At 38.9% G+C, this 51,099-nt stretch carries 44 protein-coding genes and 2 pseudogenes; 16 read left to right on the top strand and 30 right to left on the bottom strand.

The window, feature by feature from the left end; genetic code table 11:
- Nucleotides 1-449: 449 nt before the first annotated feature.
- The 7 genes from pabB to SB775_RS21235 form a co-directional block, all read right to left on the bottom strand.
- Entirely contained in the window at nucleotides 450-2,195 is a 1,746-nt protein-coding gene (gene pabB, locus SB775_RS21265) for an aminodeoxychorismate synthase component I (protein WP_410863175.1), read from the bottom strand.
- Between the two features lie 92 nt (nucleotides 2,196-2,287).
- A complete protein-coding gene (locus tag SB775_RS21260) occupies nucleotides 2,288-3,310 on the bottom strand; it encodes an LLM class flavin-dependent oxidoreductase (RefSeq protein ID WP_289321214.1) in 1,023 nt (340 codons plus the stop codon).
- A 92-nt stretch (nucleotides 3,311-3,402) separates the two neighbouring features.
- Complete coding sequence (locus SB775_RS21255) at nucleotides 3,403-4,401, bottom strand: LLM class flavin-dependent oxidoreductase (RefSeq protein WP_410863173.1); 999 nt, start codon at nucleotides 4,399-4,401, stop codon at nucleotides 3,403-3,405.
- Between the two features lie 288 nt (nucleotides 4,402-4,689).
- Complete coding sequence (locus SB775_RS21250; RefSeq protein ID WP_410863172.1) at nucleotides 4,690-6,936, bottom strand: AAA domain-containing protein; 2,247 nt, start codon at nucleotides 6,934-6,936, stop codon at nucleotides 4,690-4,692.
- 234 nt (nucleotides 6,937-7,170) lie between these two features.
- The gene (pepF, locus tag SB775_RS21245) at nucleotides 7,171-8,967 is read right to left on the bottom strand and encodes an oligoendopeptidase F (protein WP_410863171.1); all 1,797 of its coding nucleotides are present in this window, start codon (nucleotides 8,965-8,967) and stop codon (nucleotides 7,171-7,173) included.
- 114 nt (nucleotides 8,968-9,081) lie between these two features.
- The gene (locus SB775_RS21240; RefSeq protein ID WP_061463396.1) at nucleotides 9,082-9,723 is read right to left on the bottom strand and encodes an FMN-dependent NADH-azoreductase; all 642 of its coding nucleotides are present in this window, start codon (nucleotides 9,721-9,723) and stop codon (nucleotides 9,082-9,084) included.
- A gap of 225 nt (nucleotides 9,724-9,948) precedes the next feature.
- Nucleotides 9,949-10,683 (bottom strand): YqcI/YcgG family protein, encoded by a 735-nt coding sequence (locus SB775_RS21235; protein WP_061463397.1) that lies wholly within the window; start codon nucleotides 10,681-10,683, stop codon nucleotides 9,949-9,951.
- A gap of 265 nt (nucleotides 10,684-10,948) precedes the next feature.
- Here SB775_RS21235 and SB775_RS21230 point away from each other — a divergent pair, with 265 nt between their 5' ends.
- Entirely contained in the window at nucleotides 10,949-11,203 is a 255-nt protein-coding gene (locus tag SB775_RS21230; protein WP_061463398.1) for an alpha/beta-type small acid-soluble spore protein, read from the top strand.
- 827 nt (nucleotides 11,204-12,030) lie between these two features.
- Here SB775_RS21230 and SB775_RS21225 read toward each other — a convergent pair.
- A complete protein-coding gene (locus tag SB775_RS21225) occupies nucleotides 12,031-12,918 on the bottom strand; it encodes a R2-like ligand-binding oxidase (protein ID WP_410863170.1) in 888 nt (295 codons plus the stop codon).
- Nucleotides 12,919-13,056: 138 nt separating this feature from the next.
- Between SB775_RS21225 and SB775_RS21220 the strand changes: the two genes are divergently transcribed.
- The gene (locus tag SB775_RS21220) at nucleotides 13,057-13,743 is read left to right on the top strand and encodes a response regulator transcription factor (protein WP_061463402.1); all 687 of its coding nucleotides are present in this window, start codon (nucleotides 13,057-13,059) and stop codon (nucleotides 13,741-13,743) included.
- A gap of 40 nt (nucleotides 13,744-13,783) precedes the next feature.
- Here the strand turns inward: SB775_RS21220 and SB775_RS21215 are convergent, their stop codons facing one another.
- Nucleotides 13,784-14,872 (bottom strand): branched-chain amino acid aminotransferase, encoded by a 1,089-nt coding sequence (locus SB775_RS21215; protein WP_410863168.1) that lies wholly within the window; start codon nucleotides 14,870-14,872, stop codon nucleotides 13,784-13,786.
- A 667-nt stretch (nucleotides 14,873-15,539) separates the two neighbouring features.
- Here SB775_RS21215 and SB775_RS21210 point away from each other — a divergent pair.
- From SB775_RS21210 to SB775_RS21200, 3 genes and pseudogenes are all read left to right on the top strand, one after another.
- Nucleotides 15,540-16,808 carry an L-lactate MFS transporter gene (locus SB775_RS21210; protein WP_410863166.1) on the top strand — a complete coding sequence of 423 codons (1,269 nt, stop codon included), beginning with the start codon at nucleotides 15,540-15,542 and terminating at the stop codon, nucleotides 16,806-16,808.
- A gap of 308 nt (nucleotides 16,809-17,116) precedes the next feature.
- Nucleotides 17,117-18,184, top strand: a complete 1,068-nt coding sequence (locus tag SB775_RS21205; RefSeq protein ID WP_410863164.1) for an AI-2E family transporter — start codon at nucleotides 17,117-17,119, stop codon at nucleotides 18,182-18,184.
- A gap of 774 nt (nucleotides 18,185-18,958) precedes the next feature.
- Nucleotides 18,959-19,100, top strand: a pseudogene (locus tag SB775_RS21200) (IS5/IS1182 family transposase); the annotation flags it as partial.
- A 438-nt stretch (nucleotides 19,101-19,538) separates the two neighbouring features.
- Here the strand turns inward: SB775_RS21200 and SB775_RS21195 are convergent.
- Nucleotides 19,539-19,991, bottom strand: a complete 453-nt coding sequence (locus SB775_RS21195) for a YueI family protein (RefSeq protein WP_410863162.1) — start codon at nucleotides 19,989-19,991, stop codon at nucleotides 19,539-19,541.
- Nucleotides 19,992-20,208: 217 nt separating this feature from the next.
- Here SB775_RS21195 and SB775_RS21190 point away from each other — a divergent pair, with 217 nt between their 5' ends.
- Nucleotides 20,209-20,955: a L,D-transpeptidase family protein gene (locus tag SB775_RS21190; RefSeq protein WP_061463407.1), complete on the top strand. Its 747-nt coding sequence runs from the start codon at nucleotides 20,209-20,211 to the stop codon at nucleotides 20,953-20,955.
- Between the two features lie 398 nt (nucleotides 20,956-21,353).
- On the opposite strand, the gene SB775_RS21185 is transcribed toward SB775_RS21190, so the two are convergent.
- The 6 genes from SB775_RS21185 to SB775_RS21160 form a co-directional block, all read right to left on the bottom strand.
- Complete coding sequence (locus SB775_RS21185) at nucleotides 21,354-21,482, bottom strand: hypothetical protein (protein WP_284149524.1); 129 nt, start codon at nucleotides 21,480-21,482, stop codon at nucleotides 21,354-21,356.
- 110 nt (nucleotides 21,483-21,592) lie between these two features.
- Nucleotides 21,593-22,018, bottom strand: a complete 426-nt coding sequence (locus tag SB775_RS21180; protein WP_089364246.1) for a nucleoside 2-deoxyribosyltransferase — start codon at nucleotides 22,016-22,018, stop codon at nucleotides 21,593-21,595.
- 391 nt (nucleotides 22,019-22,409) lie between these two features.
- A complete protein-coding gene (locus SB775_RS21175) occupies nucleotides 22,410-22,730 on the bottom strand; it encodes a type II toxin-antitoxin system HicB family antitoxin (RefSeq protein ID WP_061463409.1) in 321 nt (106 codons plus the stop codon).
- A gap of 109 nt (nucleotides 22,731-22,839) precedes the next feature.
- Nucleotides 22,840-23,121, bottom strand: a complete 282-nt coding sequence (locus SB775_RS21170) for a DUF4190 domain-containing protein (protein WP_061466093.1) — start codon at nucleotides 23,119-23,121, stop codon at nucleotides 22,840-22,842.
- A 502-nt stretch (nucleotides 23,122-23,623) separates the two neighbouring features.
- On the bottom strand, nucleotides 23,624-24,034 hold the full coding sequence (locus SB775_RS21165) for a hypothetical protein (RefSeq protein ID WP_410863160.1): 411 nt from the start codon (nucleotides 24,032-24,034) through the stop codon (nucleotides 23,624-23,626).
- Between the two features lie 254 nt (nucleotides 24,035-24,288).
- Nucleotides 24,289-25,191, bottom strand: coding sequence for an AEC family transporter (locus SB775_RS21160; RefSeq protein ID WP_410863158.1), 903 nt, complete (start codon nucleotides 25,189-25,191; stop codon nucleotides 24,289-24,291).
- Between the two features lie 226 nt (nucleotides 25,192-25,417).
- Here SB775_RS21160 and SB775_RS21155 point away from each other — a divergent pair, with 226 nt between their 5' ends.
- The 6 genes and pseudogenes from SB775_RS21155 (at nucleotide 25,418) to SB775_RS21130 (ending at nucleotide 28,770) form a co-directional block, all read left to right on the top strand.
- A complete protein-coding gene (locus SB775_RS21155) occupies nucleotides 25,418-25,885 on the top strand; it encodes a nucleoside deaminase (RefSeq protein ID WP_289320283.1) in 468 nt (155 codons plus the stop codon).
- 104 nt (nucleotides 25,886-25,989) lie between these two features.
- The gene (locus SB775_RS21150) at nucleotides 25,990-26,253 is read left to right on the top strand and encodes a hypothetical protein (protein ID WP_410863156.1); all 264 of its coding nucleotides are present in this window, start codon (nucleotides 25,990-25,992) and stop codon (nucleotides 26,251-26,253) included.
- Complete coding sequence (locus SB775_RS21145) at nucleotides 26,250-26,453, top strand: hypothetical protein (RefSeq protein WP_410863155.1); 204 nt, start codon at nucleotides 26,250-26,252, stop codon at nucleotides 26,451-26,453. The genes SB775_RS21150 and SB775_RS21145 overlap by 4 nt, the downstream gene beginning before the upstream one ends.
- A gap of 78 nt (nucleotides 26,454-26,531) precedes the next feature.
- Nucleotides 26,532-26,924, top strand: coding sequence for an amidohydrolase family protein (locus tag SB775_RS21140; protein WP_410863154.1), 393 nt, complete (start codon nucleotides 26,532-26,534; stop codon nucleotides 26,922-26,924).
- Between the two features lie 97 nt (nucleotides 26,925-27,021).
- Nucleotides 27,022-27,609, top strand: a pseudogene (locus SB775_RS21135) (adenine deaminase C-terminal domain-containing protein).
- Between the two features lie 102 nt (nucleotides 27,610-27,711).
- On the top strand, nucleotides 27,712-28,770 hold the full coding sequence (locus tag SB775_RS21130) for a lactonase family protein (RefSeq protein ID WP_410863153.1): 1,059 nt from the start codon (nucleotides 27,712-27,714) through the stop codon (nucleotides 28,768-28,770).
- A gap of 59 nt (nucleotides 28,771-28,829) precedes the next feature.
- Here the strand turns inward: SB775_RS21130 and SB775_RS21125 are convergent, their stop codons facing one another.
- The 5 genes from SB775_RS21125 to SB775_RS21105 all read right to left on the bottom strand — a co-directional run bounded on the left by SB775_RS21125 (nucleotide 28,830) and on the right by SB775_RS21105 (nucleotide 34,555).
- Entirely contained in the window at nucleotides 28,830-29,627 is a 798-nt protein-coding gene (locus tag SB775_RS21125) for an endonuclease I family protein (protein WP_061463414.1), read from the bottom strand.
- A gap of 93 nt (nucleotides 29,628-29,720) precedes the next feature.
- Nucleotides 29,721-30,335, bottom strand: coding sequence for an NUDIX hydrolase (locus SB775_RS21120; protein WP_089364254.1), 615 nt, complete (start codon nucleotides 30,333-30,335; stop codon nucleotides 29,721-29,723).
- Between the two features lie 556 nt (nucleotides 30,336-30,891).
- Nucleotides 30,892-32,232 carry an aspartate aminotransferase family protein gene (locus tag SB775_RS21115; RefSeq protein WP_289320276.1) on the bottom strand — a complete coding sequence of 447 codons (1,341 nt, stop codon included), beginning with the start codon at nucleotides 32,230-32,232 and terminating at the stop codon, nucleotides 30,892-30,894.
- 78 nt (nucleotides 32,233-32,310) lie between these two features.
- Nucleotides 32,311-33,768, bottom strand: coding sequence for a CoA-acylating methylmalonate-semialdehyde dehydrogenase (locus SB775_RS21110; RefSeq protein WP_410863151.1), 1,458 nt, complete (start codon nucleotides 33,766-33,768; stop codon nucleotides 32,311-32,313).
- A gap of 235 nt (nucleotides 33,769-34,003) precedes the next feature.
- Nucleotides 34,004-34,555 carry a GNAT family N-acetyltransferase gene (locus SB775_RS21105; protein ID WP_089364256.1) on the bottom strand — a complete coding sequence of 184 codons (552 nt, stop codon included), beginning with the start codon at nucleotides 34,553-34,555 and terminating at the stop codon, nucleotides 34,004-34,006.
- Between the two features lie 698 nt (nucleotides 34,556-35,253).
- Here SB775_RS21105 and SB775_RS21100 point away from each other — a divergent pair.
- A complete protein-coding gene (locus SB775_RS21100) occupies nucleotides 35,254-35,454 on the top strand; it encodes a cold-shock protein (protein WP_029714163.1) in 201 nt (66 codons plus the stop codon).
- A 211-nt stretch (nucleotides 35,455-35,665) separates the two neighbouring features.
- On the opposite strand, the gene SB775_RS21095 is transcribed toward SB775_RS21100, so the two are convergent.
- From SB775_RS21095 to SB775_RS21060, 8 genes are all read right to left on the bottom strand, one after another.
- Nucleotides 35,666-36,520: a crotonase/enoyl-CoA hydratase family protein gene (locus SB775_RS21095; RefSeq protein WP_217899819.1), complete on the bottom strand. Its 855-nt coding sequence runs from the start codon at nucleotides 36,518-36,520 to the stop codon at nucleotides 35,666-35,668.
- 213 nt (nucleotides 36,521-36,733) lie between these two features.
- Nucleotides 36,734-37,726, bottom strand: coding sequence for an ABC transporter ATP-binding protein (locus SB775_RS21090; protein ID WP_061463421.1), 993 nt, complete (start codon nucleotides 37,724-37,726; stop codon nucleotides 36,734-36,736).
- A 13-nt stretch (nucleotides 37,727-37,739) separates the two neighbouring features.
- A complete protein-coding gene (locus SB775_RS21085; RefSeq protein ID WP_410863148.1) occupies nucleotides 37,740-38,753 on the bottom strand; it encodes an ABC transporter ATP-binding protein in 1,014 nt (337 codons plus the stop codon).
- 49 nt (nucleotides 38,754-38,802) lie between these two features.
- Nucleotides 38,803-39,732 (bottom strand): ABC transporter permease, encoded by a 930-nt coding sequence (locus SB775_RS21080; protein WP_061463423.1) that lies wholly within the window; start codon nucleotides 39,730-39,732, stop codon nucleotides 38,803-38,805.
- Nucleotides 39,732-40,661 carry an ABC transporter permease gene (locus SB775_RS21075; protein WP_053346403.1) on the bottom strand — a complete coding sequence of 310 codons (930 nt, stop codon included), beginning with the start codon at nucleotides 40,659-40,661 and terminating at the stop codon, nucleotides 39,732-39,734. Before SB775_RS21075 ends, SB775_RS21080 begins: the two co-directional genes overlap by 1 nt.
- 133 nt (nucleotides 40,662-40,794) lie before the next feature.
- Nucleotides 40,795-42,429, bottom strand: coding sequence for a peptide ABC transporter substrate-binding protein (locus SB775_RS21070; RefSeq protein ID WP_318683782.1), 1,635 nt, complete (start codon nucleotides 42,427-42,429; stop codon nucleotides 40,795-40,797).
- Nucleotides 42,430-43,130: 701 nt separating this feature from the next.
- Nucleotides 43,131-43,565, bottom strand: coding sequence for a DMT family transporter (locus tag SB775_RS21065; RefSeq protein ID WP_061463424.1), 435 nt, complete (start codon nucleotides 43,563-43,565; stop codon nucleotides 43,131-43,133).
- Nucleotides 43,566-43,736: 171 nt separating this feature from the next.
- Complete coding sequence (locus SB775_RS21060; RefSeq protein WP_089364258.1) at nucleotides 43,737-44,297, bottom strand: GNAT family N-acetyltransferase; 561 nt, start codon at nucleotides 44,295-44,297, stop codon at nucleotides 43,737-43,739.
- A 1,081-nt stretch (nucleotides 44,298-45,378) separates the two neighbouring features.
- Between SB775_RS21060 and SB775_RS21055 the strand changes: the two genes are divergently transcribed.
- From SB775_RS21055 to SB775_RS21045, 3 genes are all read left to right on the top strand, one after another.
- A complete protein-coding gene (locus SB775_RS21055; protein ID WP_061463426.1) occupies nucleotides 45,379-46,005 on the top strand; it encodes a CAP domain-containing protein in 627 nt (208 codons plus the stop codon).
- A gap of 323 nt (nucleotides 46,006-46,328) precedes the next feature.
- Nucleotides 46,329-47,210, top strand: a complete 882-nt coding sequence (locus tag SB775_RS21050) for a tetratricopeptide repeat protein (protein ID WP_410863147.1) — start codon at nucleotides 46,329-46,331, stop codon at nucleotides 47,208-47,210.
- Nucleotides 47,211-47,540: 330 nt separating this feature from the next.
- Nucleotides 47,541-48,140, top strand: a complete 600-nt coding sequence (locus SB775_RS21045) for an exonuclease domain-containing protein (RefSeq protein WP_284470595.1) — start codon at nucleotides 47,541-47,543, stop codon at nucleotides 48,138-48,140.
- Nucleotides 48,141-48,266: 126 nt separating this feature from the next.
- On the opposite strand, the gene SB775_RS21040 is transcribed toward SB775_RS21045, so the two are convergent.
- Nucleotides 48,267-50,660 (bottom strand): YhgE/Pip family protein, encoded by a 2,394-nt coding sequence (locus SB775_RS21040; RefSeq protein WP_410863145.1) that lies wholly within the window; start codon nucleotides 50,658-50,660, stop codon nucleotides 48,267-48,269.
- Nucleotides 50,661-51,099: the final 439 nt, after the last annotated feature.

Below are 51,099 nucleotides of genomic sequence, written 5' to 3'. Positions count from 1 at the left end.
CCAATCAACGGCCAAATTGTACAACTCATAAAAAATAGACAAACTCGATTTTCCTCGAGTTTGTCTACAGTCTGAGAAGTTCACTGTCGTGAACTTCTTTTTTTAACTATTAGATAAATATTGTTCCAACATATCCTTTGGTACCATGCTACCACCTGTCGCCCAGATGATATGTGTATCCAATCTGTCCTCTGCCGACTTAACCCTGTTCCGCTTGGACGATTGGATCTTCTTGAACGGCTCCGTAATCTGGATTCAGCAAGAAGACTTCCATCCATCTTTATAAGATTTTAAAGTAATGGATCTTTCTCCTTCCACTCCGTCATCGATAAAACCTGCGATTTTTGCTTCTCCATAGCAGTCCCTCTTAGAATATGTATAAAAACAGTATTCATCATCTGCTCAACAAACTGCCATGGAGATTAATCATTTTTTTAGGGAAAATCAGCTTAGAATGTCAAATTCACTTTTAATTTCCCTCGCACACTATTAATAAACCAAATTTCCTCAGCGCTATTAAGGTCAGCTTTTAGAATGGGCTTTTCCTTGATTTCCTTCTTCCTTATTAATTCTTGACGAAAAGTTCCAGCGAGCAGACCTGATTCCACAGGAGGGGTATAGTAATCACCATTTATCTTCACCACTACATTCCCGTTCGTGAATTCCGTGATGAATCCTTCTTCATTCCAAAGTAGAACGTCATCGAAGTCAGGATTATTCTTTTGAAAGCCTTCATATACATCACGATTAGTCGTCTTATGACTAAGAAAGGGATTTCCACTTGATATTGGAGTTTCAGCCAAGATAGCCGTTAATTCTGAATCAAGGGGCTTAATTGCTTGTCCGGAAACTTCCATTTCACCATTTTCTTTAAGCAGTACCCTTACCTTTTGCAATTTGCCTTGGTTTAAATCCGCATACTTTTGGAGTTCATCTCTAAGTTTCAATTCAAAGAACTGATAATTGAAGTAATCAGCAGATTGTTTCATTCGATCGATATGATCATTCAACAAATAATATTCGCCATCGCTTAGCTTCATCGATTCCAATAATTCGTAAGCAGGCCTTTCCACCGTCAATAATTTGGCCTTTAAAAAGGCTTCGTCATATTCTTCGGTTAACTCGGAATCCCAAGTGATTCCCCCGCCTACCCCATACTCGGCATTACCTGTTTCCTTTTCGATCACGACCGTACGAATCGGCACATTAAAAACGGCTTGGGATTCAGGGGTGATAAACCCGATTGCACCGCAATAAACTTCACGTGGTGAATTCTCGATATCAGTGATGATTTCCATTGTTTTTATTTTAGGTGCACCCGTTATCGAACCACATGGAAAAAGGGCCTTGAATATATCAATGATTGTTGTTCCGGGTTTCGTATCAGCTGTTATTGTGGAGGTCATTTGCCAAACGGTCGGATATTTTTCAATTTCCTTAAGTTGTGGAACCTTGACGCTTCCTGGTTCTGCAATCATTCCCAAATCATTTCTGAGCAGGTCCACAATCATGTAGTTTTCAGCTTGATTCTTTTCCGAGGCTGCTAACCAGTCTGCATTGTATTGATCCATTTTCAGTGTCGTTCCCCGCTTTACCGTTCCTTTCATAGGCCTTGTAATTAGCTGATCATCTTCCCAGCGGAAAAATAACTCGGGTGATGCCGAGAGGATACGATGTGTCCCAACGTTCAAATATGCACTATAATTCGATCGTTGAGCTCTCTTCAAGCGATCAAAGAAAGCAAAGTCGTCCCCTTCGAACTTGGATTGCAAACGCATCGTATAATTCACTTGATACGTATTGCCTTTCTCAATTTCGGATTTTATTTTTTGAAAGCCCGTATGATAGGTTGTTGAATCCATTTCTGATTGCCATTCAGCTAACTTAAAAGCCCCTGGCATTTTTCCAGGTAATTCTTCCGGTTTATCAAAAATACCGAACCATAATAATGGCATTTTGGCTCCATCTTTTACTTTAAAAGATTTTTCAAAAGCAGGTGCCGCTTCATAGGATACATATCCCGCTGCATAATGCCCCTGGTCGATCGCTTCCTGGACTTTTTGAAATTGAGGAAGGACATCCCCAATGGAATGGGCAGTGAACACTTTTTTCGGCTTCGTAAAATAGAGTGGCCTGCTCTCACCTTGTTTATCTGTGAAGTGAAATATTAAGGATATAGGGTCTTCTCGTTTCATTCTTCTCTCCTATCTTTGTTTAAAGAGTCAATCGGTATGTATTTTATAAAAAAGCTTGCAGACAAGTGATCTGCAAGCTCATTCATTGACACTTATTTCATTCCAGTAACTTCTGCAATGATTTCATAAGAACGAAGGCGTGCATTCTGATCATAAATGGCAGAGTTTATAATCATTTCATCCGCCTGTGTTTCATCTAAAAAGGTCTGTAACTGCTCTTTTACCTCTTCCGGATTTCCGATAATGGAGGCATTCAATTGTTTCATGACAATGGCCTTTTCATATTCTGTCCAGATGCCTTCCATCGTATCAACTGGAGGAGCAAGTTGTCCAGGTGTGTTCCTTATCAAATTCAAAAACTGCTGTTGATAAGATGTGGCAATCCTTTGTGCCTCATCAGTTGTATCAGCTGCAAATACATTGACACCAACCATCACATAAGGTTTATCGAGAACGTCGGATGGTTGGAAATTATTGCGGTAACGAGCTAAAGCCGGTTGAGTATTTTCAGGGGAAAAATGGCTTGCAAATGAAAATGGCAATCCAAGCTGTGCTGATAATGCTGCACTGAAGCCGCTTGAACCAAGAAGCCAAATCGGGATGTCCTGTCCTTCGCCAGGGATGGCCCGAACACGATTATGTTTAGAATCCGCATCTAAATAACTGCGGAGCTGCGCCAATTGTTCAGGAAAATCCTGTCCATTATTACGCACATCACCCCGGAGCGCCATGGCAGTATATTGGTCGCTTCCCGGAGCGCGCCCTAGTCCTAAATCTATTCTACCAGGATACATTGCTTCCAATGTTCCAAATTGTTCTGCGATAACCAGTGGTGCATGATTTGGTAGCATTATGCCTCCAGAACCCACACGAATTCTTTCTGTCTTCCCTGCAACATATCCTATCAGCACGGATGTTGCAGAGCTTGCGATCCCAGGCATGCTATGGTGTTCTGCAACCCAGAAACGGTTGTAGTTCCATTGTTCCGCATGTTTTGCTAAATCTATAGTATTTTTAAAAGCTCCCGAAACTGTACCACCTTCAACAATTGAAGCTAGGTCCAGTACGGAAAAAGAAATGTCACTAAGTTTTTTTCCATGTTGATCAGCATTCATATCTTCAACTTCTTTCAATTATGATATTAAATGGACGCAAAGTCATCATATAGAAAATGCACACAAAATGCACATAAAATGCTCGAATGGGATTAATTGTTAAGGAGTTCCTTAGCAATCAAGCGATAAGAATTCAGCCTGTCCTCCAATTTATGAGTGATGGTTATCAGCATTATTTCATCTGCTTGATATTTTTCCTCAATTTCCAAAAGGCGATACTTCACTTGAGAAGGTGTACCAAAAATCAGTTTTTCATGCATGGTTTCCATCAGTACTTTTTCTTTTTCAGTCCAATCATGATTCCTTACCTCTTCTATACTTGGAACCTGTTTTCTTTCCCTTTGTTCACTTTGTATTTTCCATAGGGTGTTGCTAAGAGCGATTTCTTTCGCAAGTTCCTCGGTTTCTGCACATATGGCCGCAACCGAAACGATCGTTTTTGGCTCTTCAAGAAAACCTTTTGTTTGGAAGTTTTCACGGTACTGTTGAAGACTCTTCAATCCATCATTTTCACTCATAAATTCACCAAATGCGTATGCAGTACCATTTTCAGCAGCAAGTTTTGCACTTTTCCCGCTTGTTCCCAATATCCACGGTTCAGGCGGTACCTTTGGGATAGGAGCAGCAGAGGTATTTGAAAACAAATGTTCTTTCGGAAATTCATCTCTAAGAAAATTCAACAGTTCCTGAACAAGTTCAGGCATTTTGTAAACATTCTGCAAAAAATTATCGGATAATGCCATCGTAGCTTCGGCAGATCCCCCAGGAGCACGTCCTATGCCCATATCGACCCTGCCTGGAAATAGGGTGGCAAGCATATTATAAATCTCTGCTATCCGATATGGCTTATAATGCGGAAGCAGAACTGCCCCAGATCCAATTCGGATATTTTTTGTTTGCGCACCAATATAGCTTATCAATACCTCTGGAACGGAACATGCCAATCCCGGCAGATCATGATGTTCAGTTAACCAGATCCTGCTATAACCGAGTCTATCTCCTTCTTGTGCAAGTTGCAGTGAAGCCTGCAATGCCTCTTGTGCTGATTGTCCGGTTGCAATTGGTGATTGATCTAAAATGCCCAGTTTCATTTTGTTACCTCCTTTCTTCTCTTTCGTAACGTAATGGTAAATCATAATTAGCCGAAAGTCGCCTGAAAAGCTTGGTTTGTTATTTTAGTTTGCAACCTTTAGCGGAAATTATATGGAGTTGAATCCAGACTGGAGTTTGTGAGTGGAATATATATTCTGACGAGGTCTTTGGTTTAATATATTATTATTTTAGAAGGTGTTCCTATTAATATTTATTCTATCGAGGTCACTTAGGGAATATACACTTTGAAAAATGAAGAAAAGCCCTAATATAGGGCCTTTCCAGAGCTATTCACTTTTTATGAACTGAGAGAGTAATTCATCAGCCATTATTTGCGAATCCAAACGAGCCGCTATAAATGGGGGCTGGATCCGATTATTGGACTCTACGGGCAAACCTAACCAGATTACTCGTTTATCAAAGATGATAAAGGAAAAGGAAACTGGTGAACAAATAAAATGATCAGAGATGATATCAGGGTTCCTTTTTGCTGATATGATCGTCAATTTCACTGCAGGGTTTCGTTTCATTAAAAACTCTTGCCATTCTTCCGACAAACTGTTCAAATCCGGCACTGCCATTACCAACTCTTGTTTTGTTGATTCAATATCTTCCAGAAAATCGCCTAACTTACGGGCATGCATCCATTTTAATTGCGGGTGCTGGTGTATAATCCATTTTCCAATGTCTTTCTTTGACACGATTTGATCATTTTGAATTTGATGATCGACAAGTTGACGAAGTGTTTTGCTGCGATAAACATGTTTGTTAACAAATGAAGTGTCACTTACATGTACGAACTTACCCTTAGTCCTTGTTATTGCAACGTTAATGAGCCTTTCACTTTCTCTTCCGGTCAATAACATTCCTGCCCTGTTTTGCGGATAACTATCAACTGTGTCAAAAATCATCATCTCCCGTTCGCTTCCCTGGAAACGATGTACAGTTGCAGCGATGATATCGGCCGTTTGCCGTTCTTTGGCATATAAATCATCCAATAGTTTTTCCATCAAGTCTGCCTGAGCACGATACGGAGCGACATAACCAATTGATCTTGTCCCTCCCACATAAGCTTCATGAATCAGTTGAAAAGATAAAAGTAATTGCCATATATTCATTCGCGAGTGGGAAGTGCGTTCCGTGATGCAATATTCCCCTGATAAGCTAGTATCTACAAGTGCCGCCGCCTTATTGGCAAATGGTTCCGCCAGCATTATGCTCTCCCTGCTTGTGGCAACACTTTCATGATCACCTACAAAATTGTTATAGACGACACGATTAGTGAATGCTGAAATATCCGGATGCATGCGGCGCTGTTCTTTTAGTAGGAATAAATGAGGATGAAGTTCCCCTTCCTCCACAGACTGAGCAACACCCGCCCGATGAAAGATGTCTTCCTTCAGCCAAAGTTTCACAAGGGAATCACGAGCGGAAGCAATGGGCGGCAATTGTTTGAAATCACCACAAACGATAATATGTTTGGATAACGCTGCAGCGAAAGCCACCTGTGGTACGTAAGCCATGCTCGCTTCGTCCAAAATTACTAGATCATACTCCTTTTGATAAACCGTTTCATCATTTGCGGCCTTTGCCAAGGTCGTTCCGATGATTTTTGCTTCTTTTACGAATTGCATCTCTTTATGGCGTATTTTCTCCAAAACTTTTGCCAGTTTTTTCTCTATCTCGATTAATTGATCCGTATCCCTTTTGCTGAAGGAGCCAGCCAAGTCATGTTTTAATAAACGTTTCTCTTCAGCTAGCTGTTCTTTTTCGTTAATTAATGCCGGTTCATGTTTACCTAATAGTTGCCCCGTAACAATATCATCATGGATGGCAAGGGATTCACCGATTTGAGACCCATAGCGAAGCACATCGCCTTCTTTGAAAAGATCTTTCTTTTTAATGAATGAAGAAATTTCAGCCATCAAAACATCGACAGCCTGGTTGCTATGGGACAAGACCAGCACTTTTTTATCTTGTAAATAATGATTGGCCACCGTACGTGCCAATGTATAGGTTTTTCCTGTTCCAGGTGGACCCCAGACAAATGTGACAGGATTGAACTTCGACCGGGCATATAATTCTTTCACACTGCTTAGTTTTTCATTTACAGGATGTTTTTGCGGCATGGACGGATCCATCAGGCGTTTGATCCGAAGCCTTTTCTTTTTGCTTCTCTTGATTTCGTCCAAGCGGATAATCAATTGTTCAAGCAATTCCCATGGATCATGGTATAAAAAGGCTTCGCCGATCATATCGCCTAACGAGCGATCAAAAACAATGATTATACTTTTCCCTTCCGATGAGAGAATCCTGCCATCCTGTTTAATTCCTCCCCATTCAAGCCGAACGACGGAACCGACAGGAACTTTTATCGATGAACCTGTTTCAAAATAATAGCTGAATGAACCGTCACTTGTAAGCAGATGACCGTTCGAAACCAGGTATTTTGTGCTGCCATATTTTTTTAAATGCAGGATTTCAAGCTGAAGTGCCTGCTGCCATTCTTTTATAAAATTAACTGTTGAATTCATTTTTTCACTTTCCTCACAAAATATGCCATTGAAGTATTAAGAAGCTGGCCCAGTGGCTAGGCTCTGATGTAAAATAATTTACTGTCCATATGGAATTGTTTACAATGGCACCTGTTTTTTTACCATATAAAAGAAGGCCCAATCAAAAGATTGGGCCTCTCATACGCCAATAGTGTAACTATAACATTTTTATAACAGACACACCATGGGCTCTTTTGGAAGAAATGGTTTAGATTAGCCCTCTGACAACTCTGTGAATTCGTCGACAAGATCACTGAAAATCCTCATTGCGTTTTCGATTGGATCAGGTTTAGTCAAATCTACGCCTGTTTTCTTAAGCAGCTCCAATGGGAAATCGGAACTCCCGCTTTTCAAGAAGGTCAAATAACTTTCAAGAGTTTTTTGGTCCCCAGAAAGGATCTTATCTGCGATTGTAATGGCTGAAACGTAACCAGTGGCATATTTGTAGACGTAAAACGGACGATAAAAGTGTGGGATGCGTGACCAGCCAAACTTCACTTCTTCATCAAAAATTATCTCATCTCCATTATAAGCACGGAATATCGATTCATAAGCTGTGTTAAAAACCTCGGCATTTAGAGGCTCATCATTTTCAGCTTTTTCATGTACGATCTTTTCAAATTCCGCAAACATCACCTGTGTGAAGAATGTTCCTTTAAAACTATCTATGAAATGGTTGAGTAAGTGTTTTTTCTTTTTCACGTCTTTTGTTGTTTTAATTAAATGGCGAATCAGCAGGATTTCATTCACTGTGGACGCAACTTCAGCAACAAAAATGGAATACCCTGCACTTATTTGCGGCTGGTACTTTGAGCTATAGTATGAATGCATGCCATGTCCGGATTCATGTGCAAGTGTAAATACACTGTCTAAATCATCACGGTGATTTAATAAGATGAAAGGATGAACACCATAAAGTCCTAAATTATAAGCGCCTGAACGTTTTCCAGGTGTTTCCCTGACGTCGATGTATCTTTTTTCCTTAAAGGTTTTCAGAATTGTGATATATTCTTCGCCAAGAGGTTTCAATGCTTCCATCATCAAAGCAAATCCATCATCGTAAGAAATCTCCTCTTTAGCACCTTCGACCAATGGTATACTTAAATCATATGCACGCAGTTCTTCTACCCCGAGCAATTTTTTTCTTAAATTGATGTATTTATGCATGGGTCCAATATTTTGTTTAGTAGACATAATCAAATTATCATATACTTCTTTTGGAACCTTATCTCCGAATAAGGATTTTTCCAAGGCAGATGGATAATTTCTTAGTTTTGAAAGATTCACATTATTCTTGATTGCCGTAGAAAGTGTGGAAGCGATGGTATTTTTCAACTGTACATATGGCTGATAATATGCGATATACGCCTCTTTTCTCTTATCACGATCATCGTGTTCAATCAACTTGGAATACATTCCTCGTGTAAGCTCAACCCTTTCGCCGTCTTCATTCGTGACTTCCCCAAATTTAATATCGGCATTGTTGATCATCCCGAACGTTTTTTGTGGTGCTGAAAAGGCTTCGCCTACTTGAGAAAGGACCTCTTCTTGTTCTTTCGTTAACACATGGGATTTATAGCGATAGGAATCCAGTAGATCTTCTTCAAAATATTTTAAGCCCTCGATTTCTTTTATGTACCCTTTTAATGTTTGTTCTTCAAGACTCAAAAGAAATGGCATGAAAAAGGCAGATGCATTACTAATTTTTTGCCCTAACTGACCTGCTCTATCTTGTAATGCCTGCGATGAGGTAACCCGTGTATCCAAATCTGTTTGCAGCATGGCATATACATATAGCTTGTTATAAATGTAGCCGAGTTCCTCACTTAATCGTAAATACTCGAACAAATCTTTAGCAGACTGAATATGCCCATCATGAGTTTTTAATTTTTCTGTCATCCTAAGGACTTCTTGATAATCTTTTTCCCAATTGTCCTGATCATCGTAAATATCCTTTAAGTTCCATGTTTCTTCTTCTTTGATTTCATCACGTGATTTATACGTTTGCATATGACACTTCCTTTCAGACTTATAGGCTTACCCTTTATTATAATCGACTTTCAGAAAAATCTGCATAGAAAAACCAGTATGCTAAAAATACATACTGGTTTTCCTTTTTATCAATTAGAATTTTGCTGCAGTTTCAGCAACCTTTGCCAATCCTTCTGCAACGATATCCTGTGTACGGTCTGGATATTGATTATGTCCCTCGATAACAACTGTTTCCGGGTTCGTAATGCCCCATAATTTTAAATTCATCGTTACGTATTTCACTGCCATTTCAGCAGCTTCCATTCCAGGTAAAGCATAATCCGATCCGCGAGCATTAAGTACAGCCACTTTTTTCTCAGGAATAAGACCAACTGGGCCTTCAGCAGTGTATTTAAAAGTTGTACCCGCTTGGGCAAGATAAGAAATATATGTTACAAGTGGGGCTGGTACAGTTGCGTTCCATAGTGGGAAGGCAAATACCACTTTGTCGGCAGCAAGGAATTGATTCAAGTATTGTTGCACGATATCAGCAATCTCCACTTCTTCCTCAGTCAATTCCATACCTTGGCTGCGTTTATAAAGGGCAGTAATTGCTGTATTTCCATAGTATGGTAAGTTCAGTTTAAATAAGTCCAATTCAGTTACTTCATCGTTACTATTCGCTTCCTTGTATGTGTTTAAAAAAGCTTCATACATTTTCACGCTAATGGCTTGATCCGCTGGACGGTCATTTGATTTTACAAATAATACTTTAGACATTGTCAGTTCCCCCAATAGTTAATTTTTATATTTTTGCCAGGAAAAAATAGTGCAGTTTCAAAATAAACATTCAATCCATATATCTCGAATTAACTGCAATTACTACATTCACATTATAAGACTGATAATCCAAGAAGGCAAGAAATATGTTTTTTATATTGAAATGGGCATTTCAGGAATTTTCTCTTGGTTTTTTTACAACCCTAAAGTCATAATAAACCGAGAGCAATTTGCCCTCGGTTAAGTTAACTCTTTATGATGGAAGGGACATTTCCCTTTTATCGGCTCTATATCATCCCCGATGAAAAATTGTTTCCATTCATTATGATCTACATCACCAAAATGACTGATATCAGGATGTTTAGGCAGGTTATCCCATTCCTCTACTCGTTCACGAACTTTTTCACGTGACATAATCCCGCCTTTTTCCGTTCCTTCTAATCCTTCAAAAATCATCCGGGGTTGAAATCCAAGAACAAGGCTATTTCCTAAATCACGGGTTTTTCGCTGTTTATAAGCAGGTGCATTGCCAAAGACGAAGATTGGTTCACCTGCAAAATGATAGTCCCATAAATAATGCTCGGGATCTTTCGGCTTTTTAATTGGCCAAGGTTTTTTATCCTCTTTATGTAGGTATTGCAGGATATCCCAAAACTTTTTTCGGTACAGTCCTATATCTCCCTCTATTTGTTCAGGCTCCATAAAGACAAACAGGCCATGCCTGATGTATGGTGGTTCTTGAAATAAATCTAGAAAGCTTTCCACTGCTTTTGGAAGATTGGACCAATCTTCCTGTGTGATATAAGCATAACGAAGTTCCCCTTTATTTTCAGCTTTCATACCAAAATAACAAGGAAACGTTTTATCCGTCACTGTATTATGGAAAGTTTGATATTCTTTAATTAGCCATTGGGGCACTCGATCGGGATTTGTCATATCTTCTTTCGTTAACAAATTTGAATTAACAGTCAGCATCATTGGTCTCCTTAAATCGTTTTACTAAATGATACCCGCTATAAATAAACTAAAACATCTCTCGAACTGCCAATCACCACAATCAGGTACACCTCATGTAAATTCTTCTTTATTTAAGATTTGATAAGTGCCTCCCCGTTCCATTATGATTCCAATTCCCACTCAAGAAATGTAATACCGGTTCAGCAAAAAAACATTTGACTCCGCATGATAATCATTTTCTTTCCTTTAGGTTAACCTAACAAAAAACAAGGAGTGATGCTTGATGGCAAGGAGAAAAAAAATTCTGGTAGCTGAAGCGCGAAAAGGACTCGATGATTTAAAAGCCAAAGTTGCTGGTACAAAGAATCCTGAAGAGGCCAAGTTTGAAGTAGCAAAAGATATTGGCGTACCGCTGAAAAAAGACTATAACGGTGAGCTGACATCCAAGCAGAATGGAAAAATAGGCGGAAAGTTAGGAGGCGGCATGGTCAAGGAACTTATAAAGATGGCACAGGAAAACTTAGGAAAAAAACATTAACCTTTCAATCCAAAATGTTACGCTCGCTTCAGTAGGCATATCATCGAAAACTGACAAAACGAATATTTTGGGACTTATCATGATGGAGGGCAGTTATTGCACTTGCAAAAAAGCTACCCTTCTTGGGTGGCTTTTTTTAAAAAGTAATGATGGTTACGGGTAAAACTCTTGAAATTTCTGAGCTTATTAATTCCGACGACTTCGGATAGTTAGTGGCAGCTGTATCCCTCAATATTGCAGTCAGCATTCTCTCCATATGTGTCTTGCTAATTCCATATCACTGAAGTCAGAGGATGCCCAAGATCAAATAGGAAACCCGGAGCTTCTCTACCACTTTCGCTAAGATCCCTTTTGAATCTTCATCATGTATTTTCACTTTAAAGGCTTTGGCTCTCAATGGGTCTATGGCAGGGTATTACTTCGGGAATTTACTCCATGACAACCGGTTATAACAACATTCACTTGCTGCATCTTGTGTAACATCGAGAAACTGCCCAACTATTTAAGCTTTGGTGCCTAAAGTCTGCTCAAAAATTTCGGAACTTTTTAACGACACCTGCATTTTCCAAACCTACATCACTCACGAGAATAATCCTATGGGCCTCATGACCATTGACTAGGTCCGGAATGATTGAACGAGTATTGGGACCACTGTAAATCTAAGGCATTAACCCGAAACTAGGATTTCCATTCACCTAAGATAAATTTGTCTTTATTTACGATTAAGATTTTTCAATTCGAGCTTCCATGTTCCTGGTGTCCATTCATTGTGGAATCCTTCTTTTGCATCCAAAATCAGAAATGCAGCATAGTAACCTGTATCGGCTTCACAAAACTCCATATTCCTTTACGTTACTTTGATAGATTTCTTCAATTCCCTTTCCTTTTGCCCTTGCCAAGATCTCCATCCGTATTGATAATTGTTTCATGGTAAAATCGAAAACAGCTTGTTTGTCATTACCAAATGGATTGCCTAACCGATCATATCCCTCTGTATTTAGCGCGATGGCCAATGGTGAAAGTTCCTCCATCCTCTTTTCAACTTGTTTAAAGATATGTGGATGTTCACTGATGATTCTCTGCAGCAGGAAAGTCCCATAAGCAATATGGCGTGATTCATCTTTTTTCAAAAGACCCACGCCCTTTAATAAACCAGGCATCATTTTACTAGCTTCGAGAGTCTGATAGAACCCGAAATATCCAGTTTCTGCAAGAACGCCCTCTGTAAACATATTATAAACAGTGGCCGCTTCTGCCAATGCTTCAGGGGATTGGTCTGATAAAAGTTTCCCCATCGCTTCCGGCAATATTTCATAAAAAATGGATTTATAAATGTCTGAGTGATAAACCGACAAATCACCCTTTTCACCAACTTGATCTAATGTATGTCGAAAGAACTCCATATGCTTCGCTTCCTCGAATAAAAATGTCGTTAAGTACATTTCTTCCTCGATTCTACCTTCTTTGGCTATCGTCATAATGAGGGGGAGCAAATCCAAAGTCACGGCTTCTTCTCCGCCCTGAAAAAGAGAGATGATCCGTAATAATACTTCCCTTTCATTATCAGTAAATGACTTCCAATCTTCTTTATCTTGGCTGAAATCAATGTCACGGGGATTCCATATACCGAATTTCTTTGCCTTTTGATAAAGTTTAAATGGTAGGGTATTTTCTCTAAAACTCCGGCTGGTGGTCGTTAAATTCTTTCTTTTCATGTAAATGCCTCCTTGAAATATGATCTGAAAACTTCTGAATCCATAAGGGATTATTTAATTTGTAAGAGTTTTCATTATATTGTAAGATATTACTAGCATTTATCCTAGCACTGAAAATGTAGGGAGGAATAAAGTCGAATGCTTGAGGAAACCCTGATGAATCATGTAAAAAAGATTTCCCAACAAAAGGATATGGCAAATAAATCACAAATGATTGTAAAGGGCTGTGTGAATTTTTTTTCTTTTCAACGTGCATCTTTATTCAGTTACTCATGTTTAACAGGAGTGGGTGAAGGAATATGCGCATGTACTGGTGAAGATACTTTTTCATTACATAATATTAAAGAAAACATTCATGATATATACCCTATCCACCAAGCTGTCATCCATAACAAACCCATATACTTAACCATTCAACATGCGCAATCCTCCATTCCTGCAAAATACGTTAAAAAATTTTCCATCTCATCATTGGCAATCATACCGATAATTGTAAATGACATGGTCATCGGTTTTGTTTTGGTTGACCCCATTCAGGCAAACGAGCCAGTTACAAAGAATGATTTAATGAAGCTGTCCCATTATTTGAAACTGGCTGTCAGTTCAACATTGGATTCGGCTCCTCCCACTTACCTTCTAAGTAAACGTGAAACGGAGGTCCTTCAATATTTAGCCAATGGTTTAGGATTAAAGCAAATGGCATCAAAAATGAGCGTTAGTGAATTTACTGTCAGAGATCATATTTCTTCTGCAATCAGGAAATTAGGAGTGAATCACCGAACTGAGGCGGTGGCTGTTGCAATAAGGCACAAAATGATTATGTAAAAACAAAAAAACCTTCAAAGAAGGTTTTTTTGTTTAAGTATCATTGAGTCACTTTTTCTTCAACTTTCGCAGTCCAATTTAACTCGTCTGAAATTTTACCTGTTTGGACACCTGTCAGTGTATCATAAAGCTTTTTAGATAGTTCCCCAGTTTCCCCGCTTTGAACGATCATTTCTTCACCATTCCATAAAAATTCACCAATTGGCGATATAACCGCGGCTGTACCCGTTCCGAAGGCCTCTTCCAGATGACCTGATTTATATGCTTCTTTGACTTCCTCCATGGAAATACGTCTTTCCGTCACGGGAAGATTCCAATGTTTAAGCAATTCTATAATGGAATCACGGGTAATACCTGGAAGGATACTTCCATTTAAAGCAGGAGTGATGATTTCACCATTAATTTTGAAGAAAACATTCATGCTTCCAACTTCTTCAATATATTTTTTCTCTACCCCGTCTAACCAAAGAACTTGGGCATAACCCATCTTTTCGGATACTTCCTGGGCTTTAAGGCTCGATGCATAATTCCCGCCCGTTTTAGCTTCTCCTGTACCACCATTAACTGCACGTGTGAAAGCTGACTCCACGGCTATTTTCACTGGATGAATGCCTTCTTTATAATAAGAACCTACAGGTGACATGATGATGATGAACTGATATTTTTCTGATGGAGAAACTCCAAGGTAAGGCTCAGTAGCAATTATGAATGGCCTGATATATAAGGATGTACCTTCTGCCTGAGGAACCCACTCCTTATCAACGCTAATTAAAGTTTTTAAGGCCTTCAATGCAAAATCAACGTCGATATCCGGTATGCACAATCGGCTATTTGAACTATTTAAGCGTTGGAAATTCTTTTCCGGACGGAATAAGATTATTTCATCTTCTGGTGTTGCATATGCTTTTAATCCTTCAAAAACAGATTGACCATAGTGGAAAATCATAGCTGACGGCTCTAGTGCGAGCGGTTGATAAGGAACAATTCTTGGATCATGCCACCCTTGCCCTTGTGTGTAATCCATAATAAACATATGATCGGTAAACTGCTTACCGAACTCAAGCTGGTCCGCCTGTGGTTTTTCTTTCTTTGTTGTACTAAGCGTGATTTGCATGTCATGTTCCTTCATTACCAAAACCCCTTGTTGAATAAATTTACAAGATTTCACTTCCATAAAATCTATCTTTAATTAGTTTACTCCTATCAGGAATCATAGTTCAAGCCTTTTGACCAAATTTTCGGAATTTTTTAAAATAAACGAGTTAGACTTCCTACTATGATTCCTGAAAAAAGAACCGATTATTCCTAAAACTTCTCAATAAATATCAAAACCGGTTGTTCGTTCAGGTTTCTTGAATTCCTGAATATTAGGGTTAATTTTAACAAATTATCAACAATAATGCCAATGTGAAATTTCTTTCAACATGGAACAGGCAGTAATCCGCTTGTCGTTTCCACTCCTTTAAAAAGAAGTGTAGCGGATTCCTTTGAGCTACAGCATCCGAACCGATACTCAACTTAATACTTATATGTATATTAACAAGGAACATATAAGGAATGAAACACTTTTTATACCATTTCATAAAGTGGGGTCATGAATGGGTTTTTAGATATATTCCAATTTCAATCCATTATGGTACATAGATACAAATTTGTTGTTAAATTCAATTTAGTAGTTTACTACTAAAAAATAATCTTATATACTTATCCCCAAGATAGCTAAAACGCATGCAAATCAAAATATTATAGATAAAACGCATGGTACTTTATTATTTTTGACGAGAAGGGGTAACAACATGACAAAAAACAGGTGGTTAATCGCTTTATCCGCTATCGCTATTCACCTTTCCATTGGTGGTGCATACGCATATAGCGTATACAAAAAACCTTTGGTTGAGACTATGGGGTGGTCAGAAACTGAAGTCACGTTAGCATTCACAATAATGATGGCGCTTGCAGGAACTTCTGCAGCCTTCTTTGGGAAATTTGTAGAAAAAAATGGTCCAAGAAAATCAGCTTTGGTTGCTGCTTTATTATTCGGTTTAGGACAAGCTGGTTCCGGGTTGGCTGTAATGGTCGATTCACTACCACTTTACCTATTGACATATGGGGTTTTAAGTGGTCTTGGTATGGGGATCGGGTACATTTCACCAGTATCCACTTTAGTTAAATGGTTCCCTGATCGCAGGGGATTGGCGACAGGGATGGCAGTATTAGGTTTCGGTGCCGGAGCCCTCATAACAGCCCCAGTAGCTGCAAGCCTAATGGAATCCCTTGGCATTTATACAACTTATTATATTTTAGGCGCAGGCTATTTCATCCTAATGTTCTTAGGTGCAACCTATATTGCACCTCCAAAGGCTAACTGGCTACCTGAAGGAATGATGAGAGATATTGAGTCCGGTAAAAAAGAATTGAAGAAAGACCTAAGGCAATTAACTGCAAAAGAAGCGGTTAAAACTAAACACTTCTGGATGTTATGGTCAATGAAATTAATTAATACAAGTGCGGGTATCATGATGATTTCGGTAGCTTCACCTATGGCTCAAGACGTTGTTGGGCTTTCTGTGGCAGGTGCTGCAACATTAGTCGGTATTATGGGAATCTTTAATGGCGGAGGTAGACTTGGCTGGGCAGCGGCCTCTGATTATATAGGCCGTCCAAATGTCTTCGTCATTTTCTTCATCATACAAATTGGAGCGTTCCTTTTACTTCCAACTACTACAAATACACTATTGTTCCAAGGACTCATCCTGTTAGTCGTTAGTTGTTATGGGGGAGGATTTTCAAATCTACCTGCATTTGCCGGGGATTTATTTGGAACCAAGGAAATTGGGGCCATTCACGGGTATCTTTTAACTACATGGTCTCTAGGCGGAGTTTGCGGACCAATGTTGGTTACTGCGATTAGGGAAAGTACGAACAGTTATATCCCGGTATTCTACGTTTTCGCCGTATTAATTACGATAGCATTCGCCATCTCTATCTGGTTGCGTTTGGACATTAAAAAAATGCAAAGAAGACAGAAACAAGGATTAACGAATACATTAAGTAAAATATCCTAATTTATAACAAGTATCTTATGACCTGGCAAAAAGGCATTTCTCAAGTAAACTTCCAAAAACGGTGGTTAACTTGATGATGCCTTTTTTTAGTTTTTTGAACATTATCCAATAAATATAAATCTTCACAAGCATCTGGATAGACTCCCCTTTCCTACCTTGGCGCCCGTCAAAAATATGGGAACTTCAAAAGTAAAAGAAATTCGAATTCCAGCCCTGTTACTGGTCATAGGAAACTGAACAAGTTATATAGTTTAACATGAAGCCAAATAAGGGAATCAAGTAAGAGATGGAATTAGGGGGGGATTGTTTTGTGGATCAATAAACCGTTTTTTAAATATGCAAGTGGAATAATTTTGATCATTTTAATTATATTTTTACTAGGTAAGATTGATTATGTTTTGCTCCCGCTACAAAAAACCATTGCAGCTATATTCTTCCCTATTATAGTGGCTGGGCTTTTATACTACATATTACGGCCAGTCGTTAACTTTTTAACTGAATATATCCCTAGGACTTTTAGCATTTTCATCGTCTTTTTGATTATATTCAGCATGATTGGGATGGTAAGTTACTTTGGAAGTCCTGTAATTGTGGACCAATCTCAAAAATTATCTGAAAGCCTCCCAAGCAAAGTCAAGGAATTCTCTAAAGAATCCGAAGATATAATTGAAAAAAATGACTTTGGCATGGTTAATATGGAAGATCTGAAAGAAAAAGCGGTCACACATTTAAAAGATTACTCGGAAAAACTCTTAGGGAATGTCCATACTATTTTCTCCACGATCACTAGTGTATTGACCGTTTTGGTCATTACACCATTCATTTTGTTTTATTTCTTGAAAGATGGAGATAAACTAAGACCATTTCTATTAAAATTTATTCCGAACGACGTAGAATCAGAGGGGAACACGATTTTAAAAGACGTTGATAGAGCTCTATCAATTTATATTATCGGACAATTCATCGTATCAATCGTCATTGGGACTTTGATGTATATTGGCTACCTTATTATCGGTCTCGATTATGCACTCGTATTAGCCCTATTCGCCATGATTTTTACTGTTGTACCATTCCTTGGTCCATTTATAAGCATCATCCCTGCCCTTTTCATCGCCTTACAGCAAGACATTGGATTGGCAGTGAAAGTGCTCATTGTACTTACAGTCGTTCAACAGGTCGAAGGGCACTTGGTTACACCGAATATTATGGGAAAACGGCTCAACATTCACCCACTGACGATTATTTTATTGCTGCTTGCTGCAGGATCAATATATGGTTTCATTGGCATTTTAATAGCTATCCCCACTTATTCCGTAGTAAAAACGATTATAGGAAACTTCAGGAAGTTTTATAGGTTACGAAAAAGGATCACATAATCAGGAATGGTTGTCTCCCGTTATATCCACCAATTTAAGGGGACCTATCCTAGAACTGCACCCCAATTGTTGATCACCATCTAACAATTGGAGGTTTTTTTATGACCAATTCTTCATTAAGATAAATGTAATAGCTGTTTTTCCATAAAAGGAAAGGATTCTTTTTCAACGGTTGCCACTGAAATATATTGTTAATCTAATACTTAATAAAGAATTGGGAGGCTCAATTTAAAGAACATGGCAATGTTAGTTTGGTGTCTAACATTTACGGGGCAGTTCACTTTTGCCTGCGGTCTTTTTTGTTTTAGGCTCTTTTCGTAAAGATTGTTGTTTATAAAACGAAACTATTTAAGGTTGATTGGAGCGGAGGTGCGAGACTCCTGCGGGAGCAGGGGACAGGTGAGACCCCACAGGCGTTTACGCCGAGGAGGCTCACCGCCCGCACCAAGGAAAGCGAGCATCTGGAGGGGAAATCAACCACAACTCACTACCTGGTAAATAGCAACAAAGTATGTGAAAACAACCATGTTTTAAAATAGAAGGATTAAAACTTGAGGTGATAAGGATGCTTTCTAAACATGATTCTATTCAGCGAGATCAACTTGAAAAGATTACTTTAGATCAACTGATCCAGCGAACCATTTGGCTCGTAAAATGGAGGCCGCCATTGTTTTGGGGACAATTGTACACCTGGAAATACGCATGATAGTCACATCTTAGAGCCACTTGTTGGACAAGTAATTGAAAAAGTTGGGAAACCAGAAGCTGTTGCAAGCAGATGCAAAAGAAAAGCATGGTATGCGTTGGACTCCTTTAAGGGGACTTAAAAATTGTCGATCAGGCGATGCTCACTTTCCCTGCAATGAAAGTAAAGAAGATGGCCAATTGGTCCTGGCAAGGTCTAAAAATGGCCTAACAGCTCGTAGAGACCCAATTCCATAAAAATTGAGAAAAATTCAAAGGGAATTTCAAAAGGGGTTCGGAATGTTTTAATTCCGAACCCCTTTTGTCTACAAACTGCCTTATCCGATTTTTTTTGTTTTCAATAGGTGTAATAAGTATGGATCGAGATTGCCAATTTTAAAAATTAAGTGCCTGATTTCAGAAAAGAATAATGTCCGGCCGCAAGATAAAGCAAAGGTAGTTTACGGGCTAAGCGAAGATATTTAGTTAGGCAGCATGAACCCGATAATCTCGGGCCCATGCCTTAAAATTTCAGCTTGATTCGTTGATGATTGCAGGAATGTATATAATCTTCTAGCTCTTGTCTAAAAAATGCACGATGCTCTCGAATTCCTGTAAATAAAGTAATTCAGATATTAAACATCTTTGACTCATTTTTAGGCTTTGTTCTTCAGTGTTTGTTAAATATTTTTTTAATCCACCGTTTGAAAAACGCTTTGACGCTTTTCTTTTTTATTACTTGAATGGCTTGATTTTTCTTCTCAATATAAATTACTTCATTGTTTATGGCATTATTTTCTGCTAGTACTAGACCCAAATCGGAGTTATGGTCTTTGTTGAGAACAATTTTGTAAGGAATATTATGACTTATTGCCAATTTAATATATTTCCCTAGATATTGATAGTCCATCTGACCATTTAAAAACAAATTTGAACGGGGATGCCGCTTCATCATTTGCTCAATCTCCGGATATACATTCATTTCAAAGACTTGACTTTTTTTTAGGACGATGACGACTCGCTCCCGTAATGTACCCAGGAATTCCCTTCGTTCTTCAGGCTTGATTTCTTTTGGACCGTAGATTCCTTGCTCTAGATAGTCCTCCACTTTTAGGCGTGACAATTCTTTCCCACCTCCGGTTTCACTTCAATAATGTATGAAAAATGGCCAAAAATAGTGCCCATCTCCTTTGGAATGCTAAATGTAAAAAGTGGTTGGGGTTAACTTTCCCCTTTTGTAGTCTACCCTTCCTAAAAAAAATTGTCACCATAGCTTCGCTTCATGCATAGGATAGTATATGTGTGAATGTAGGTTGCATAAAAGAGGGACGGGGAAAAACATGAAAAAGTTAATTGTATTTGTATTGATATTCGCTTTTAGTTTTGTTGCGTTCAGCAATACTTCAGGTGCAGCGGCAAGACAACTGATCATCATCAATAAAGCCAATAACCAGCTAGCCTATTATGAAAATGATAAATTGGTGAAGGTGTTCATCGTGGCGACAGGAAAAAAAGCCTCCTATACTCCTGAAGGAAAGTTCAAGGTCGTGACAAAGATTGTGAATCGTCCCTATTATAAAGGCAACATAAAAGGAGGAGATCCAAAAAACCCTCTGGGGAAACGATGGCTGGGGATAAATGCACGGAATACACCAGGTAATACTTACGCAATACACGGCAATAATGATTCTAAAAGCATTGGCAAATATATAAGTGCCGGTTGTATTCGCATGTATAACGATGATGTTCAATGGCTGTACGATAAAGTGGGAATGAACACTGTTGTCTTAATTGCCAGTTCGAATAAATCATTTGCTTCCATAGCTGCTACGAATGGATATAAGGTGAGCGGATCTAAAAGCCTACCTGTACAGAATACCTACATTTTCCTGAAGAAAGGAAGTAGTGGCCCCCAAGTAATTGAGCTACAAAAAAGATTAACGAAACTTGGATACAGCACTAAAGGAATTGATGGGGGATTTGGAAAAAATACCGAAATGGCTGTAAAGAAATTTCAAAAGGCTAAAAATCTTACATCTGATGGGGTCGTCGGACCACAAACAAAAAAAGCACTTGGACTTAAATAATTACTACTACTGATATCCCCTGATTAGAGGATATTTTTTTTTGTCTAAACTGTAACAAACCATACATTATTACCCATATTGTCTGTAATTTCCCACCACCACTTATTGGCTTTATGTTATAATTTTTACATAAACAGCTAATTATAATTGCACTGCATTACATATAAGGAGGTAATACAAATGTACGATGAACTTCTCATATTATCCATTAAGTCAATTTTTGTTATCGGCACCATCGCAATGTTTGTGATTTTAGGATTCGTAAAAGGACGCAAGTTTTAAATTACCCAATTCTTTATAATATCCTTATTGCCTGATTACTTGTATTATGTTCATACTGGTAATCAGGTTAATTTCACTCAGAAAAAAAAGCATATCCTCACTGGGCATGCTTTGCTTTACCAATTCCAGTAATCCGTTTTATCTAAAAGTTGATCAATGTCAAATGTATCAATAAGGATTGGAACTGATTCTTCTGCAATCTCTTCAGTCGCTAGCAATAATTGGTCGATATCAATAATGGCCAAAATAGTCCTCTCCCTTTTTTAATGGTCTTTACCCTCATTTTTAATACATTAAACAGTTCGTTCAAAAGATATTTTATTAGAGGGTAGCCCTTTAATTTTACATTTGACAATTATTTAAGGTGCAGTGAACCATTTTTTTCAGATCCTTCCGGAGAAAGCGTATGTATCAATTTAACCAGTTTATAAAATGTCCCACTGCAGATGGTTACCTCGGGCAGATTATGAAAAATTGATTTTTTATTAATATGATAATTGTCTTTCTCAGGTGAATACAAAATAATTTTCTTATTTAATGATAAAGCATATCCAAGCTCATAAAGATTGCCTTTGCCTGCAGTTAGGAAGATCAGCATGAAATCAGCTTCCTCAATCCCCCTTTTTTCATATTCTCCAATACCTTCAGCAATTGGGTTATTCTCATCATCCTCAATTAAATTCCAGGCATTCACACATGTAAATCCTTTTGAAGTCAATTTCTTGATCAATGACCTTACTTGCTTCAAATTTTTTTCGTCTGATGCTATATAATATTTCACTCATACACCTCCAAAATATTTAACTATTGATACTTTTTACCTATATTAACTATACTATACATATTCGTTATAAAGAACGCAATATCCTTTCCCTAAAAATTAAAAATAATTAATGACACCGTTTCAATCAAAGAAATTTGAAGCGAAAAAAACCATCATTCCTTTACAGATAATGATGGTTTTTCGTAAAAAAAATTAAATGCCGGAGCTAACCTTACAAAAAGGATCATGTACTTATGTAAAAAAATTGATGATTTAGGGCTATTAGAACCACCGATCCATTTTTGTATAGATTTTCATTCTTATAACCTGACATTCCGGGTGATAAAGTATGATTAACCCTTCAAGAAATGCAAAATAAAAACCTTGTCCTCTACCCGGCAAGGTTTTTTTATTTTTCATATGTGATATTTTCTATTTCAATCCTGAAAGGTGCAGCCTCACATATATTAATTCCCCTATCTAGATTTACCTTTTCCAAATCACTTGCATCCGGTATTGTTTTTTTATCATGAATAAAATGTTCGACCATGGATTCCAATAATTCTTGAGCACAAGCTAAGGCATCTACCCGATTCCTACCGCTAACGGTAGAAATAATTCCTTCTCGCCTAAAATCCGGGAAACAAACTTGAACGGAAAAAGAGTCGATAATCAATGGGTGTTTTTCATAATAGAATACGGCTGGATACTCAAATATTTGAATGGTCAAAATATCATCCCTTCATACAATATATAGCATTTTAGTTAATTATAACATGAAATTCTATTAAAAATAGATTTACTTACTTTTTCTTTGTTTGTCAAGATTATTTTTACATTCAATAGGTTGTTATGTCCGTATCTACTACGAAACAAAAAAACACCAGAAAAATCAAAATCACGATAACATTAAGGATTATTCCAATAATGCTGCACACTTTACCAGCTGTCACTAAACCATTTCCTGATTCACCAGTAAGATTAATTTCTTGTTTACTCTTCGATGCAAATATTAAACCTAGAATACCCAATATGATGCCGATGAATGGAATAAGCAGGGACAACACCCCCATGATTAATGATACAATCGCTTTGCTGTTGGTTGGTTTAATTTCCGACATAAATACCACCTTCTTTCTTCCTCTTATATATACGGTTATTAAAAGCAAAAGATTCATATTTTTGTATTCACCATCTCTAAGATTCCTTGCTACCCTCCCGGTAAATGCCATACCCTTGGTCGGATCCTTACATAACATACCAGTTGATTTCAGAAATCCGTCCCCTTTTCGCCAACTGTCTGACAAGGCACCTCGCCGATAGCGTCTGTGAGGCCTCCGCCAGCCAGTTATTAGGCAGGAGTTTCGCGAATTTCGTCAATTTAATGAGTGTTTCATAAAACAGGGAAAAACCATAAAGTATAAACTAGTCTTAATTAAGGGTTCGGGATCAGACCTAGCCTACAGTTTTTTCTTAAAACGTTCCAGTTGATTGGAACGGAAGGTAGAAGTCTCCCCTGCAGAAAAGCGTGTCCAAGGGTGACCCACAGGCGCAAAGAACGCCTAGGGCCGTAAGCATATCGAGCTTCAAATGAAAAAAAGACAGCAATCGCTGTCTTTTCCGTCAATCCATTATCGCATCTTCAAATGGCGCTGAAAATAAACCACTTGGCGCCAACATATCCGTATCCGATTCACGGCTTTCCCCAACTACAATATATGAACCAGCTGGAAAAAAATCAAACATATCACTTTCCTTATGTATGATCAAGAAATATTCATATAAATCATCCATAAGTTCCTGATGTTCGTCTAATTTCATGATTTCTCCACATTCATCGATTTCAAAGTTTTCATTAATTGCATCTTGGAGTTCTTCATTATTTGAATACGCGATATAAAAATCCACATCTCCACACTCCATGCATAGCAGGAGTTTTTCTTCTAGTGCTTCTTCATAGGATTTCTGAACGACCGCTTTTAAAATGGCATCAATCCTTTCAGGATTAGTTAGTTTAATTTTAGTCTTGAACACAAAATCCCTCCCCAATTAAATACAAAGGCATTGAAAATTATATGACAGTTGAATGAAAAATAAAAAAAGTAAGCTCATACTTAGAGTACATAATCGAAAATCGGTAACTGTCCGTTTCCCATTAAATCCAAATACCATAGTTCGTTCCTTTTCCAGGGCGCCGGATCCCTTTGTAGTTTCCTCCCTTATTATAACTTGATAGGAATCCTCCGTGCATATATTAATTTTGCCCGTATATTTAGAATGATAATCTTCTATAATACAAAGAAAAAGATGATCGGAAGCGTAATCAAGCTTAATGAAGTACTAATGAACGTAGCACTTGATACGAATTCAGGCTCTGTATTGAATTGGAGTGCATACATCGTAGTGTTGGCCGCCGTTGGCATGGCAGCTACGATGATCATGATATGCCTGACCATATCATCCACTGGTAAGGCAAGTGATAACAGGAAAGCAATGGCTGGGGAAACAGCAAGTTTAAGAAGCAATGAAACTGATAGTTTTCGGTAGGCAATATTTTTCAGTGAAACGTTGGCAAGCTGCATCCCGAGTGTAATCATGATTGTCGGAATCGCTGCATTTGCAACAAGGTGAATAGCTTCCAAAACCGAATTGCTTAATGGAATGTTCACTAACTGAAAAACCGCACCTGCAATAGCCCCATACACAATAGGCATCCTACATACTGCTTTAAGAGCTGTTTGAACCCCGTTTCCTTCCGGACTGCCCTTCGCTGCGAAATAAATGCCGATAGTGCACATCACTAACTGTTGACCCACCATCAGGATAATTGCATAATCAAGGCCTGCCGCACCGAATAGCAGGAAAATGACAGGTGTTCCATAATTCCCGTTATTCATGAATGCGGACGCCAAAATCATTCCGCTTGTTTCAGTGACTGTATAATTACGGAAGAACGATATAATATAGACTACCAAGACGAGAGAAAGGCAGAGTACTATCGTGAATAAGAACAGGTAAAAATAATTAATCGAAAATTCTGCTGAATAAAAGGTTCGAAACACAAGAAAAGGTGACATTAAATATAATGCCATCGTGGAAATGGATTTTGTATCAAGTTTAAACTTTTTCTGACCGACGAACCCTAAAACAAAAATACCGAATATCGGTAAAAGAACACCCAAAAACCCCATAATATCACCTTCATAATCCTAATGATTTTATTCTAACAATATCAGTTTTATAATTTTTTGTAAAAAATTCTTTCATACCGCTCCTGATTATTCTCGTTAAGTAATTAATTTCCTTTTTTGGAAAATTCCCTTCAGTTTTCGTCTTCAAATGGTATATTTTTATAGTATTCACGTTAAAAAGTAACAGTAAGCTTTTGGCTTATTAAATATGAAGGGGTGTTTTTTAATGGATGTAAAATTCATGGAGATGGCTGTTCGACTTGCATATGAAAATGTATTGGCAAAGAACGGAGGACCTTTTGGTGCAATAATTGTAAAAGATGGCACAGTTGTAGGAAGAGGATGTAATAATGTCACAACAGCCAACGATCCAACAGCTCACGCCGAAGTACAGGCGATTCGTGATGCATGCAGGCACCTCAACAGCTTTCAGCTTACAGATTGTGAAATATACACTAGCTGTGAACCTTGCCCAATGTGCATTGGTGCCATTTATTGGGCACGTCCAAAAGCCATTTATTACGCATGTACGAAGGAAGACGCTGCACACATCGGCTTTGATGATCACTTTATCTATCAGGAACTTGGCCTGCCAATGGAAAAGCGCATAATTAAAATGGAACAAATGTCTTTTAATAACCACGATTTACCATTCCGAACATGGGAGACCTATATTGAAAAAGTGAAATATTAATCGGTTATATTTTTGCCAAAGGGGTTACAGAATAGATGTCGCCGCAGGGAAAACGCCTGCAGATTGCGTCATTAAAAACGGTCAGATAATAGTTGTATTAAATGGTGATGCCCTATACAGGCGACATAGCTATCGTCGATGGTTTTTTCGCCTGTATAGGGAGTTATGAGCGTCTTTCAGAAATTGATGCTGCCGGAAGATTCGTCTCCCCTACATTCATTGATGGCCATGGCCATGTCCATATTGAATTTCCGATGGTCAGGCATTCTGAACTCTCAAACATTCTCCTTTTTCGTGGTGTTACCTGCATCGTTACAGAACCCCTTGAAATAGCCAATGTTTCTGGTAAAAAGGCATTCAATTTATGATTGAACAATCCGACCATCTTCCTTTTGACTTCTACTTCATGATGCCATATTGTGTACCTACGACGGCGTTTGAACATTTTCGTGCTGCCTTAAGAAGTGAAGATTTAATTTCATTTTACCAAAACAAAAAAGTGATTGGTTTAGCCGAAGTGATGGCCACGCAGCTGGATTATCCGAACAACAGCTCGATGTTTATATGAGTGCCGGCATTAAAACGGATCATGAATGCACTGCATCGGAGGAGGCAAAAGAATGACTGCGAAAGGGAATGTATCTTTATGATCAGGGAAGGCACCGTTGCCAAAGACTTAATAAACCTGGTTCCAGCTATTAATGAGAAGAAATCCCGCCGTTGTTTATTCGTCACCGATGATCGGCACCTGGATGATATTCTATCTGAGGGGAGTATCGATCACAATGTTCGACTATCCTTAGAAACAGGTGTCCAGCCTATTACCGCCATTCAAATGGCGACCATAAATGCAGCAGAATGCTTTGGTTTAACGGAATATGGTGTCATAGCGCCTGGATTCAAGGCAGACTTCCTTCTATTAGATGATCTTGATTCAGTCATCATCCACTCGGTCTTTAAAGAGGGAGGCTTATGGTGCAAACTAATCGTTTACTTAACTTTCCAGCTGAAAAGGAACAGGCTATTGACGACGAGTTGAAGCACTCCGTTCAATTTCATGAAATAACGGAAGATGATTTGACGATACCTTTTAAAAATAAGCTTCCTTCTATTAATATTGAATAACTACAAACAGTTTGATTACAAAGCATTCGATTGAACCGGTTAGGGTTAATCATGGTCTATTCCAGTTCCCTGAACAAGTTGATCATATAAAACTGGCTGTAATTGAACGGCATCATTTGACCAACCAATTAGGTCTTGGGATCATAAAAGGGCTCGGATTGAAATCAGGCGCAATTGCCATGACAGTAGCCCATAATTCACATAATTTAATCATTGCCGGCACGAATGACCAAGATATGCTAATGGCCGCATAGGAAATCAAAAAGACCCAGGGTGGATTGGCGGTAATTCATAAAGAGAAAATACTAGCCTCCCTCCCACCCCCAATTTCTGGATTGTGAGTAAATGAACTTATATGATGTCGTTCATTCATTGAACGAATCGATGGTGCCCCATTGAAACTCGGTGCAAACAGGCATTTCAACCCTTTCCTTACACTTGCGTTCTTGGCGTTACCTGTCATCCCGGAAATTAAACTGACTGATCAGGGCTTATTTTCCGTTTCTGCGTTTAGGCATATTCCTATCGAAGTCTCAAAGCCAGTCGATAAAATTTTACCCCCTTGTCGTTTCTTTTCTTCTCGCCCCAGTAATTTCTAAATGAATCAGGTTCCAACTCGACTTAAACCGGGAAAAGGATATAATGCGTATCATCTATGTTAAAATAAAAATAAACACAAATCTTTCTTGGAGGAGATAAATATGGCAAAACATGATCAACAAACCATAATTGGATACATTGGCACTTACACAAAAGGAAACAGCAAAGGCATTTACCGCTTTACTTTAGATACAGCAGAAGGAAAACTCAGTACACCGGTTCTTGCAGCAGAATTAACCGATCCGACTTATCTCGCCATAAGCCAGGACAAGAAGAATCTCTACGCCATTTTAAAAGAAGCGGGCAGTGGTGGAGTTTCAGCCTATTCGATAAGTGAAGAATCTGGTGAGCTTACCTACTTGGGCAAACAACTGACACCAAATGGTTCTTCCTGCCATATAAGTGTCGACAGCAAGAAACAGGTTTTGGTCACTTCCAGTTATGGAGAAGGCGTGATTGAATCATATCCGCTTCAGAACGACGCGGTCCCTTTACCTTTATCATCCACTGTTCGACATGAGGGTCACGGACCTAATGAAGAACGTCAGGAAAAAGCACACACTCACTTCGCTGGTTTCACACCGGACGAAAGATTCATTGCTGTAGTCGATCTAGGAATAGATAAAGTGATAACTTATAAAATACATAATGGGATTATGGAAGAAGTAAACAGTTTATCCGTTGCACCAGGCAGCGGACCACGGCATTTGACCTTCCACCCAAACGGAAAATTTGCGTATGTCATGTCTGAGCTTGTACCAGAAGTCATTGTTTTAAGTTTCGACAGTCTAACCGGGAGTTTTTCTGAATTACAAACGGTCCGGACCATTCCCGAAGATTTCAAGGAAAACAGCCAGGGCAGCGCCATTCATATTTCTGATGACGGTAAATTCGTATATGCCGCAAACCGCGGACATGATAGTATAGCCGTTTACCAAATCAATCAAGAAACAGGCAAATTGGCATTCGTGGAACTGGTCAATTCCGAAGGGCATTGGCCACGAGATTTTTCATTGGACCCTAGCGGAAAATTCCTGATCGCTTCTAATGAACAATCAGGAAACCTGACACTATATGCACGGAATGAACAGGACGGAAAATTAACATTATTGCAAAAAGATGTTCAAGTTCCCTTTCCCGTTTGTGTGAAATTCCTTTAAAATCTCTCATTAAAAAAGGATTGAAGCTTTTACCACAGCTTCAATCCTTTTTTTATAATTTAATTCCATTTCTCCGCCATTTCGGGGAAATCTATAAATGGGTTTCGATTACCCTGAATCTCATGTATAGCCTGGTTTCTATGTTTTTCATAAGTGCTGACTGGAAAGAGCCGGTGCCATTCCATAAGCAGTGCCAGGTCAATATTGCCGTTATCGATGATACCCTCATACCTGAGTAAAAAATACATGGTAGCCCTCGCTACAATGCCTTTGCCGTATTCAGGTTCGAATTTACCTTCGTCCGATTTCCCGCAACCCGCTTTTATTCCGGCAGCCGATGCTTCTGGGATATAATCCTCAAAATCATGGTATGGATAGTTACCCCGGCTACTGTTACAAGTTGGTTCGCAGGCGAACAGATGGTGCAAATCCCCCCTCATCGGTTCTTTTTTATTGAACCATGATTGAGGTACGACATGTTCACAATTAACGAGCATGTTCTCCATCTTCGTTGATTCAATCCCTTTTGACAACTCTTCTAGTATACGGATATCTTCCTCAATGACTTCTATAGGATCCATTCCTTTACCGGAATACAGGCTTTTCAGCTTGCCATTTTCCTGTAAGTCAACCCAAGGGTAAACATGACGATGTGGTGAGTAGTTCAGCTGGTTTTTATGGGTTGCTACTAGTAGTTTCTTCAATCCTTCTCGGTCCAAGGAACCATCTTGATAGTATTCTCGCTTAAGTTCCTGATCTTTCGTTTCATCGTAGTATTCGCGGTTTTCATTGAAGTTCACATGCGCAGCCATTGCCATTTCCCGTTCTTTTTCAAGTATTTCAAAACTATTCTTCATCCACTCATCCCCCCGATTCTATTAAAACCTAACTTTTACCATAATTTAAGTTTAATAGAAATCCTTTGAGAAAAAAAGGTGCTTTAGAAGTGTCTAACGAAGAATTTCTATAAAATGGGTAAGGATTTTCGCTGTCATTCCCCAGATTACTCGATCGTTATATAAGTAAAAATATTCTTCCATTTGTTTTGGCTGCCATTTATAATTCTCCCCGCCAACAATTAAATCTTGGGGGAAGTTTTCATGTGGTTCTATTTTATATTTCACATGATATATCTCTGGCGGTTTTTCCATGAAAAAGGAAAGCGGTACACTAAAAATGGTTTCTACCTCAGCTGGATTAGGGATTATCCGTTGATGGTTACGAACAAATCCTGCATAAGGATATACAATCATCCCAAAAGGGGATACCAAATAATCAATTGGAAAGACATTATAAATATCTTCTTTTTTCAAACCAAGTTCCTCATATGTTTCCCTAAGGGCAGCCGATTGTTCATCATGGTCCGACTTGTCTATTTTCCCGCCTGGAAAACAGATATCCCCTGGCTGCCTCCTAAGTGTGTGTGAACGCTCTTCAAAAAGAACATGGATTCCATCTTCTTTTTCTATAAGCGGAACCAATACAGCATACTTTGAAAAATTCTCACTACCTAAAATTTCAGGGGTATGTAATGTGAGTTTTTTTGTTATATCTTCATTCTTCATGTACCACACCTCTTCTGAAGTTAATATTGACAATATGAAATCGGTATTTTTCAACCAATCATTATCATTCCATTTTCAAACATCCGCTATAACTAAGCAAGGAAAACGATTCCAGAAATTCCCCCTTTAATTCGTCATAGATCTCTTATTCTTTCTATCCTTGTATTTTAAATAAATATCGGCCTTTTAAAAATCTAAGTGATAGAGGAATTAAATCTTATCCATTACTCCAAATCTAACTTTTAGACACGAAAGGGAAATTTATTTTCTATTTAACCTATGGGATAAGCTAATTTATGTATGGACAAACCACAGACTTTTAGAGTTTTTTTACGCGTTATACCCGGTCCTTTGACCATATATAAAAGCACCGTTCAAAGGTTCTGAACGGTGCTAAAACTAAACGCAGCTTCCTCAATTAAAAGGAAATATTTCCGAAAAAAACCGAATGTTAAAATAGGGAAAATCAACAAGTACATATTGAACTCTATTTATATACCGAATTTTCAGGAAACGTATTTCAAGGCTACCTATTCTATTTCTGAAGTTTTTTTATTTATAGTTCTGTTAGTGTTCGCTTTACAGTCATTACGATGAATAAGAAATCCTCTTCAGTGATACTTAGTGGAGGAGCGAGAGTCAGGACATTATTGAAGCCTGCAACTGTATCACCATTTTTACCTATAATCAGCCCCTTTTCTTTGCATGACGCAATCACTTTATTGATTTTGGAAAGATCGATCGGTCGTTTTGTCTGTTTATCTTCCACTAGTTCAATCCCTACCAACAAACCTTTCCCGCGTACATCCCCAACATTAGGATGAGATTTGATTTCTTCAAACTCTTGCAGAAAGCGAAGCCCTAACTCTTCAGACCGTTCTATTAGTTTTTCATTTTCATATATTTCAATATTTTTTAAAGCAAGGGCACAGGAAGCTGGATTGCCACCAAATGTATTTACATGTCGAAAGCGGTCATATTCATCTGAACCAATGTACGCTTCATAAATTTCACGTTTGACGGCTGTAGCGGATAATGGCAGGTAAGCGCTTGTGATTCCTTTAGCCATTGTTACGATGTCCGGTTTTACATCATAATTCATAAATCCGAATTTCTTTCCAGTACGGCCAAACCCGCAAATGACCTCATCCGAAATGAGCAGGACACCATTTTTCTCACAAATTTCTTTTACCCGCTTCATATATCCATCAGGTGGCATCAGGATTCCGCCTCCGGTGATGATTGGTTCCATGATTACCGCGGCCACCGTTTCGCCCAATTCCCATGTAATGGTACGGTCAATTTCAGCCGCACTTTTTTCACCGCTTTCATCCTCTGGGTTTCGGTATGAATCCGGCGGTGATACATGAAGAAAACCTGGGGCGAGTGGTTCATATTTAAACTTTCGTTGTGCTTGCCCGGTAGCTGCCAGTGCCCCCATTGAATTGCCATGATAACCTCGATAACGGGAAATGAATTTATAACGTCCATGTTCACCTTTTTGCTGATGATACTGTCGAGCAATTTTAAAAGCTGTCTCATTTGCTTCTGAACCGCTGTTAGAGAAGAAAATCACATAATCCCCACCCAGCCATTCATTTAACTTCTCTGCTAGCTTAATAGCCGGGATGTGGCTGTTCGTTAAAGGGGCATAAGGAAGCTCTTTCAACTGCTCGTAAGCTGCCTCGGCCAGCTCCGTACGACCATATCCTACGTTGACACACCATAAGCCTGACATCCCATCCAGGAAACGATTCCCATCAACATCCGTAATCCATGCTCCTTGCCCTTTTTGGACTACCATTGTCCCAGGGTTGGGTTCAGCCCCTTTCATATGATGCCAGACATATTTGCCATCCATCGTTTTAAGATCATGACCCTGTTTTTTAACCGGCATATGCCACACTCCTCCTATAATAATGTATAAAGCTATAAAGGAAGGTCGACCACAAATAGCGTCGACCCCTTTTTCCTATCAATATCTTGCCGTTAACATTTTCTTTCTAGTGTAAAATTCCACGCCGTCCTTTCCATTGGCATGAAGGTCTCCATAAAATGAACTTTTATAGCCGGAAAAAGGAAAGAATGCCATAGGCGCGGGTACACCAAGGTTAATACCAAGCATCCCTGCATCAATTTCTTCACGAAATTCCCGGATGGCTTTTGCACTATCCGTATAGAGGCAGGCACCATTGGCAAATTCGGATTTATTGGTCAAATCGATTGCTTCTTCAAGCGTATTAACCCTTACTATGGATAAAACAGGGGCAAAAATTTCATCCTTCCATATTTTCATGTTTGTTTTTACATGGTCAAATAATGTCGGCCCAACATAATAGCCATTTTCCTGATCGCCTTCTTTTCTGCCATCACGAAGGAGAACCGCTCCTTCTTTTTCCCCGATATCAATATATTGTTCTGTTCTCTTTTTATGAGTATCACGGATCACAGGGCCCAAGAAAACGTCCTTATCCATTCCATTGCCAATCTTGATGTCATCCGCTGCAGCCTTTAATCTCTCAACAAGCAAATCTCCCACTTCGCCTACCGCAACAACCACCGACGCGGCCATGCAACGCTCGCCTGCTGACCCGAAGGCGGCATTCGTTATGTTCGTTACGGCATTATCCAAATCCGCATCAGGCATGACGATTGAATGATTTTTCGCTCCTGATAAAGCCTGGACACGTTTTTTATTGGCAGCTGCCGTTTTATATACATACTCTGCTACAGGTTGGGATCCGACAAATGATATCGCTTTAATGTCTTCGTGCTCCAAAATTCCATTCACGACATCGTGGGCACCATGGACAATATTGACAACACCATTCGGAACGCCGGCTTCCGTCAGTAATTCTACAAGGCGGTTGGCTAAAAGCGGAGTCCGTTCTGAAGGTTTTAAGATAAACGTATTTCCACAGGCTATTGCAAGCGGGAACATCCAACAGGGAACCATCATTGGGAAATTAAATGGCGTAATCCCGGCAACGACACCCATTGGATAACGATACATGCCTGATTCAATTCCAGGGGATATATCAGGAAGCTGACTGCCCATCATCAAGGTAGGCGCACCTGCAGCGAATTCAACGCATTCAATTCCACGTTGAACCTCACCATATGCTTCTGTATAGCTTTTTCCATTTTCTATCGTGACCAGCTTTGCAAGTTCATCCCAGTGTTCTATCAATAATTGCTGGTAACGGAATAAGAAGCGCGCTCTTTTTGGCACGGCCACCTTTTTCCATTCTTTATACGCCTTTTTAGCAACCTGCACTGCCTGGTCGACATCTTCCTTTGTGGAAAGGGGTACGATTGCCAAAGCTTCTCCTGTTGCCGGATTAGGCACTTCCTCATGTTTCGATGTTGTGGAATTCACCCACTTGCCACCGATATAATTTTTCAACGTTTCTACATCATTGATAACAGTCATTAAAGAAACCCTCCATTTCAACACGATTTCATAGTTTTATTATATTTTTCAAACGGGCTTTTTACATTAGACGTTTTGTATAGTTTTTGATTCAATATTTGCACAAATTGTTTGATTTCGATTTTCCTATATTCATAATAATCATGAAAAGAAATTTCCCCACTCAATACTCATGGTAAAATCCGCTTTTAACCTTTTAGAATATTTCTTTCCCTTGAATCAGCAGGCTTTCAAATCAACCTTTAATAATCGAGTATAACTTTAGGTCCTCATGCTTTCCTTTAACAAACATCCCTTTCCTTATGATTCCCTCAAAAGACATTCCAGCCTTTTGCATGACTCGCTCCGAAGCCAAATTTCCTACAAAGCAGCGGGCTTGTATTCGGACAAGGTTCATATTATCGAAGCCAAATTCGATTATCTTTTTGGCTGCCTCCGTCACCAAGCCATTCCCCCAATATTCTGGTGCCAGCACATATCCAATTTCAGCTCTATGATGATCAACCTGCCATGAAACAAAGTCAATAGTGCCAATCAGCTTACCGCTTTCCTTGTATTGTATTCCCCATGGAGCGATTTTCTTATCCTCATAATTCTGTAAGGCAAATCGGATAAAATCCCTTGTATCACATAGGGAACGATGGGCTTCCCATGTGACGAAGCGGGATACATCACTATTGGATGCATAAGCGAACATGTCTTCTGCATCATTCATGGTGACTTTCCTCATAACTAAACGTTTTGATTCTATAGTAGGCAGCTGTCCATATATGTCTTTCACATTCATGATTACACCCCATTCCATTAATTATTTGTATTATAGCAAGATTGGAAAGCAATCACTGTTCCCAATTGAAATATCATTGAACTTATGTATAATTCAGAAAAATAGGCAGGGGGAGAATCATGCCAAGAAAACTCATAATAAGCCAGGCTTGTATGGACCTTTATTACAGAGAGTTAAAGAATTGGTACCCGAGTGGATTGTGATTTCCTGAAGATCTCCGGAAATTTGGAAGGATCATATAACCGATTCGGAAGTGATCGCAGGCTGGAAAAAGGAAATGTCTGAATCAATTGACACAAACGAAATAAAAAGGTTCCAGACACGGAGTGCCGGAGTTGAATCCCTTCTTCCTAAGTCCGATTATATTGGAGGGACATTACCCGCACACATCCGGAAATACGGAATTTTACGAGAACGGCTTATTCAGGGTATATTTTCATGCCGAATTTAATGAACGATCTTAATGGTAAAAAACCCTTCAACAAATTTACTTGATTACAAAAAAGGGCATTAATAATTTTTTAACATCTAGCATTATAAATAATCTTGCTTTGTTTACTTGCAGATTCCGACAATATCTGTTATATTTAATAAGAATTATTTTTGTTCGGGAAGATTGATAAGTGAAACACTTTTCGTCTAATGATTGAGCAAGGGTAGTAACACAATGTGTGGATTCACACTAGGAGGCAACAACAATGGAACAAGGTAAAGTAAAATGGTTTAACGCAGAAAAAGGATTTGGCTTCATCGAACGCGAAAACGGAGACGATGTATTCGTACATTTCTCAGCTATCCAAAGCGAAGGATTCAAATCATTAGACGAAGGTCAAGAAGTTACTTTTGAAGTTGAGCAAGGTCAACGTGGACCCCAAGCTACTAACGTTCAAAAAGCATAATTTTAAATACAATATATAACGGACTCTACTTGTAGAGTCTGTTTTTTTTATTGAATTGCAATAATTAAAAAACCCCTATTCACAGGGAATAGGGGAACATGAAACAAGTTTAGTAAATGGTAAACACAGTATAACACACTAAGAAACGAAACCCTAATTTATCCGAAAAGTAAAAATTATCACGCACTTCCCTAGGCTTTTACCCTACCATTCATTTCTTATCCGCTTCATATGTTCGATCCGTTCCCCAAGGATAAAACGGGGGCATATCGGAGCTGCTTTTCATTTTGAAATCAGCTTTCCTTTTTTCAAGGAAGGCTTCGATCCCTTCTTGTGCATCCGCTTGTTTTCCGGTCCAATGAATCATTTTCGATTCTATTTTATGCGATTCAACAGGATGGTTTGCACCGAGCATGGTCCACATTAACTGGCGGGATAACGTCACTGAGACGGAAGATGTATTTTCCGCAATGTCTGCTGCAATTTCCATTGCCGCAGACATCAATTCATCCGGCTCAACGATCTTGTTTACCAATCTTCCCTCATATGCTTCACTGGCAGAAATCATTCTGCCGGTAAAAATCCATTCGGAAGCTTTGCCCATTCCGACAAGCCTAGGTAAGAACCAACCGCTGCATGCTTCCATCGTTATCCCTCTCCTCGCAAATACAAAACCCATTTTTGCATCTGTGGAAGCGATTCTAATGTCCATAGGCAAAGTCATTGTTATCCCAATCCCAACTGCCGCTCCATTAATTGCTGCTATCATGGGTTTCTTCATCTCAAAAATCCGTAATGACAACATCCCCCCTGCATCACGGTATTCAACCAAAGGGGTGTGATCCATAAAGGTTTCTGCACCTTTCTCCAAATCCATTCCAGCACAGTAAGCATCCCCAGCGCCAGTTAAAATAACGGCTCGTACGTCATCACTTTCATCCGCTTCATCTAAAGCAAGAATCATCTCCTCACACATCTTTTCATTGAAAGCATTCATTCTTTCAGGACGATTAAGAGTAATTATCATGACACGATCGACGATTTCACTAGTTATCGTGGAATACAATATCAATCCCTCCTTCTCTTACAAATTGGTACAAGAAACAATTATTTATTTTTACATATAATTACATTTTATATGTTTTATTTTCAGATTCCTAGTTATTTATTTTGACATACTATAAAATAATTTATTCTTCAAGATAATCGCTTATATCTAAAAATATTTTAAATAAATATGTAAAAAAGGACCAGTCGCAAACGCAACTGGTTTTTTTGTTTACCAATATAAATGACAAGCTACGAAATGTCCCGGTTTTTGTTCTTTCCATTCAGGTACAGCACTGGAGCATATCTCCATCGCTTTAGGGCAGCGAGTCCGGAATACACAGCCGCTCGGCGGATTTATCGGACTTGGTACATCGCCTTTAAGTACGATTCTTTCCCGTTTAATAGTGGGATCCGGAATCGGCACTGCAGAAAGCAAGGCTTGCGTGTATGGATGTAGCGGATCATTCGTTAAAGAATCACTATCCGAAAGTTCCATCATCCTTCCAAGGTACATGACTAAAATGCGATTTGAAATATACTTGACCATCGATAAATCATGTGCGATGAATAAATAGGTCAAGCCCATTTCTTTTTGTAGCTCTTTTAATAAGTTAACCACTTGAGCTTGTATCGAAACATCCAGGGCAGAAATTGGTTCATCACAAACGATGAATTTAGGATTTAATGCCAAAGCCCTTGCAATTCCAATACGCTGGCGTTGTCCACCGCTGAATTCATGCGGAAAACGAGTGATATGTTCCGGACTTAAACCAACCAGCTTTAATAGGTCTTCCACCCTTTTTCTTCTCTCTTTACCTTTTGATATCCCATGTATGGCAAGTGGTTCCCCAATCAATTCCTCCACCTTCATCCTTGGGTTCAAGGATGCGTAGGGATCTTGGAAAATCATTTGTATTTCACGGCGGATTTGTGACATTTCCCCCTGTTTGTAATCGAAAATATTTTTCCCCTGAAAAAGAACTTCGCCATCTGTCGGTTCATATAGCCTTGTGATTGTACGACCTGCAGTCGATTTACCACAACCGCTTTCCCCAACAAGACCGACAGTTTCCCCCGGATAGATTTTGAGATCCAAACCATCTACCGCTTTCAGCGTCTGAGAACCAACGGGAAAATACTTCTTCAGATTCTTTATTTCAACAAGAGGAGAATTTTCGTTGACTGTCTTTTCTTTAACTGACTTATTTTTTAGTGAAACCATTGGTTCTCCTCCTTTATACATTAGTCGGTGCTTGTACCTGTGTTGCTTTTGCCATTGGGTGGTGCAGCCAGCATGCAGCTGTCTGACCCTCTTCCACTACTTCAAGTTCCGGATCATGGTCTTTGCACACTTTCATTGCGGATTCACATCTTGGATAAAATGGGCATCCTTTTGGCGGATCCAATAAATCCGGTGGTGATCCGATAATGGGAACCAACGGAGCCGTTTTTTCCATATCCAGCCTTGGCACCGTTTTAAGCAGGCCTCTTGTATATGGATGCTGTGGGTTTGAAAATATAGCTCCTACCGTTCCCGTCTCCACAACCTTGCCTGCATACATGACGACTACCCGTTCACAAGTTTCCGCAACCACACCTAAATCATGAGTGATTAATATGATGGAAGTATCCATTCTACGTTGGATATCTTTCATCAGTTCCAAAATTTGCGCTTGTATCGTTACATCCAATGCCGTTGTAGGTTCATCCGCAATTAGCAATTTCGGTTCACAGGCTAAAGCCATTGCTATCATTGCCCTTTGGCGCATACCACCTGAAAACTCATGTGGATATTGTTGCATCCTTTTTTCCGGCTGAGGAATACCTACAAGTTTAAGCATCTCCAACGCCCGTTCGTATGCATCTTTTCGGGACATATTTTTATTATGCTTTAAAATACCCTCCATGATTTGGCTGCCAATTTTTGTCGTTGGATTAAGCGAAGTCATTGGATCCTGAAAAATCATGCTGATTTCATTTCCACGAATCTTCTGCATTTCCTTTTCACTCATTTTAATAAGATCTTTGCCGCCAAAGTTTATAGACCCTTTTCCATACTCTGCTGGAGGTGTTTCCAATAATCTCATGATGGATTTCGCAGTAACACTTTTACCGCATCCGGACTCTCCAACAATGGCAACGGCTTCCCCTTTTTTCACTTCAAAGTTCACGCCGCGAACCGCCTGCACTTTTCCTGCATAAGTATGGAAGGTGATGTGTAAATCATTGACTTCTAATAGGTTCTCCATCATCGTCCCTCCTATTCTAGTAATATCAAATCTTTATGTTAGGACTCTATTATTTCCGAAGTTTTGGATCCAGGGCATCCTGCAGTCCGTCACCAGCCACATTGAACGCGAACATGGTTAAGGAAATCAATATTGCCGGGATTAAAAGTTGATAGAAATTCCCTACCAAAATGCTTCCCAGGGCATCACTTGTCAATGTTCCCCAGCTTGCTTGAGGCGCTGGCACTCCAAGACCCAAAAAGCTTAGTGTAGCTTCGGCAAAAATCGCAGTGGGTACAGTCAACGTTAAATTGACCAGGATCGGTCCCATTGTATTTGGAATCATGTGTTTTCTTAAAGTCCAGCTCGTATTGGCTCCAGAGATGGTTGCTGCATGGATATATTCATTCTCTTTAAGTTGTAAAACCTGTCCCCTTACTAGTCGTGCCATGGGAATCCACCCTGTAATCGACATCGCAATGATGATCGGCAGAATACCAGGTTTTAATACGACCATCATTAAGATAACCATCAATAGGTAAGGGATTGCATAGATCACTTCAGCAAACCGCATCATGATATTATCTGTGCGTCCGCCACGAATGGCTGAAATCCCGCCATAAAGGACACCAATCAAGAAGTCAATCAGCGCAGCCATCAATCCAATGAACAACGATATCCTCGCACCATACCAAGCTCGCGTGAATAAATCCCTTCCTGAAGAATCCGTTCCAAACCAATGCTCGGCATTTGGACTAAGATTCTTCTTCTCGAAATCTTGTCCATAATAAGTATACCCGTTAATATATGGACCAAAAATCGCCAGTAAAACCAAGAGGATAATAAGTACGAATCCCGTCATTGCCAATTTATTTTCTCTAAAACGACGCCAGACGTCAGACCAATATGAAACTGTAGGCCTGGCAATTTTTTCAGCTTCCTTAAAGTTTCCTTCAGCGGGTTGGAACATATCTTCGGTTAAATGCACTTTATCTGCCATTATTTCTTCTCCCCCGTCACTTTAATTCTTGGATCAATCAACGTGTAGGCTATATCAACGATGAATATCAATAGGATAAGCACTGCACTATACACAATTGTGGAGCCAAGAATGACCGGGTAGTCTCGGTTGGATATTCCCTTTACGAACATATCTCCCATGCCTGGAATACCAAAAATACGTTCAATGATGAAGCTTCCTGTAACGATATTAGCCGTCAGGATACCTAGAATCGTGATAATCGGCAATAACGCATTCCGAATAGCATGTTTGATTATGACACCGCTCCGTTTTAATCCTTTGGCCTTTGCAGTCAAAATGTAATCCTGCCCCATTACTTCAAGCATGCTTGTCCGCATCAATCTGGCGATGAAAGCAAGAGGCATCATTGACAGGGCAATGGATGGTAAAATGGTATGCTGCCATGTCGCCCATGTAGCAACTGGGAATATATGCCATTTTATTGCGAAATAATTGATTAAAATAGTCGCCAAGATAAAGTTTGGAACAGAGATCCCTACGATGGCAATGACCATTGATAAATAGTCGGGCCATTTATTTCTTTTCAGTGAAGCAACTACACCCAAAATTAGCCCAAAAAAGATGGCAATCACCAATGCTTGTGCCCCTAAGTGCAACGACACTGGAAATCCTTTCAAAATGTAATCATTCACAGAAATGGATGAGGATTTCAATGATGGACCAAAATCGAATTGTACGACTTCCAATAAATAATTCCCATACTGGGTCAACAACGGCTTGTCCAATCCATAGTGGACTTGAAGGTTTTCATAAACTGCAGGAGGCATTGCTCCTTCTTTAGCAAATGGATTTCCCGGAATCGTATGCATTATGATGAACGTTAATGTAATAACCGCCCATAAAGTAATAATCGCCCATTTAAAACGGTTTAATGTATATCTCAACATGGTAATCACCCCAATCATCGATTTTCTAAGGAGTTGAAAACGGAAATGAATTCATGAAATATTCAAATTCGCAATTGAAAAATGGGGTATGTCCTTAATCGGACATACCTCCCATTTCACTTTTATCCTTCTCTTATTTTTTATCCGCGTAAATAAAGTTCGGATAAGCATTAATCGGTGCATAAACTCCAGTAACATTCGATTTAACCATGTATGGTTTTGTGTAGAAGTACACCGGAAGGATTGGCATATCTTCAATCAGAACTTCCTCTGCTTTATGTAAAGCAGCCATGCGTTCTTTTGGTTCCATTGTAGATTTTGCCTCTTTTAATAAATTATCATATTCTTTGTTGGACCAACCTGCATCATTATAGGCACCATCTGTTTCCCAAAGCATGAAGGTCATCGGGTCAACATAGTCACCAACCCATCCTGCACGGGAAATTTCAAAGTCGCCAGCTTTTTCACGGTCAAGCTTAACTTGGAATTCCGCATTTTCAAGTGTTACTTTAACACCCAGGTTATCACGCCACATTTCTTGAACCGCTTCAGCAATTTTCTTGTGGGAATCTAAAGTGTTATACAAAATTGAAAACTCAGGTAATTCTTTCATGCCTTCTTCAGCAAGTCCTTCTTTTAACAATTTCTTAGCTTCGGTAACATCTTCCTTAAATAGGTTACCTGTATTTTCCTGGAAATCTCCAGATGCATCAGGAATACCCGGAGGGACTACGCCGAAAGCAGGCTTTTGTCCGCCTTGAGCAACATTTTCGGTGATTTTTTGACGCTCGATAGCCATTGAAAGCGCTTTCCTTACTTTAGCATTATTGAAAGGTTTCACTTTCGTATTAAAGTTGTAATAGTAAACGGCAAGTTCTTTGCCCATTTTGAATTCTTTATCATCAGAATTGACCATTTGACCTTGAATATCTACTGGCAGTGGATAAGCGAGGTCCAATTCGCCACTCTGATACATTTGCCATGCTGTATTTTCATCTTCAATTAGAGCAAAGTTAACTGCATCCAATTTGATTTTATCTTTATCGTAGTAATTTTCATTCTTTTCGATTTTCAGGCTTTCTTTATGTTTCCATTCCGTTAATTTGAACGGCCCGTTTGAAACGTGTGTCTTTGCATCCAAAGCCCATTTTGGATTTTCTTCCTGTACCTTTTTATCGATTGGATAGAAAGTATAGAAGGAAGTCAAGTCAAGGAAATATGGTGTAGGCTGCTCCAAAGTAACCTCTAATGTAAGATCGTCTATAGCTTTAACCCCTACGTCCTCTTCCTTGCCTTTCTTGCTGTTGTAGGCTTCTCCGCCTTTAAGATAATAAAGCTGGTAAGCATAATCAGCAGCAGTTTCTGGTTTCAAGGCATATTTCCAAGCATATTCGAAATCATTAGCTGTAAGCGGGTCTCCATTTGACCATTTCAAACCATCTCTCAATTTGAATGTCCATGTTAGTCCATCATCACTGATTTCCCATGATTTTGCAGAACCAGGGACGATTTTACCTTCTTCTGTTTTCTTAGTCAGCCCCTCAAACGTATGTTCAAGGATCCATGATTCATGAGTACCTTGGGCATTGGCAGGGTGAAGCGAACCAGGTTCACTCGAGTTGTTTACGTTTAATACTTTTGATTTGGTGGAGTCACCCGAGCCACCTTCTTTTTCATTCGAGGTTTCCTTCGAACCGCCGTTGCATGCCGCAAGTATAAGCATGATGGCCATAAGAAGAGCAAGCACTGAAAATTTAGACTTTTTCAAAAAATATTCCCCCTATCTTTAATCTTTCTTCGAATATTCCCATTTAAGGGATTATCCTTATACCACCTATTAATTGTTGGTATAGTACATTCTGAATATCAGCGTGGAAAGTTAGAAGCATTCATAGCAGGAATTCACCGAAAACAACTAGCGAACCGTTTGCATAAATCTGTGAATCTCCTAAAAAAACCAATTAATGCAGTTTACTAGTTAAAAAGCATACTCTTTCCAACCTCGCTAAGGGTACTATACCTCGAATTAAAGATGTTGAATTTTAAGTATATTACGAATAAACCGAAAAATCAATAAACCAATGAGTACTTTTTCACAACATAGTAATTATTTGCTAATCAATTCGATCTAGATATTAGGTAAAAAGAATGGAAAACCTAATTAATATAAAATGACTACCGACATCTTGTGGTTTTTTCAAACTCTTTTATACCAGTATTCATATAGTTTCGCTTGTCTTTTTTTCACTAAATATTCTAACAATTACAGTTAGTCCGGTTGCTAAGACCACTTTCCTAGCAAACCGATTCCTGATCAAATAATATATTTTAGTAGGATAATACTTTTTCCATTGAGGTCTTTTCAAGAAAATTCCAAATAACGGATAATAACTATGTAGGAATAAAGTTATTCATCAGTCTCTCACCTATATGCACCCTGTAAATCCAATGATTAATGATGACCATTCCTCATTTATGATTAAATAAATATAATGACACGAAAAGCAAACATATTCCTGCAACCTTTTTCGCATCCAATGGGATGCGAACCCCGCCGAATAAACCAAAATGGTCAATGAGGGCCCCAATCAGTATCTGGCCTGCGATAACCCCAACCAAGGCAGGAGCCACTCCAATCTGAGGGATAACCACTATTATAACAATGACATAAATGGCCCCTAGAAGTCCGCCTATCAATTGCCATTTTGGTACAGACGCGATGGCGGAAATGTTTCCATTTCCCGCGAACAAAACAATAAATAATAAAGCGAGTGTCCCGATGCCAAACGAAATGAAAGAAGCTTCAATAACCCCCACTTTTTTCCCTAATCCACCATTGATTTGCCCTTGTATGGCAATGGTGATGCCACCTAGGACCGCAAGCAACGGAAATAATATCTTCACAATGATTATCCTCCTTTTTATGTCCACCCGGACTGATTAACTGACTTCGCTTTCTAATTTTAACATGAAGAATACGTATATTTCCCCTACAAGTGGAGAAACATTCTTTAACTTAAAAAACTGGCACTATTGGCCAGCTGCTATCTTCTATCAACTTTTTTGAAATGAATCCTAAACGCTTTGCTGTGGTAATTGACTATACTCTGTGCTTAACAAGGAAAATACTAGGGCATCATGCGATTGTTTACGAAGAAATATATAACTTCTGAGACTTCCTTCCTCTTTAAAACCAAATTTCTTCAAGAGGTTTCTGGATGCAAAATTATCCTTGAAAGTTAATGCAGCCATTCTGTTTAGTTTCAATTCTCCAAATGAATAGCGCAATACTTCGTTGACAGCCTCGGACGTAAAGTGTTTTCTCCAATATTCAGGATGGATTTCATACCCGATTTCAGCTCGTTTGTTGGCAAGGCTCAATTGATTCAGGCCAACGGTACCAATGAATTTACCTGAATCTTTCACAACAACTCCCCACCGTATCCCCCGTTTGTTTATATAAGCACTTTTAAACGAGTCGATTAAACGGCGGGCATCTTCAACTTGTGTTAAACTTTCTATCCCATCATATTTGGTCACTTCATCTTTAGACAAAATGTCAAATAGACTCTCAGAATGCTGGTGACCTATTTCAATTAACTGCAGCCTTTTTGTTTCCAATTCCCTAAACCCCATCGAAGAATCCCCCCGTATATTCAACTGTCTACTTAATTCTATTCCTGAAGAAGAGATACCTGTCTTAAAGAACAATACTTTTTGATAAACTCCTTCCCTTAACATACAATGCCGCGTCCTTATAACCGCCCTTTATAATTAAAACCCGAATGAATTTGTTAAAGAATGATACTGAAGGCCGTCCAGGTTCCCGCATACTCTAATAAGAAAAAAGATTTAGGCTGATCAGGATAGAACTCCTGTTGTCCGTATACCACCATGGGCCCGCCGTAGATGACGACCCGATTCATTCAAGCCATTTATTTAATCCCGTGATCATTTTTTCTCGCTAATAAATAAATCCGTGCCGTTTCCCAAATCATCCTATCCTCAAGCCTTTGATTTGTTGCGATGGCAAATAACGCATTTTATCCTTAACTTCTCCCTGGGCTTCACACCCATTTGCAAAAATGATCGCCAGTGCAAGTATCATATCCGTGGTAAATGCCTGAGTTTGTTTCTCTTTTAAAATCTTTCCATTGATTTTCGTTTTGAATATTCGCATATGCCTTTCAAAATGCCTTTTCAATCAATGAGCATGTACATAAGGATAGATTTCGGCTTCTCAAACAGTGCTCTTGATTGAAAACGAAAACTTGTCTCAAATCTCTTTTTCAGGATAATATTTCATAGGAAAATATCCCCTATATACTTAATATCTATCCTTCCCAATACCCTCCCGGCCTTAAGATCCATAAAGCTCAACCCTAAGGGCAATTTATTATCATTTCCACATTATTATAATTACCTCCATTTAAATGCTTTTCGTTTTGATGTCCATATTATTTACCCTGACAAACATATCCCGCAAACGAAAAATGATTCTTTTTTTACATGAAATAATTCTTCCCGTCTACCAAAAGGCCCTATGATTTTGGTTTACTATAAACACTCTCAGGTCATATGGACCCTCATCATGCATGCTCCCATTCGCTACCTTCTGCCCATTTCAATAAAGAATGGGCATGACCTAATTTTACATACAACAATTTTTATAGGATACTAGACTTCCAATCCAGATATTCTACTAGGAGGAAACAAAATGAAGAAAATCATCCTTTTATCAGCACTATCCCTATCCCTATTATCTCCAACAGTTGCTCAGGGAGCCAATACTTACGAGGTTGCAAAAGGGGATACCCTAACGAAAATTGCGTCTGAATATGAAGTCAGCCTTTCCGAATTACTTAAGACGAACACGGCTATAAACAATTCAAATCAAATTCAAATCGGACAAATCATAAATCTTCCTTCAACCATCCACACAACTAATCAAGAAAAAGGTCAGTCAGTTGAACAGCAGGTTCTTAGGTTAGTTAACGAAGAACGTTCAAAATCGGGCCTCCCTTCCCTTGAAATGGATACCGCCGTTTCCAACATTGCAAATATGAAATCTGAAGATATGCGTGATAATAATTATTTCAATCATACAAGCCCAAATTACGGATCGCCCTTCGATATGATGAAATCCTTTGGGATCGGCTACAAATACGCAGGGGAAAATATCGCAGCAGGTCAACCTAGTGCGGATGCTGTCATGAAATCTTGGATGAACAGCCCTGGACACAAGGCAAACATCCTGAACAAGAACTATACCCATATTGGAATTGGGCATGCTACAGGAGGGAAATACACCCACTATTGGACTCAGCAATTCATTGGGAATTGAGATCGTAAGAGGTGGCAGATTGCCGCCTCTTTTTTTAACCTATTTCCAATTCCAAATCTAGGGCTTCCCCTCATCCGTTATATATGAATTAATATTAACTCTCTGCAATAAGATAGAGTGACCTTTCCCACTTAAATCGAAAAGATGTCATGCAGTTTGATAGCTTCAATAAAAAAACCGAACGTCATTATTTTTTTGTTGGGCGGATATAGAGGAAAAATACTTAAAGTAGTTATATAATACTATTTTTCAATTATTTTACTGATAAAAATAAAATTATGTTAAAATAGAATTCTAGACATAGGTATAAAGGGGCAATTGCAATGAAAATAGAGGTTGGCTCTGTTATCAACGAATTAAGAATCAAACAAAATCTTACAAGAGAAGAACTGGCAAAGGATATATGTGAACCTAATACCCTGTTAGATTATGAAAGGAGCATCACTTCTCCAACAATTGATGAATTGGCACTTTTTGCGGATAAACTTAAAGTTGACCTGCCGTATTTCTTCACTACCAAAAATGAACCAATATATAATTACATAGAAACCATTAAACTATTGATAAACAAATATAAACGTACACGTAATTTTGAAGCAATCTATGAAATAGTCCAAAAAGAAATGGCAACGGCACCGGAAAAATCGATATCTTTTTATCAATTCTTGAAATGGCATGAAGGTATATCTTTTTTTTATTTGTACAATGACAAACAAAAGGCTATAGACTTATTGAATGAGGCCATTCAGATTACAATGGGTAAACGTGTCATTTTTCATCAACAGGAGATAGAAGTTTTAAATAGTATTGGAATTATCCATTTTAAAACAAAAAATTATGAAGAGGCCATCACCATCTTCAATGAAGCACTGGAATTCATCGAGAATATTCCCCATGTGAATCAAGAAGGTACAATTGTCGTGAAGATCATTCATGGATTAGCACTGACTTTGTCTGAACTTCATTACTATCAAGAATCGCTAAATTATACCCTTAAAGGGATCAACATTTGCAATTCGACAGAATCATTATATTTATATGCAGAACTCCATCTTTTAACTGGTAAGAATCTGATTCATCTTCAGCAACCTGACGAAGGACTGCAATATATAAATAAATCCAAGAGCATTTTCAGACTTCAAAAAAAAGAAGAGACTTTACAAATCGTCGACCATGAATTGGAAATCATTTTACAATGCTTGTGAACTTCAACTAATAAAAAGATAGAGATTGCTGTGAATCTCTATCTTTTATAAAATAGTTAGATTCGAAGGGAAATCTCTTTAAACTATGTTATACAACCTCGTCTTTACCAAAACATATAGGTTTAATGTTATCCTCGTCCCAACCAGCATGTACCATGCACCTCATTCTGAAACCCTTCACTTACCAAGTGATTTTTGTTAATGCCTAATTGTTTTTAGGTCATTCTGAAAGGGCCATTCAAAATGACCTAAAAACAATGCATCACACTTCCAATCGCTATCATATGTCAGCTATAATAGATGAATGTAACCCAACTGGAGGAAAAAAAATTGTCTAATAGAATAGGTTTAGTGCTAGACGTAGAAACAACTGGTTTACGTCCCTCTTCTGATGAAATTATCGAGCTTGCCCTTATACTGTTTACCTATAACAGCGAAACCGGGGAAATTATTAATCTTATTGATCAAGAATCATTTTTAAGGGAGCCTCTCTCCTATCAAGCAAGAATGAATTATGATCAAGCATACAGGATTCATGGAATTCCATATAGCACCGTGGAAGGAAAAAGTTTTCACGATGAAAAAATTAAATCCTTCATTGCCCGCACTGATTCGATTTTCGCACATAATGCTTCTTTCGATAGAAGTTTTCTCTACCAAATGTATCCGGAAATCAATGATCAAAAGTGGTTCTGTACGATGCGGAATGTTCCTTGGAAGCAATATGGGTTTGAGAATAGTAAACTCTTAACATTACTGCAGGCACATAATATTACCAATTTCCAAACACACAGGGCTTTAGACGATATTTCTTACCTAATGGAACTTATGAGGAAACCGGGTCCTTCAGGTCTTCCTTATTTAAAAGATGTCATTGCTAAAAATCCGATGAAGAAATATGCACCTGCTTCTCAAAAGACAAGGGTATAGCTGTTAACAACATGTACAAGTGATTAACGGAGCTTTTTTCACGCCTTTCTTGGAAGCGCTTGGCAAATATTATCAGAATATTAATGAAAAAACAGCGACCCATCATGGGTCGCTGTTTTTTCATTGTTATACAGTTGCCTCTTTCTGTTTTTCATCTAATGCACCATTCAATTTTTTATACCGGTAAATAAAGTAAATGAGTGATAATATTAATGCTACAACAAGGAATATGGCCAATATGCTAAGATTATGCCACATGAAGCGATAATCCCCTGTTGAGATGACTGCCCGAAAAGCATTAATAGAATAAGTCATCGGTAAGAATGGTGTGAATCCTTGCAGGAAGCCAGGAACCAATTCATTTGGGAATGTTCCGCCACTGCTGGTCAGTTGAAGAATCAAAATTAATAATGCTATGAACCGGCCAGGATTATCAAAGGCTGAACCTAAGAACTGAATGATAGCCATGAATGTGCAGCTAGCAAGAATGCTTACTGCAAAAAATAGCGGCAGGCTCGTAACATTAATTCCAAGTCCTAAAATTAAAATCGAGTCAACCAATATGGCTTGACAGATTCCTATGACAGCCATGACGCTGTATTTACTAATAAACCAGCTAAATCCACTTGCAGGCTTAACAGCAGGATCTCTTAACGGGAAAATGATTGTCAGGACGATTGCCCCGATAAATAAACTCAATGAAATTAAATATGGTGCAAAACTAGTGCCATAGTTCGGTACATTATTAATTGGCAATTTATCCAGTTTAACTGGGCTTGCAAACATGTCATATACTTCTTCATTGGATTTTATGTTGCCAGCTTCGTTTGCCCCATCCTTCAATTCGTCATGTAATTCTTCAGATCCATCTGAAAGTTTAGCGATTCCGTCTTGTAACTTAATGGCCCCATTAGCAAGTTCTCCCATACCACTAGTAAGGCTGGATGAACCTTCTTTCAACTTATCCGTTCCTGTAACAAGACCTTTCGAGCCTTCCGAAAGCTGTGAGGTTCCACTTGATAATTGCTTTGAGCCATCTTCAAGCTGATCAAGGCCGCTTACCAAGTTATTGCTGCCTTTGGTTAACTGTCCAAGCCCACTCTGTGCTGAATCTATACTGGCGCCAAAAGTTGTCAATCCAGACACCAATTGACCTTGACCATTTTTCAGTTCATTCGCTCCATTAGCGAGTTTATCCTGAGCTTGCTTCAATTGAGTAAAACCACCGCTTAGCGCATTTGTGCCTTCACCTACCTGATTTGCGCCATCACTAAGACTGTTTGAGCCTTTTGCAATATCAGATGCACTGGCTGATAGTTTTCCCACTCCTTCAGAAACACCTTTACTACCTTCACTGATGCGGGATAAAGAAGCAACCACTCCATCCAAACGCGCTTTCTCGGCTGGATCATCCGTAGCTTCTGATTGTTGTTTCAATCCGGAAATAACTTCTTCCAAACCTGCTGAGACTTCAGATGCCCCCGCTTTCGCTTCGCTCGATGCTGCACTCCATTCAGATAATGCACCTGACAGCTGATCAGCACCTGCAGCTACGCCATTTGCCCCCTCTGTCAAAGCGGGTAGCTTTTCTTCTATTTGATTGAAGCCCTCTAGTGACTGTTGCAGTCCAGAAGCCAATTCACCGGTTCCCGCTTCAGATTTCTTGGCACCTTGCAAAAGCTCGGATTGTCCATCTTTCATTTGTCCAACACCTGAGCTAAACTGTTGTAACCCTTGATTGAGCTCTTTTGATCCTGCAGCTGCCGAACCGACCCCATTCGAAAATGTCAATGATTTTTCAGCTAGTTTTTCCAGGTTTTCATGGATTTCGACGGAACCTGAGTGAACGGAATCAATCCCTTCATCCACTTTTTTGGAACCTTCTTTAGCTGAGTTAATCCCATCACCAAGTTCGCTCGTTCCGTTCTTCACTGTATCTGTTCCATCTTTCAATTCTCCAGCTCCATCACTGGCACTTTTGAGTCCGTCAGCCACTTCGTTCAAATTGTCGAACATTGACTCCGCATAGGTTTTCGTTACGGCAGACGAAACTTCCCCTTTGATTCTCTCTGAAGCTGCGTCACCTATTTTAGTAGATATATAGTTGAACCCTTCATTAGACGTGTAAATTAAATCAAGTTTTTGCGGATTGTCCTCCTGTAAGGTCGTTGCATTTTTCGAAAAGTTTTTCGGGATTTCTATTTTCATGTAATAATCTTGATTTTCCAGACCTTCATTGGCTTCTTTTTGACTGACGAAATGCCAATCGAAATCCTTTTTCTCCTTTAACTCTTTGACTAAATCTTTTCCTATTGTTAGTTCCGAATCATTGAACTCGGCTCCCTCATCCATATTGACAATGGCAACAGGCAATTGGTCCACCTTACCATATGGATCCCAAAATGCCCAAAGAAACGTACCGCTGTATAATAAGGGGACCATTATGATCCCTATGATAGAAATGAGTATCATAGGGTGTTTTAGTATGGCTAAAAATTCACCCTTAAAAGATTTTAACACGCCTAACAATTCCTCCTTTACGACGAATATGCCGTTTAATTTATCTATTTCAGTGATAAATGGATTGAAGAATACTTAGTTAAATCATTTGCTTCTGCAATATATATTTGATGATTTTATCTTCACCATTAATATATATAACTTTCAAAACAACTAATGACTATTTTGTTCATTCGGTCATTATCACGAAAATAATATAACACTTATATATTCTTTTATCAATATTTTTTCACTGTCTTATATCCTTTTTACTATTTTTCTCAGTACATTCTATTTTCATGGTATTTTTTTAAGAGAAGAGGCTTTTATCATCAGCTGAAAAAATCAGCCCTGTTATCATGCAAAAAAGGGCATCCCTTATGGGAGGCTGCTGAAAAACTCACGTTTTTCTAACTAGTACGGTAAATCAAATTAAAAAAAGACGATTCTCATTCGGTAC

This window comes from Peribacillus sp. SIMBA_075 (assembly GCF_046534585.1).
This window is presented reverse-complemented; position numbering and strand designations above follow the sequence as displayed.

Bases quoted from the DNA above. Each gene is read 5' to 3' on its own strand.
- pabB (WP_410863175.1), bottom strand. From the start codon at position 2,195: ATGAAACGAGAAGACCCTATATCCTTAATATTTCACTTCACAGATAAA.
- SB775_RS21260 (WP_289321214.1), bottom strand. From the start codon at position 3,310: ATGAATGCTGATCAACATGGAAAAAAACTTAGTGACATTTCTTTTTCC.
- SB775_RS21255 (WP_410863173.1), bottom strand. From the start codon at position 4,401: ATGAAACTGGGCATTTTAGATCAATCACCAATTGCAACCGGACAATCA.
- SB775_RS21250 (WP_410863172.1), bottom strand. From the start codon at position 6,936: ATGAATTCAACAGTTAATTTTATAAAAGAATGGCAGCAGGCACTTCAG.
- pepF (WP_410863171.1), bottom strand. From the start codon at position 8,967: ATGCAAACGTATAAATCACGTGATGAAATCAAAGAAGAAGAAACATGG.
- SB775_RS21235 (WP_061463397.1), bottom strand. From the start codon at position 10,683: ATGCTGACTGTTAATTCAAATTTGTTAACGAAAGAAGATATGACAAAT.
- SB775_RS21230 (WP_061463398.1), top strand. From the start codon at position 10,949: ATGGCAAGGAGAAAAAAAATTCTGGTAGCTGAAGCGCGAAAAGGACTC.
- SB775_RS21225 (WP_410863170.1), bottom strand. From the start codon at position 12,918: ATGAAAAGAAAGAATTTAACGACCACCAGCCGGAGTTTTAGAGAAAAT.
- SB775_RS21220 (WP_061463402.1), top strand. From the start codon at position 13,057: ATGCTTGAGGAAACCCTGATGAATCATGTAAAAAAGATTTCCCAACAA.
- SB775_RS21215 (WP_410863168.1), bottom strand. From the start codon at position 14,872: ATGAAGGAACATGACATGCAAATCACGCTTAGTACAACAAAGAAAGAA.
- SB775_RS21210 (WP_410863166.1), top strand. From the start codon at position 15,540: ATGACAAAAAACAGGTGGTTAATCGCTTTATCCGCTATCGCTATTCAC.
- SB775_RS21190 (WP_061463407.1), top strand. From the start codon at position 20,209: ATGAAAAAGTTAATTGTATTTGTATTGATATTCGCTTTTAGTTTTGTT.
- SB775_RS21170 (WP_061466093.1), bottom strand. From the start codon at position 23,121: ATGTCGGAAATTAAACCAACCAACAGCAAAGCGATTGTATCATTAATC.
- SB775_RS21160 (WP_410863158.1), bottom strand. From the start codon at position 25,191: ATGGGGTTTTTGGGTGTTCTTTTACCGATATTCGGTATTTTTGTTTTA.
- SB775_RS21155 (WP_289320283.1), top strand. From the start codon at position 25,418: ATGGATGTAAAATTCATGGAGATGGCTGTTCGACTTGCATATGAAAAT.
- SB775_RS21145 (WP_410863155.1), top strand. From the start codon at position 26,250: ATGATTGAACAATCCGACCATCTTCCTTTTGACTTCTACTTCATGATG.
- SB775_RS21140 (WP_410863154.1), top strand. From the start codon at position 26,532: ATGATCAGGGAAGGCACCGTTGCCAAAGACTTAATAAACCTGGTTCCA.
- SB775_RS21130 (WP_410863153.1), top strand. From the start codon at position 27,712: ATGGCAAAACATGATCAACAAACCATAATTGGATACATTGGCACTTAC.
- SB775_RS21125 (WP_061463414.1), bottom strand. From the start codon at position 29,627: ATGAAGAATAGTTTTGAAATACTTGAAAAAGAACGGGAAATGGCAATG.
- SB775_RS21120 (WP_089364254.1), bottom strand. From the start codon at position 30,335: ATGAAGAATGAAGATATAACAAAAAAACTCACATTACATACCCCTGAA.
- SB775_RS21115 (WP_289320276.1), bottom strand. From the start codon at position 32,232: ATGCCGGTTAAAAAACAGGGTCATGATCTTAAAACGATGGATGGCAAA.
- SB775_RS21110 (WP_410863151.1), bottom strand. From the start codon at position 33,768: ATGACTGTTATCAATGATGTAGAAACGTTGAAAAATTATATCGGTGGC.
- SB775_RS21105 (WP_089364256.1), bottom strand. From the start codon at position 34,555: ATGAATGTGAAAGACATATATGGACAGCTGCCTACTATAGAATCAAAA.
- SB775_RS21100 (WP_029714163.1), top strand. From the start codon at position 35,254: ATGGAACAAGGTAAAGTAAAATGGTTTAACGCAGAAAAAGGATTTGGC.
- SB775_RS21090 (WP_061463421.1), bottom strand. From the start codon at position 37,726: ATGGTTTCACTAAAAAATAAGTCAGTTAAAGAAAAGACAGTCAACGAA.
- SB775_RS21085 (WP_410863148.1), bottom strand. From the start codon at position 38,753: ATGGAGAACCTATTAGAAGTCAATGATTTACACATCACCTTCCATACT.
- SB775_RS21080 (WP_061463423.1), bottom strand. From the start codon at position 39,732: ATGGCAGATAAAGTGCATTTAACCGAAGATATGTTCCAACCCGCTGAA.
- SB775_RS21075 (WP_053346403.1), bottom strand. From the start codon at position 40,661: ATGTTGAGATATACATTAAACCGTTTTAAATGGGCGATTATTACTTTA.
- SB775_RS21060 (WP_089364258.1), bottom strand. From the start codon at position 44,297: ATGGGGTTTAGGGAATTGGAAACAAAAAGGCTGCAGTTAATTGAAATA.
- SB775_RS21055 (WP_061463426.1), top strand. From the start codon at position 45,379: ATGAAGAAAATCATCCTTTTATCAGCACTATCCCTATCCCTATTATCT.
- SB775_RS21050 (WP_410863147.1), top strand. From the start codon at position 46,329: ATGAAAATAGAGGTTGGCTCTGTTATCAACGAATTAAGAATCAAACAA.